The sequence below is a fragment of the Micromonospora yongxingensis genome (assembly GCF_052601155.1).
The window spans coordinates 170,404-226,011 of sequence record NZ_JBQXEO010000008.1; the positions used below are offsets into that span (position 1 = coordinate 170,404).

At 73.1% G+C, this 55,608-nt stretch carries 56 protein-coding genes (2 of these 56 cut by a window edge); 38 read left to right on the forward strand and 18 right to left on the reverse strand.

Annotation, left to right across the window (positions count from 1 at the left end; translation table 11 throughout):
• Positions 1-1,181: the 5' portion of an acyltransferase family protein gene (locus ACTWLT_RS12820; protein WP_445318572.1), read on the reverse strand. It extends 871 nt beyond the left edge of the window; only the first 1,181 of its 2,052 coding nucleotides appear in the window; the start codon lies at positions 1,179-1,181; its stop codon lies beyond the left edge, outside the window.
• Positions 1,182-1,355: 174 nt separating this feature from the next.
• Complete coding sequence (locus tag ACTWLT_RS12825; RefSeq protein ID WP_374557494.1) at positions 1,356-1,868, reverse strand: Lrp/AsnC family transcriptional regulator; 513 nt, start codon at positions 1,866-1,868, stop codon at positions 1,356-1,358.
• 106 nt (positions 1,869-1,974) lie between these two features.
• On the opposite strand from ACTWLT_RS12825, the gene pdhA reads away from it, so the two are divergent.
• The 4 genes from pdhA (at position 1,975) to ACTWLT_RS12845 (ending at position 7,328) form a co-directional block, all read left to right on the forward strand.
• On the forward strand, positions 1,975-3,141 hold the full coding sequence (pdhA, locus tag ACTWLT_RS12830; RefSeq protein WP_445318573.1) for a pyruvate dehydrogenase (acetyl-transferring) E1 component subunit alpha: 1,167 nt from the start codon (positions 1,975-1,977) through the stop codon (positions 3,139-3,141).
• On the forward strand, positions 3,138-4,154 hold the full coding sequence (locus tag ACTWLT_RS12835; RefSeq protein ID WP_445318643.1) for an alpha-ketoacid dehydrogenase subunit beta: 1,017 nt from the start codon (positions 3,138-3,140) through the stop codon (positions 4,152-4,154). The genes pdhA and ACTWLT_RS12835 overlap by 4 nt, the downstream gene beginning before the upstream one ends.
• Entirely contained in the window at positions 4,151-5,533 is a 1,383-nt protein-coding gene (locus ACTWLT_RS12840) for a dihydrolipoamide acetyltransferase family protein (protein ID WP_445318574.1), read from the forward strand. Before ACTWLT_RS12835 ends, ACTWLT_RS12840 begins: the two co-directional genes overlap by 4 nt.
• 121 nt (positions 5,534-5,654) lie before the next feature.
• Positions 5,655-7,328, forward strand: a complete 1,674-nt coding sequence (locus ACTWLT_RS12845; protein ID WP_445318575.1) for a right-handed parallel beta-helix repeat-containing protein — start codon at positions 5,655-5,657, stop codon at positions 7,326-7,328.
• A gap of 66 nt (positions 7,329-7,394) precedes the next feature.
• On the opposite strand, the gene ACTWLT_RS12850 is transcribed toward ACTWLT_RS12845, so the two are convergent.
• Together ACTWLT_RS12850 and ACTWLT_RS12855 are read right to left on the reverse strand one after the other, a co-directional pair.
• The gene (locus ACTWLT_RS12850) at positions 7,395-9,494 is read right to left on the reverse strand and encodes a PQQ-dependent sugar dehydrogenase (RefSeq protein ID WP_445318576.1); all 2,100 of its coding nucleotides are present in this window, start codon (positions 9,492-9,494) and stop codon (positions 7,395-7,397) included.
• Positions 9,495-9,517: 23 nt separating this feature from the next.
• Complete coding sequence (locus ACTWLT_RS12855; protein ID WP_445318577.1) at positions 9,518-10,474, reverse strand: sugar phosphate isomerase/epimerase family protein; 957 nt, start codon at positions 10,472-10,474, stop codon at positions 9,518-9,520.
• Positions 10,475-11,144: 670 nt separating this feature from the next.
• Between ACTWLT_RS12855 and ACTWLT_RS12860 the strand changes: the two genes are divergently transcribed.
• Positions 11,145-12,407 (forward strand): L,D-transpeptidase, encoded by a 1,263-nt coding sequence (locus tag ACTWLT_RS12860; RefSeq protein WP_445318578.1) that lies wholly within the window; start codon positions 11,145-11,147, stop codon positions 12,405-12,407.
• 80 nt (positions 12,408-12,487) lie between these two features.
• Here ACTWLT_RS12860 and ACTWLT_RS12865 read toward each other — a convergent pair whose 3' ends face one another.
• On the reverse strand, positions 12,488-13,504 hold the full coding sequence (locus ACTWLT_RS12865) for an SMP-30/gluconolactonase/LRE family protein (protein ID WP_252415638.1): 1,017 nt from the start codon (positions 13,502-13,504) through the stop codon (positions 12,488-12,490).
• 260 nt (positions 13,505-13,764) lie between these two features.
• On the opposite strand from ACTWLT_RS12865, the gene ACTWLT_RS12870 reads away from it, so the two are divergent.
• Positions 13,765-14,151 carry an STAS domain-containing protein gene (locus ACTWLT_RS12870; RefSeq protein WP_252415639.1) on the forward strand — a complete coding sequence of 129 codons (387 nt, stop codon included), beginning with the start codon at positions 13,765-13,767 and terminating at the stop codon, positions 14,149-14,151.
• Positions 14,152-14,198: 47 nt separating this feature from the next.
• Here the strand turns inward: ACTWLT_RS12870 and ACTWLT_RS12875 are convergent, their stop codons facing one another.
• Entirely contained in the window at positions 14,199-14,591 is a 393-nt protein-coding gene (locus tag ACTWLT_RS12875) for an FKBP-type peptidyl-prolyl cis-trans isomerase (protein WP_252415640.1), read from the reverse strand.
• Between the two features lie 222 nt (positions 14,592-14,813).
• Positions 14,814-15,368, reverse strand: coding sequence for a hypothetical protein (locus tag ACTWLT_RS12880; protein WP_445318579.1), 555 nt, complete (start codon positions 15,366-15,368; stop codon positions 14,814-14,816).
• A gap of 190 nt (positions 15,369-15,558) precedes the next feature.
• On the opposite strand from ACTWLT_RS12880, the gene ACTWLT_RS12885 reads away from it, so the two are divergent.
• On the forward strand, positions 15,559-15,753 hold the full coding sequence (locus ACTWLT_RS12885; RefSeq protein ID WP_445318580.1) for a CBS domain-containing protein: 195 nt from the start codon (positions 15,559-15,561) through the stop codon (positions 15,751-15,753).
• A 152-nt stretch (positions 15,754-15,905) separates the two neighbouring features.
• A complete protein-coding gene (locus tag ACTWLT_RS12890) occupies positions 15,906-16,850 on the forward strand; it encodes a TerC family protein (protein ID WP_445318581.1) in 945 nt (314 codons plus the stop codon).
• Positions 16,851-16,860: 10 nt separating this feature from the next.
• Here ACTWLT_RS12890 and ACTWLT_RS12895 read toward each other — a convergent pair whose 3' ends face one another.
• The 4 genes from ACTWLT_RS12895 to ACTWLT_RS12910 are packed head-to-tail and all read right to left on the reverse strand — an operon-like array spanning position 16,861 to position 19,322.
• A complete protein-coding gene (locus tag ACTWLT_RS12895) occupies positions 16,861-17,586 on the reverse strand; it encodes a helical backbone metal receptor (protein WP_445318582.1) in 726 nt (241 codons plus the stop codon).
• Positions 17,587-17,644: 58 nt separating this feature from the next.
• Entirely contained in the window at positions 17,645-18,205 is a 561-nt protein-coding gene (locus ACTWLT_RS12900; protein WP_445318583.1) for an Asp23/Gls24 family envelope stress response protein, read from the reverse strand.
• Positions 18,202-18,726: a hypothetical protein gene (locus ACTWLT_RS12905; protein WP_445318584.1), complete on the reverse strand. Its 525-nt coding sequence runs from the start codon at positions 18,724-18,726 to the stop codon at positions 18,202-18,204. Before ACTWLT_RS12905 ends, ACTWLT_RS12900 begins: the two co-directional genes overlap by 4 nt.
• Positions 18,727-18,728: 2 nt before the next feature.
• Entirely contained in the window at positions 18,729-19,322 is a 594-nt protein-coding gene (locus tag ACTWLT_RS12910) for an Asp23/Gls24 family envelope stress response protein (RefSeq protein ID WP_445318585.1), read from the reverse strand.
• Positions 19,323-19,503: 181 nt separating this feature from the next.
• On the opposite strand from ACTWLT_RS12910, the gene ACTWLT_RS12915 reads away from it, so the two are divergent.
• From ACTWLT_RS12915 to ACTWLT_RS12925, 3 genes are all read left to right on the forward strand, one after another.
• Positions 19,504-20,367 (forward strand): phytanoyl-CoA dioxygenase family protein, encoded by an 864-nt coding sequence (locus ACTWLT_RS12915; RefSeq protein WP_445318586.1) that lies wholly within the window; start codon positions 19,504-19,506, stop codon positions 20,365-20,367.
• Between the two features lie 85 nt (positions 20,368-20,452).
• Positions 20,453-21,331, forward strand: coding sequence for a DUF2726 domain-containing protein (locus ACTWLT_RS12920; RefSeq protein WP_445318587.1), 879 nt, complete (start codon positions 20,453-20,455; stop codon positions 21,329-21,331).
• Between the two features lie 291 nt (positions 21,332-21,622).
• Positions 21,623-22,936 carry a hypothetical protein gene (locus ACTWLT_RS12925; RefSeq protein WP_445318588.1) on the forward strand — a complete coding sequence of 438 codons (1,314 nt, stop codon included), beginning with the start codon at positions 21,623-21,625 and terminating at the stop codon, positions 22,934-22,936.
• Positions 22,937-23,108: 172 nt separating this feature from the next.
• Here the strand turns inward: ACTWLT_RS12925 and ACTWLT_RS12930 are convergent, their stop codons facing one another.
• The gene (locus tag ACTWLT_RS12930) at positions 23,109-23,459 is read right to left on the reverse strand and encodes a histone-like nucleoid-structuring protein Lsr2 (RefSeq protein WP_445318589.1); all 351 of its coding nucleotides are present in this window, start codon (positions 23,457-23,459) and stop codon (positions 23,109-23,111) included.
• 152 nt (positions 23,460-23,611) lie between these two features.
• Positions 23,612-24,220, reverse strand: a complete 609-nt coding sequence (locus ACTWLT_RS12935) for a response regulator (RefSeq protein ID WP_445318590.1) — start codon at positions 24,218-24,220, stop codon at positions 23,612-23,614.
• 233 nt (positions 24,221-24,453) lie between these two features.
• On the opposite strand from ACTWLT_RS12935, the gene ACTWLT_RS12940 reads away from it, so the two are divergent.
• The 6 genes from ACTWLT_RS12940 (at position 24,454) to ACTWLT_RS12965 (ending at position 30,468) form a co-directional block, all read left to right on the forward strand.
• Positions 24,454-25,050, forward strand: coding sequence for a sensor histidine kinase (locus ACTWLT_RS12940; protein WP_445318591.1), 597 nt, complete (start codon positions 24,454-24,456; stop codon positions 25,048-25,050).
• An 84-nt stretch (positions 25,051-25,134) separates the two neighbouring features.
• Positions 25,135-26,004 (forward strand): manganese catalase, encoded by an 870-nt coding sequence (locus ACTWLT_RS12945; protein ID WP_445318592.1) that lies wholly within the window; start codon positions 25,135-25,137, stop codon positions 26,002-26,004.
• A gap of 67 nt (positions 26,005-26,071) precedes the next feature.
• Positions 26,072-27,244, forward strand: coding sequence for a putative manganese transporter (locus tag ACTWLT_RS12950; protein WP_445318593.1), 1,173 nt, complete (start codon positions 26,072-26,074; stop codon positions 27,242-27,244).
• Positions 27,245-27,271: 27 nt separating this feature from the next.
• A complete protein-coding gene (locus ACTWLT_RS12955) occupies positions 27,272-27,556 on the forward strand; it encodes a hypothetical protein (protein WP_445318594.1) in 285 nt (94 codons plus the stop codon).
• Between the two features lie 38 nt (positions 27,557-27,594).
• The gene (gene lon, locus ACTWLT_RS12960; protein WP_445318595.1) at positions 27,595-29,925 is read left to right on the forward strand and encodes an endopeptidase La; all 2,331 of its coding nucleotides are present in this window, start codon (positions 27,595-27,597) and stop codon (positions 29,923-29,925) included.
• A 138-nt stretch (positions 29,926-30,063) separates the two neighbouring features.
• Positions 30,064-30,468 carry a DoxX family protein gene (locus ACTWLT_RS12965; RefSeq protein ID WP_445318596.1) on the forward strand — a complete coding sequence of 135 codons (405 nt, stop codon included), beginning with the start codon at positions 30,064-30,066 and terminating at the stop codon, positions 30,466-30,468.
• 46 nt (positions 30,469-30,514) lie between these two features.
• On the opposite strand, the gene ACTWLT_RS12970 is transcribed toward ACTWLT_RS12965, so the two are convergent.
• Together ACTWLT_RS12970 and ACTWLT_RS12975 are read right to left on the reverse strand one after the other, a co-directional pair.
• Positions 30,515-32,242 (reverse strand): DEAD/DEAH box helicase, encoded by a 1,728-nt coding sequence (locus ACTWLT_RS12970; RefSeq protein WP_252415658.1) that lies wholly within the window; start codon positions 32,240-32,242, stop codon positions 30,515-30,517.
• Between the two features lie 75 nt (positions 32,243-32,317).
• A complete protein-coding gene (locus ACTWLT_RS12975) occupies positions 32,318-33,175 on the reverse strand; it encodes a hypothetical protein (protein ID WP_445318597.1) in 858 nt (285 codons plus the stop codon).
• A 131-nt stretch (positions 33,176-33,306) separates the two neighbouring features.
• Between ACTWLT_RS12975 and ACTWLT_RS12980 the strand changes: the two genes are divergently transcribed.
• The 6 genes from ACTWLT_RS12980 to ACTWLT_RS13005 all read left to right on the forward strand — a co-directional run bounded on the left by ACTWLT_RS12980 (position 33,307) and on the right by ACTWLT_RS13005 (position 37,317).
• Positions 33,307-34,461 carry a sensor histidine kinase gene (locus ACTWLT_RS12980; protein WP_445318598.1) on the forward strand — a complete coding sequence of 385 codons (1,155 nt, stop codon included), beginning with the start codon at positions 33,307-33,309 and terminating at the stop codon, positions 34,459-34,461.
• The gene (locus ACTWLT_RS12985; protein WP_445318599.1) at positions 34,458-35,063 is read left to right on the forward strand and encodes a response regulator transcription factor; all 606 of its coding nucleotides are present in this window, start codon (positions 34,458-34,460) and stop codon (positions 35,061-35,063) included. Before ACTWLT_RS12980 ends, ACTWLT_RS12985 begins: the two co-directional genes overlap by 4 nt.
• 108 nt (positions 35,064-35,171) lie before the next feature.
• Positions 35,172-35,771, forward strand: coding sequence for an SMI1/KNR4 family protein (locus tag ACTWLT_RS12990; RefSeq protein WP_445318600.1), 600 nt, complete (start codon positions 35,172-35,174; stop codon positions 35,769-35,771).
• 108 nt (positions 35,772-35,879) lie between these two features.
• Complete coding sequence (locus ACTWLT_RS12995) at positions 35,880-36,308, forward strand: hypothetical protein (protein WP_445318601.1); 429 nt, start codon at positions 35,880-35,882, stop codon at positions 36,306-36,308.
• Between the two features lie 67 nt (positions 36,309-36,375).
• Positions 36,376-36,891: a 2'-5' RNA ligase family protein gene (locus ACTWLT_RS13000; RefSeq protein WP_445318602.1), complete on the forward strand. Its 516-nt coding sequence runs from the start codon at positions 36,376-36,378 to the stop codon at positions 36,889-36,891.
• Positions 36,892-36,960: 69 nt separating this feature from the next.
• Positions 36,961-37,317, forward strand: a complete 357-nt coding sequence (locus tag ACTWLT_RS13005) for a hypothetical protein (protein ID WP_445318603.1) — start codon at positions 36,961-36,963, stop codon at positions 37,315-37,317.
• An 81-nt stretch (positions 37,318-37,398) separates the two neighbouring features.
• On the opposite strand, the gene ACTWLT_RS13010 is transcribed toward ACTWLT_RS13005, so the two are convergent.
• Together ACTWLT_RS13010 and ACTWLT_RS13015 are read right to left on the reverse strand one after the other, a co-directional pair.
• On the reverse strand, positions 37,399-39,624 hold the full coding sequence (locus tag ACTWLT_RS13010; RefSeq protein ID WP_445318604.1) for a family 43 glycosylhydrolase: 2,226 nt from the start codon (positions 39,622-39,624) through the stop codon (positions 37,399-37,401).
• A gap of 146 nt (positions 39,625-39,770) precedes the next feature.
• On the reverse strand, positions 39,771-40,595 hold the full coding sequence (locus ACTWLT_RS13015) for a helix-turn-helix domain-containing protein (protein ID WP_445318605.1): 825 nt from the start codon (positions 40,593-40,595) through the stop codon (positions 39,771-39,773).
• Between the two features lie 282 nt (positions 40,596-40,877).
• Between ACTWLT_RS13015 and ACTWLT_RS13020 the strand changes: the two genes are divergently transcribed.
• From ACTWLT_RS13020 to ACTWLT_RS13065, 10 genes are all read left to right on the forward strand, one after another.
• The gene (locus tag ACTWLT_RS13020) at positions 40,878-41,612 is read left to right on the forward strand and encodes an SDR family oxidoreductase (RefSeq protein ID WP_445318606.1); all 735 of its coding nucleotides are present in this window, start codon (positions 40,878-40,880) and stop codon (positions 41,610-41,612) included.
• Between the two features lie 25 nt (positions 41,613-41,637).
• Entirely contained in the window at positions 41,638-41,940 is a 303-nt protein-coding gene (locus ACTWLT_RS13025) for a hypothetical protein (protein ID WP_445318607.1), read from the forward strand.
• A gap of 84 nt (positions 41,941-42,024) precedes the next feature.
• Positions 42,025-42,765 (forward strand): ArsR/SmtB family transcription factor, encoded by a 741-nt coding sequence (locus ACTWLT_RS13030; RefSeq protein WP_445318608.1) that lies wholly within the window; start codon positions 42,025-42,027, stop codon positions 42,763-42,765.
• A gap of 93 nt (positions 42,766-42,858) precedes the next feature.
• Positions 42,859-43,413, forward strand: coding sequence for a cytochrome P450 family protein (locus ACTWLT_RS13035; protein ID WP_445318609.1), 555 nt, complete (start codon positions 42,859-42,861; stop codon positions 43,411-43,413).
• Positions 43,335-43,934: a cytochrome P450 gene (locus ACTWLT_RS13040; protein ID WP_445318610.1), complete on the forward strand. Its 600-nt coding sequence runs from the start codon at positions 43,335-43,337 to the stop codon at positions 43,932-43,934. The genes ACTWLT_RS13035 and ACTWLT_RS13040 overlap by 79 nt, the downstream gene beginning before the upstream one ends.
• Positions 43,931-44,728 (forward strand): isocitrate lyase/PEP mutase family protein, encoded by a 798-nt coding sequence (locus ACTWLT_RS13045; protein WP_445318611.1) that lies wholly within the window; start codon positions 43,931-43,933, stop codon positions 44,726-44,728. The genes ACTWLT_RS13040 and ACTWLT_RS13045 overlap by 4 nt, the downstream gene beginning before the upstream one ends.
• Positions 44,729-44,899: 171 nt before the next feature.
• A complete protein-coding gene (locus tag ACTWLT_RS13050; protein ID WP_445318612.1) occupies positions 44,900-45,868 on the forward strand; it encodes a DUF5715 family protein in 969 nt (322 codons plus the stop codon).
• 4 nt (positions 45,869-45,872) lie between these two features.
• Positions 45,873-47,462: an asparagine synthetase B family protein gene (locus ACTWLT_RS13055; RefSeq protein ID WP_445318613.1), complete on the forward strand. Its 1,590-nt coding sequence runs from the start codon at positions 45,873-45,875 to the stop codon at positions 47,460-47,462.
• 82 nt (positions 47,463-47,544) lie between these two features.
• Positions 47,545-48,021, forward strand: a complete 477-nt coding sequence (locus ACTWLT_RS13060; protein ID WP_445318614.1) for a DUF1203 domain-containing protein — start codon at positions 47,545-47,547, stop codon at positions 48,019-48,021.
• Between the two features lie 237 nt (positions 48,022-48,258).
• On the forward strand, positions 48,259-49,257 hold the full coding sequence (locus ACTWLT_RS13065; RefSeq protein WP_445318615.1) for a carcinine hydrolase/isopenicillin-N N-acyltransferase family protein: 999 nt from the start codon (positions 48,259-48,261) through the stop codon (positions 49,255-49,257).
• A gap of 101 nt (positions 49,258-49,358) precedes the next feature.
• On the opposite strand, the gene ACTWLT_RS13070 is transcribed toward ACTWLT_RS13065, so the two are convergent.
• Entirely contained in the window at positions 49,359-50,804 is a 1,446-nt protein-coding gene (locus ACTWLT_RS13070) for an LVIVD repeat-containing protein (protein ID WP_445318616.1), read from the reverse strand.
• Between the two features lie 139 nt (positions 50,805-50,943).
• On the opposite strand from ACTWLT_RS13070, the gene ACTWLT_RS13075 reads away from it, so the two are divergent.
• The 5 genes from ACTWLT_RS13075 to ACTWLT_RS13095 all read left to right on the forward strand — a co-directional run.
• On the forward strand, positions 50,944-51,645 hold the full coding sequence (locus ACTWLT_RS13075; RefSeq protein ID WP_445318617.1) for a DUF305 domain-containing protein: 702 nt from the start codon (positions 50,944-50,946) through the stop codon (positions 51,643-51,645).
• Between the two features lie 87 nt (positions 51,646-51,732).
• The gene (locus ACTWLT_RS13080) at positions 51,733-52,941 is read left to right on the forward strand and encodes a sensor histidine kinase (RefSeq protein WP_445318618.1); all 1,209 of its coding nucleotides are present in this window, start codon (positions 51,733-51,735) and stop codon (positions 52,939-52,941) included.
• The gene (locus ACTWLT_RS13085; protein WP_445318619.1) at positions 52,938-53,603 is read left to right on the forward strand and encodes a response regulator; all 666 of its coding nucleotides are present in this window, start codon (positions 52,938-52,940) and stop codon (positions 53,601-53,603) included. Before ACTWLT_RS13080 ends, ACTWLT_RS13085 begins: the two co-directional genes overlap by 4 nt.
• A gap of 146 nt (positions 53,604-53,749) precedes the next feature.
• Positions 53,750-54,589 (forward strand): ABC transporter ATP-binding protein, encoded by an 840-nt coding sequence (locus tag ACTWLT_RS13090; protein ID WP_445318620.1) that lies wholly within the window; start codon positions 53,750-53,752, stop codon positions 54,587-54,589.
• 5 nt (positions 54,590-54,594) lie between these two features.
• On the forward strand, positions 54,595-55,608 hold the 5' end (the start) of the coding sequence (locus ACTWLT_RS13095; protein ID WP_445318621.1) for an ABC transporter permease. 1,470 nt of this gene lie beyond the right edge of the window; only the first 1,014 of its 2,484 coding nucleotides appear in the window; the start codon lies at positions 54,595-54,597; its stop codon lies beyond the right edge, outside the window.

The following is a 55,608-nucleotide window of genomic DNA, read 5'->3' on the forward strand; positions in this document are numbered from 1 at the left end:
GCCGCCTGGGTGGTGGCTCCGGGCACCTGGCCCATGATGACCGTCGACGTCGGAGCCGGCCCTGTCGTCGACGGGACGACCAGATGGAACGCCAGGCCGGCCAGGGCGGCGGCGCCGGTGCAGACGGCACCGACCCGCAGCGCGGCGGGTGGCCGTGCGGCGAGAGTCGGCGACCGGCGGACCGGATTCTCGATGAAGTGGTAGGTGAGCGCGGCGGGGATCGCGGACACGGCCACGACCGCCAGACCGGCGCCGACGCTCAGGTCACCGAAGTGCGCCTGCGCGGCGATGAGCAACGGCCAGTGCCACAGGTACAGCGAGTACGAGATCCCACCGATGTAGAGCAGCGGTTGGCGGCCCAGCAGGAGGGCGGGCCCGGCGCGGCCGGCTGCCGTCCCGAAGGCGATCACCGCGGCCGTGCCGAGGGTGGAGCCGAGGGCGGCGTACCCCGGAAATCCGGCCTCCGTCCTGATGAGCACGGCCGAGGCGCAGACGGCGATCAGTCCGCCCCAGGCAAGGGGGACGGCCACCAGTCGCGGCGACCGGTTGAGCCAGGTCGCGCCGACGGCGACGGCACCGCCGAGGGCCAACTCCCACATCCGGGTGGTGGTGACGTAGTACGCCGACGGGTCGGTCGGCGAGACGCGCAGCGCCCAGGCGAACGAGGGGAGTGCGATCAACGCCAGCCCGGCCAGGTAGAGGCCACGGCTGCCTCGTCCCCTCCGGCGGGCGATCCAGCCGAGGGCGATCAGCAGCAGCGGCCAGACCAGGTAGAACTGCTCCTCGACGGCGAGGGACCAGAAGTGCTGGGCGATGCTCGGCGCGTCGTTGGCGGCGACGTAGTCGAGGGACTGCCCGGCCATGCGCCAGTTCATCGCGTAACACGCGCTGGCGATGACGTCCCAGGCGGTCGTGGACCAGCGGCCACGCGGCAGGAGGAAGTAGGTCAACAGCAGGGTCGCGACGAGGACAGTCGCGGCGGCGGGGAGGAGACGCTTCGCCCGTCGGGCGTAGAAGTCCGTGAGCGAGAGCCGCCCGCGTTGGTCGAGTTCGTGGAGCAGCAGGCCGGTGATGAGGAAGCCGGAGATCACGAAGAACACGTCCACACCGACGAAGCCGCCGGGCAGGTGACGGACCCCGGCGTGGCCGAGGAGCACCAGCAGTACGGCCACCGCCCGCATGCCCTCGATGTCGCCACGGAAGGACCGCGAGTCGCCCGAGGTGGACGTGGGGGGTCTCGGCGGTGCAGCGGCCCTGGCCTGTGTCCACAAATCGCTCGATATAGCCACGTGGCGCATAGTACGGATGTCTTGCGCCGGAACGATCTATATCAGATATTTGTCAGCGTCTTCGTGTTATGACTGTTGCCAGGGGCTCTGCGTCCCGTCGAACTCCTCGAAGACCAGCCAGGATCGTGTCGACAGCACCCCGGCGATGTGCTGCACCCGGTCCAGCACCACGTCCCGCAGGGTCGCGTTGTCCGGCGCGCGGACCAGGGCCAGCACGTCGTGCTCGCCGCTGAGCAGCGCGACGTGCTCGACGTAGCGGACCTGGGCCAGCTCCGCCGACACCTCCCGCCAGGTGTTCTGCTCGATCGTCAACGCGATGTACGCCGAGGTGCCCAGCCCGGCGGCCTCCGGCGCCACCCGGGCGTGGAACCCGGTGATCACCCCGTCGCGCACCAGCCGCTCCACCCGGGCGTACGCGTTGGTGCGGGAGATGTGGATCCGCTCGGCCAGCGTGCGCACCGAGGTCCGCCCGTCGCGGACCAACTCGTCGAGGATCCGCCGGTCCACCTCGTCCAGGTGCCGAGCCGATCGTCCCGAACGGGTCGTCCGACCCGACCCGTCTCCGGCCTCCTGGCTCACCGATGCGCCGTCCGCATGCCAACCGTCCCGCCTTCTGCCTGGATCTTGAGTCAATCATCCGACAGGCGGAAGCATAGGCCCACCACACGTCCCAGGAGGTTCCGCCGTGACGACCACTCCCCAGGCGGTCCGCAGGGCATCCCCGCGCACCCGTCGAGCGGCCACCCCGCCCGACCCGGCGCGCCCGCTGCTGCCGGACGCCGAGCCGGTCCGCCTACTCGATCCGAGCGGCAAGCCGCTGCCCGCCCGCACCGACTACCCGGAGCCGCCCGCGGAGGTGCTGCGGGAGCTGTACCGGCGGATGGTGCTCGGTCGCCGGTTCGACACCCAGGCGACCGCGCTGACCAAGCAGGGCCGGCTGGCGGTCTACCCGTCCTCCCGCGGCCAGGAGGCCTGCCAGGTCGGCGCCGTCCTCGCGGTCCGCGACACCGACTGGGTCTTCCCCACCTACCGCGAGTCGATGGCGCTGGTCGCCCGCGGCATCGACCCGGTCGAGGTGCTCACCCTGCTGCGCGGCGACTGGCACTGCGGGTACGACCCGGCCGCCGTGCGGACCGCACCACAGTGCACGCCCCTGGCCACCCAGTGCGTGCACGCCGCCGGGCTGGCCCATGGCGAGGCGTACCAGGGGCGCGACACGGTGGCGCTGGCGTTCATCGGCGACGGCGCGACCAGCGAGGGCGACTTCCACGAGGGGATCAACTTCGCCGCCGTGTTCAAGGCGCCGGTCGTCTACTTCGTGCAGAACAACCGGTACGCGATCAGCGTCCCGCTGTCCCGGCAGACCGCCGCGCCGTCACTGGCGTACAAGGGCGTCGGCTACGGGGTGCCCAGCGAGCAGGTCGACGGCAACGACCCGGTGGCGGTGCTCGCCGTCCTCACCCGCGCGGTGGAGCACGCCCGCGCCGGCAAGGGACCGTTCCTGGTCGAGGCGCACACCTACCGGATGGAACCGCACACCAACGCCGACGACGCCAGCCGCTACCGCGACGGCGCCGAGGTTGACGCCTGGCGCGACCGTGACCCGGTCACCCGCCTGGAGACCTACCTGCGGGCGCGCGGGGTGCTCGACGACTTGGCGGTCGCCGAGATCGCCGGGCAGGCCGAGGCGTACGCGGCGGACCTGCGGACCCGGATGAACGAGCAGCCGGCCGTCGACCCGCTGAGCCTCTTCGACCACGTCTACGCCGAGCCCACCCCGCAACTGGTCGAGCAGCGCGAACAGGTTCGCGCCGAGCTGGCCGCCGCACGTGACGAGGAGGGTGTCGCCTGATGGCCACCACCATGGCGAAGGCCCTCAACACGGCGCTCGCCGACGCATTGGCCGCCGACGACCGGGTGGTCGTCTTCGGGGAGGACGTCGGCGCGCTCGGCGGCGTCTTCCGGATCACCGACGGCCTGCAGGCGCGGTTCGGGGAGGACCGTTGCTTCGACACCCCCCTCGCAGAGGCCGGCATCGTCGGTTTCGCCGTCGGCCTGGCCATGTCCGGGCTGCGGCCGGTGGTCGAGATGCAGTTCGACGCGTTCGCGTATCCGGCGTTCGAGCAGATCGCCTCGCACGTGGCGAAGCTGCGCAACCGGACGCGGGGCGCGCTGAGCGTGCCGATCGTCATCCGGGTGCCGTACGCCGGCGGGATCGGCGGGGTCGAGCACCACTGCGACTCGTCCGAGGCGTACTACGCGCACACCCCGGGACTGAAGGTGGTCACCCCGGCGACGGTGGACGACGCGTACTCGTTGCTGCGCGAGGCGATCGACGACCCCGACCCGGTGGTCTTCATGGAGCCCAAGAAGCTCTACTTCGCCAGCGCGGAGGCGCAGTTGCCGGCGCGTACCGAGCCGTTCGGCCGGGCTGTCGTCCGTCGTCCCGGGCGCGACGCCACCCTGGTGGCGTACGGGCCGGCGGTGCCGGTGGCGCTGGAGGCCGCCGAGGCCGCCCGCGAGGAGGGCTGGGACCTGGAGGTGGTGGACGTCCGCACCATCGTGCCGTTCGACGACGCCACCATCACCGCCTCGGTCCGGCGCACCGGCCGGTGCGTGGTGATCCAGGAGGCGCCCGGTTTCGCCGGCGTCGGTGCGGAGATCGCCGCCCGGGTGCAGGAGCGGTGCTTCCACGCGCTGCACGCCCCGGTGCTGCGGGTGGCCGGGCTGGACATTCCGTACCCGGCGCCGATGCTGGAGCACACCCACCTGCCCGGCGTGGACCGGGTGCTCGACGCGGTGGCCCGGTTGCAGTGGGACGACCAGCCGGACCCGCGCTGGTCGGTGCAGGGCAGCGCGGCATGACCACCGTCGAGCGGACGCAGGTCTTCCTCCTGCCCGACCTGGGCGAGGGGCTGAGCGAGGCCGAGATCGTCGAGTGGCGGGTCGCCGTGGGCGATGTGGTGACGGTCGACCAGAGCGTGGTCGAGGTGGAGACCGCCAAGGCTGTCGTCGACGTGCCCTGCCCGTACGCCGGCCGGGTCGTCACCCTGCACGGCGCGGCGGGTGAGGTCCGCCCGGTCGGCCAGCCGCTGATCACCATCGCGCCGCTGGACGGCGGCGACGAGCCGGCCGGGCACGCCACCTACCGCGAGGAGGAGCGGGCCGGCTCCGGCAACGTGCTGATCGGGTACGGAACCGGGCACGGCGGGGCGACCCGGCGCCGGCGTCGCCCTCGGCTGGCGCTGGCTCCCGAACCGACCGAGGTCGCGCCGGCCGGTGTTCCCGTCGCGGCGGCCGACAGCGCGGCGGGTGGCGCCGACCGGGCCGCCAGCGGTGCCGCGGCCGGCACTGGCGCACCGGCCGCCCTGGTCATCTCGCCGATCGTGCGGCGGCTGGCCCGGGAGCGCGGCGTCGACCTGAGCACGGTGCGCGGCACCGGACCCGGTGGGGTGATCCGCCGCGCCGACGTCGAGGCGACGCTGGCCGTGCCCGCCGCCCGGCTCGCCGCCGTGCCGGACGCGCACGTCGCGCTCGCCCCGAGCGGCGACGGCGACGTGGTCGTCCCGCTCACCGGCGTCCGCAAGGTGATCGCCGACAAGCTCTCCCGCAGCCGGCGGGAGATCCCCGAGGTGACCATCTGGGTCGACGTGGACGCCACCGGGCTGCTGGAGACCAGGGCGGCGATCAACGCGGCGACGCCGGACGCGCCGGTGAGCATCCTGGCCCTGCTGGCCCGGATCTGCCTCAGTGGACTGCGCCGGTTCCCGCAGCTCAACGCCCGGGTCGACACCGAGGCCCAGCGGATCGTCCAGTCCGCCGGGGTGCACCTGGGCATCGCCGCGCAGACCGACCGGGGCCTGCTGGTGCCGGTGCTGCGCGACGCCCAGCGCCTCACCACCGCCGAGCTGGCCGCCGAACTGGCGGCCACCACCGCGGCGGCGCGGGCGGGCACCCTGGCGCCCGCCCGGCTGACCGGTGGCACCTTCACCCTGAACAACTACGGGGTGTTCGGTGTCGACGGTTCCACGCCGATCATCAACCACCCGGAGGCGGCGCTGCTCGGGGTGGGGCGGATCGTGGACAAGCCGTGGGTGGTCGACGGGCAACTCGCCGTCCGCAAGGTGACGCAGTTGAGCCTCACCTTCGACCACCGGGTGTGCGACGGCGGGGTGGCCGGTGGCTTCCTGCGGCACGTGGCCGACTGCGTGGAGCGGCCCGCACTGCTGATCGCCGCCGTCTGAGGCGCGTTCCCCGGCCCCGGCCACCGTCCGTGCGGGGCCGGGGCCGGCGCACGTTTCCGGGACCTGTCACCGGGAAGTCGGCCCCCGCGGAGCGCACCGTCGCGTCGGAGGGAGCACGTTCGTGGCGTACCAGGTGCTACCCAGCGCCGTCCGGGAGCGGCGGCCCGCCTCGGCCGGTGCGCCGCTCTACTGCGACGCGCAGGAGTACGGGTTGCGCGGCGACGGTCAGACCAACGACCAGCCGGCGTTGGCCGCCCTCGTGGACCGGCTCGGCGACGGTTACGCGTCGGACGGGCGTGCCCGCGTCATCTACTGCCCGCCGGGCATCTACTCGATCCGGGACGCCGGCACGGTGTGGCGCAGCGGGGTCTCGCTGGTCGGTGCCGGGCCGGCGGCGACGCGGTTCCTGCTCAGCAACGAGGGCAACCGGGCCGACCCCACCCCGTTGGCCTTCTGGACCACCGTGCAGCACGGCGCCGACCGGGACCGGCACATCGCCGACTGCACCTTCGCCGACTTCGAGATCGACGGCTCCGGGGTGGCGATGGCGGAGTACAGCTATCTGGCCAAGGGCCTCGGCCTCCAGTACGTGGTGCGCGGCGTTTTCCGCAACCTCTACATCCACCACACGGCGGCCACCGGGCTGGGCTGCGACTTCCTCCAGGACAGCCTGATCGACGGCGTGGTCGTCGTCGGCTGTGGCCGGCTGGACAACGGCGAGCAGATGGGCGGCGCCGGCATCGGGGTGGGCATCGGTGGCTGGGGCGAGGTGGAGCGGCTCACCATCGCCCACTGCACCACCCTGGCCAACGGCACCAACGGGATCTTCCTGGAACTGCAGAAGGACTACTGGCCCCAGCCCCGCGGCTACCGCATCATCGGCTGTCACAGCCAGGGCAACCGTTTCGGTATCTCCGACTGGGGTGCGGACGGGCTGATCGTGTCCGCCTGCACGATGACCGGCAACCTGGAGGCCGGCTTCGACGTGTCGGCCCAGGGCACCTCGTCGGTGGCCGGTCGGGGCGGGCTGCTCACCGACTGCGTCATCGACGGCAACCTCCGCGATGGGGTCAGCATCGGCAACAGCCCGGGCCCGTACACCATCCGGGGCAACCGGATCAGCGGTAACGGGCGGCACGGCTACCACGGGCACGACCTGGGGCGCGGTTACCAGGGCCCGATCCGGGACGTGACGCTGGAGAGCAACGAGGTCTGGGACAACGGACTGGACGCCGTCCGGATCGACCACCACATGTCCGACGCCATGCTGCTGAACAACCGGATCCGCAACAACGGCCGGCAGTTCGCGCGGGCGGCCGGAGGGGCCGGCGAGACGGTCCGCTACGGCGAACGCTCCGTCGTGGACCGGGGGGCCGACTGGCCGCCCGACGGGCACCGGGGCAAGGTGCTGCGGGTCGGGCGCTCGGTGGCGGTGGTCGCGTCGAACACCGGCGACGAGCTCACCCTCGCCCCGGTCCGTCCCGACGCGCTGAGCGCCTGGAGCGGCGACATACCGCCACCGGGCTGCCGGTACGAGCTGTCGCCGGCCCCCGAACGCCGTGCCGGCATCACCATCGACGCGGCGTTCGACACGGCCACCATCCGGGGCAACCGGATCTGGGACAACCACGAGGACCGTACGCAGACCCACGGGTTGTGGATCACCGAGCGGGGCAGCTGTGTGGACTGCCGCGTCGAGGGCAACGACCTCGCCGGCAACGCCGAGAGCGCGCTGCGGCTGGACACCCCGCCGGTGGGCGGCCGCTGGCGCGACAACCACGACAACGCCGACTGAGGCTGAGCACCGACGGGCGGCGGCGGCCGGAGTGATCCGACCGCCGCCGCCGTCATCGTGAGCTGGTCAGCCGGCCAGGCCGGCCACCGGGTCGGGGTCCAGGACCACCGTCGCCGTGGCGGTCTGCGGCGGTACGCCCGGCTCGGTCGGCGCGTCGGTGTACTCCGCGACGAAGACCGCGGTGAGGTTGTCCGCCCCGCCGTGCCCGCCGTCGACGAAGGTGGGGATCGTCCCGGAGCAGCCGGTCGCCGTGGAGAGCGGGTGCCCGTGCTCGTCGTGGCCGAGCACGTAGGTGACCTTCACCCGGGAGCAGTCCACCGGCAGATCGTCGGTGACCTTCACCTCGTATGCGACCGTCTGCCCGAACTCGAAGGGCTGCCCGGCCACCGGGGCGACGAACTCGATGATCGGCGCGGTCGGCCCGACCACCAGCGGCAGGGTCGCCGAGGCGGACCGCCCGGTGCGGTCGGTCACCTTCAGCGTCGGGGTGTACGAGCCGTTCTCCTGGAACGTCCAGGTCGGGTTGGCATCGGTGCTGTCCACCGAGCCGTCCGCGTTGAAGTCCCACGCGTAGCGCAGCGCGTCACCGTCCGGGTCGGTGGTGCCGGCGCTGGAGAACGCGACGGTCAGCGGGGCCTGCCCGACGGTCGGGGTGCCGCTGATCTTCGGGATCGGCGTCCGGTTGCCCCGGACGAAGTCGATCCGGGACAGCTGGGCGTCGGGGTTCTCGGCGAAGTAGCCGTCGCCGTACTCGAGCACGTAGAGCGCGCCGTCCGGGCCGAACTCCATGTCCATCGGGTTGTCCACCACCAGCGACGGGACCACCGGCCGGATGTCCCGTACGTCGCCGTCCTCGTCGAGGCGGAACTCCTTGATGTAGTCCCGGGTCCACTCGTAGAACAGCGGCACGCCGTCGTAGTAGGCCGGCCACCGGGTCCGCGAGGTGCTGGTCCCGTCGTAGTCGTACGCCGGGCCGCCCATCGGCCCGATACCGCCGGTGCCCAGCTGCGGGAACTCGCCGGAGGCCGCCGACGGGTACCAGACCTGTGGCTGCTCGACCGGCGGCAGTTGCCGCTTGCCGGTGTTGTGGGGCGAGTCGTTGACCGGGCGCTTGCAGTTGAACTTCGCGCCGGACTCACCCGTGGCGAAGTCGTAGTCGCGGTAGGCCAGAGTCGGCGTCACGCAGTACGGCCAGCCGTAGTTCGCCGGCTTGTCGATCAGCATCCAGCGGCCGTGCCCGGCCGGCCCCCGCTCCGGGTTGGAGTTGGAGGCGTCCGGGGAGTAGTCGCCCAGGTACACGTTGTCGGTGCGCCGGTCGACGGCGAACCGGAACGCGTTGCGCAGCCCCATCGCGTAGATCTCGGGGCGGGTCTTGTCGGTGCCCGGCTTGAACAGGTTGCCGGCCGGCACCGTGTAACCGCCACCGGGCTTCACCCGGATGCGCAGCAGCTTACCGCGCAGGTCGTTGGTGTTGGCGGAGGTGCGCTGGGCGTCGAACGCGGGGTTGCGGTCGGCCCGCTCGTCGATCGGGATGTAGCCGTCGGAGGCGAACGGGTTGGTGTCGTCACCGGTCGACAGGTACAGGTTGCCCTTGCTGTCGAAGTCGATCTGGCCGCCGACGTGGCAGCAGATGCCCCGGTCGGTCGGCACGTCGATGATCTGCTGCTCGCTGGCGAGGTTCAGCTTCATCCCGTCCAGCTTGAACCGGGACAGCCGCAGCGCGCCCTTGAACCGCTGCCAGTCCGCCTCGGTGCCGGTCTCCGGCGCGTCCCCCTCGTTGACGCCGGGAGTCGCCGGGTCGTCCACCGGGGTGTTCATCGGCGGTGAGTAGTAGAGGTAGACCCACTTGTTCTGGGCGAAGTTCGGGTCGATGGCGACCCCCTGGAGCCCTTCCTCGTCGTGCTCGTAGACGGGAATGTCGGCGGCCAGGGTGTTCAGCCCGGTGCGCGGGTCGTGGATGCGGACCTCACCGGTGCGGGAGGTGTGCAGCACCCGCAGGTCGGGCAGGACGGCGAGGCTCATCGGCTCGCCCGGGAAGTCGTTCAGTGTCACTTTCTGGAAGCTGCTGTCCGGCGGCGCGGCCGGCGCTGCGGCCGCTGCCGACGGTGGTGCGGCCAGACCGGCCGTCACCAGCAGCAGGGCGGACGCTAATGCGGTCCTGTTCATCAGGTGAGTCCCCCGGGGTGGTTTCAGTACCGAAGTGAAGCGAGATAGTCGAAGCCGACGCGAGCGGTGTCCAGGGCGTCGGCGGGGGAGCGCGGCTCGGTGCCCGCGTCGTCGCGTTCCACGATGTATTCCTCGATGCCCGCTTCCCGCTCGTGGGCGAAGATCCGACCGAAGTCGATGACGCCGTCCCCAAGGTCGGCGAAGCCGCCCTCGACGTCGAGGTCCTTGACGTGCACCTGGCGGATCCGGCCGCGGTTGGCCCGGATCACGTCGACCGGGTCGTGGGCGCCCCGCCAGGTCCAGTAGAGGTCGAGTTCGAAGTGGACCAGCCGCGGGTCGGTCTGCCCGGTGAGGATGTCGAAGCCCGTCGAGCCGTCGGTCAGCGGCACGAACTCCAGCTGGTGGTTGTGGTAACCGAAGTCCAGCCCGGCGCGCTCGGCGAGCCGGCCGGCCTGGTTGAGGTCGCGGGCCAGGGCACGGTAGACGGCCGGGTCGCGGATCGGCCGCCCGGCGGCGTCCCGACCGAAGTAGGGGTGGACGATCTTCTTGCAGCCCACGACGTTCGCGTCGGCGAGGGCGCGTTCCCAGGCGCCGGCGTCGAACGGCTGCGGGATGCCGGTGTGCCCGGAGGTGGCCCGCAGCCCGGCCGCGTCCAGCGCGGCCCGGAACTCCGCGGCGGTACGCCCGACGAAGCCGGCGTGCTCCACCCGCCGGTAGCCGATGCGGCGCAGCGCGTCCAGGGTGCCGGGCAGGTCGGCGGCGAGCTGGTCGCGCAGCGTGTACAGCTGGATGCTGATCCGGTCCACCGGCACGCGGCGGCGCCCGTGGGAGTGCCCTGCTGGCGCGGCGGTGGCCGGGCCGGCGAGCAGGCCCGCGGTGCCGAGGGCGGCGGCGGAGACGGTCGCGGCGCGGAGAACCCCGCGCCGGCTGAGCGGCCCGGACCCCGGTAATGGTTCCGATGGGTTCGTCTGATGATCCATGGTGGTGGTCCCTTCCTGACGGCGGGGGACGCCGTCGGCAGCGGTCGACCGGCTGCCACCTCCGGGCGCGCCGAACCGGCCGGATGCGGGATCCGGCGGGACGATGTCGGACGGCGCGCGGGTGCGGCCCGGACCTGTCGGGAGCGGGAAAAGCGGCCACCCGGCAGGGTGACGGCAGCTGATCGACGAATGGGCAACCTTCTATCTGAATCGCGACCTTACCTTTGCCTCCGGACGAAGGCAAAGGTTCGTCCCGATCGGCAGAAGTTTCGCTCCAGCCGACAAAAGTCCGCTCCCGTGCTGCGCCACGCGCCCTGACCTCCTGCTCCCTCCGGCCGGGGGCGCGTCGACACGGTCGGACCAACGCCCGTCCCGCGGCCGAGCGATCCCGGCCCGGCTGTACCGGGGCGAAAGCCGCGCAACCACGCGGAAAGGTGCGAAGAACGCCCCGGCGTGGTCGGACGGGACGTTGCGGGCCGGGCGGGGCGGGGCCGGTCGGAGTGGGTGCGGGGTGCGCAGGACGGGCCGGTCGCGCCTTTGTCTGGTCAAGCGGAACAGCATCGGAAAATGCGCCGATAAATGCGCCGCTGATTATTTCCGAATGGGATGGGCACCCCGGTCGAGGCGGCGAGAATGTGGCAGAGGGACGTCGAAAATGGGGGGACTGAACATGACGTTGAGGCGGCGATTGACGCTGTTGGCGGTAACCATCGCGGCCGCACCGCTGGCTGTGGGCGGGTGCACCGCCGACCGGGACCCGGCGGCGAGCAAGGCACACGCCGCACCGCCGGAACTCACCGTGACACCGGGGGACAAGACACGGGAGGTGCCGATCAGCGCCGAGGTGGGCACTGCGGTCAAGGGCGGCCGGGTCACCGCCGTCCGGCTCACGGACGACAAGGGCAAGCAGGTCGCGGCCGAGCCGCGTGAGGATGGCTCGGGCTGGGTGCCGAGCACGCCGCTGCAACCGAAGCGGACCTACACCGCCGAGGTGACAGCGACCGGTGACTCGGGCGCCACGACGACCCGCACCACCACCTTCACCACCATGGCCAAATCCACCAAACCGCAGATCACCAGCACGCTCTATTTCGTCGGCAACCGGACGTACGGCACGGCCATGCCGGTAACCGTGGCGTTCGACCCGGGCATTCCGAAAGAGGCCAGGGCGGACGTTCAACGCCGGTTGTTCGTAAAGACGAATCCACCCCAACCGGGTGCGTGGTCGTGGCTGGAGGACGGAAGTCAGGTCTATTACCGGGCACCCGATTTCTGGCGGCCGGGGACCACGATCAGCGTCCGGGCCGGCCTGGAGGGCCTGCCGATCGGCAAGGACCGGGTCGGTGACGCCGAGCGGACCGCGACCTCCACGATCGGGAAGCAGGTCGCGCTGGAGATCGACAACGACACCAAGCAGATGACGGTGCTGCGCGACGGCAAGCAGGTCCGCCGGATCCCGGTGAGCCTCGGCAAGCCGAGCACACCGACCTCCAGCGGCAAGATGGTGATCATGGAGAAGCACGAGCGGACCACGTTCGACACCCGGGGCGAACCCGACGGCGGCTACGTGGTGGACGTCGACGACGCCCAGCGACTCACCTGGGGCGGCGAGTTCATCCACTCGGCTCCCTGGTCGGAGGGCGACCAGGGCAGCACCAACGTCTCGCACGGGTGCACGAACGTCGCCGCCAACGCGGCGGACTGGTTGATGGGGGTGACCCAGGTCGGCGACCTGGTCACCGTCAAGGGCACCGAGGTGCAGTTGCAGGCGGGCAACGGCTGGACGGCGTGGAACGTGAGCTGGGACGAGTTCGTCCGCGGCAGCGCCCTGCCGGTGTCGCCCTCGCTGCGGCCCGCGCCGGTCGCCCCGGCACACCCGGGCGCGGTGGCCGGCGGGTCGCCCGCACCGGCGCCCTCGGTCAGCGGTCGCTGAGACACCGCCGACGCCTCCGGGGCCGGCTCGCCATCCCGGCGGGCCGGCCCCGCCGGTCTCAGGTGCCGAGGGTCGGGGCCTCAGCCCAGCGACACCCGGGCCACTCCCGGCCCGATGAGGCTGCCCAACCAGAGGTGGTCGCCGTGCTGGCGTACCCCGGTGATCATCCAGTAGTGCCCGGCCGGGCCGTGCAGCGTACGGCGGACCGCACCCGTGTCGTCGACCAGCGCGACCAGCCCGTAGCGCTTTGGTTGCGGCTGCATCGCGTCGGGCAGCAACGCGGCGACCTGACGCAGGCGGGGGTGCGGCAGCAGCCGCTCGGCGATCGGGACCCGAGGGCTGGGCAGCGCGATCCAGTACGTCCCGTCGCCCACCGCGGAGAGGTTGTCCGGATAGGCGGGCAGGTCGGCGAGGACCCGCACCGCGCCCCCCAGCTCGACGCGGAGCAGCCGGTGGGTGGAGGTCTCCACCAGCATCAGCGCCGACTCGTCCGGGGTCAGCGCGATCCCGTTGGGGAAGTACAGCCCGTCGGTCACCACCTCGGTGCGCCCGCTTCCGGGGTGGTACGCCAGCACCCGGCCGTTGGGGCGGTGCTCCAGCAGGTCCCGCTTCCAGTGCGAGACCGGAAAGCGGTCGGAGCTGTCGGTGAAGTAGATGGTGCCGTCGCGGGCCACCGTGGCGTTGTTGGCCAGGTGCACCGGCGGTGCCGTGCCGGTGAGCTCGCGGACGGCGCCGTCGGGTGTGACCCGCAGCAACCCGCGGTACGCGTCGCAGACCACCAGCGCCTCACCGGAGGGGTCCCACTCGATGCCGAGCGGCCGGCCACCGGTCTCGGCCAGCAACCGTGGCTGGGTGCCGGGAGGCGCGTCGGCCGGCCACCACCAGAGCCGGCCCTCCTCGTCGCCGCTGATCACCCGTCCGGTCGGGTCGACCAGCACGTCCTCCGGACCGACGGCGCCCTCGGGGAGCGGCAGCAGGTCGACCTGGTCGAGCCGGCGGTCGGTGGCGGCCCACGCGCCGGTCAGCGGGGGAGGGACGGTGGCCGGCTCGCGGACGGGCCGGATGAGCCGGGGTGGCCGGGGCCGGGGGATCAGCATCGTCCCATTCTCCACCGCCGATGCCCGCCGGCCCGGAGCGCCGCCGTGCGCGGCGTGCCGGCCGTCGGTGTCCCGGCCCCGGGCTCGCGTCCGCCGGCGGCGTGGCGTGGCCGGTGAGCCGCATCTCGCGCCGGAGCGACGGGCACCCCGGCCTCCTCCCTCAGGGGGATCCGGGTGGGCTCGGGGGATGACCCTGGGCGTACCCGGAATCACTCCCTGGAGGGGCGGAAATGTCGGGGGTGGGGGCTAGATTCAGCGGTATGGGAGAGCAGAGCGACCGGTTGGACGTGCAGGTCAGCGTGGGTGACCAGGTGGTCCAGGTGCGGGTGGCCGGCGAGGTCGACATCGCCACGGTGGCCGCGTTCCGGTCCGCGCTGTGGTCCGCGCCGGCCCGCCCGGTGCTCCGGCTGGAGTTGTCGCAGTTGCGGCTGCTCTCCGCCGCCGGGGTGCGCACCCTGCTCGCCGCGCACCTGCGGGTCCGGGCGCGGGGCGGGGAGCTGGTTCTGGTCGATCCCACCCCGGTGGTGGCCCGGGTCCTGCGTGCCACCGGCCTGCACCGGGTGATGCCGGTGCTGGAGCCGGCCCGGGTGGTCGAGGCAGAGCGACGCCGGGCACCCGCGCCCCCCGATCTGGCGCTGGCCGCCTGACCGTCGGGTGGGGTCGCCGGCGTCAACCGGCGACCCCCGAGGATCGGTCAGCGCACGCCGAGCAGGTCGACGACGAAGACGAGCGTCTCGCCGGGCTTGATGACGCCGGCGGCGCCGCGGTCGCCGTACCCGAGGTGCGGCGGGATGGTGAGGCGGCGCCGGCCGCCGACACGCATGCCGACCACGCCCTGGTCCCAGCCGGCGATGACCTGGCCGCCGCCGAGCGGGAACTCGAACGCCTCGCCCCGGTTCCAGGACGAGTCGAACTCGGCGCCGGTGGAGTGCGACACGCCCACGTAGTGCACGCTGGCCAGTTGGCCCGGCTCGGCCTGCGGGCCCTCGCCCACGGTGATGTCCTCGGTCACGAGGTCGGCCGGCGGCGCACCCTCGATCGGCCCCACCTCGGGCTTGCCGGATCGGGCGCCTGCTGCCTGGTTCATGCGGGGATCTCCTGCCGTCCTGGGTGATGTGTCCGGTCACCGTCGATCCTGCCGGATCGCACCCCACCGATGTGCGGCGGACCCGCCACCTGGCCCCGGGCGGTCCGGCGGAACCCGCTCCCGGCTGCGGCGGCACCCCGCACTCGGCGCGGCAGCCGGGCGCAGGTCGGGCAGGCACGTTTCGGCGGGCGTCACCGGTGGTGACGCCCGCCGAAGGGTGGGTCACCGCAGCCAGGGCACCCGTCGGACGATCGGCAGCCGCGCCCAGGCCCGGCCGAGGCCCCAGGTGTCGCCGGCGTCGACCAGCGCCAGCGCCGCCAGCACCGCGGCGTAGACCAGGTGGTCGTCCATGAAGGGGTTGTTCTCCGGAGGCAGGACGGCGGTCCACATCAGCACCAGCAGCAGCCCGCCCGCCACGGCGGCGATGCGCATGCCGACGCCGAGCAGCAGGGCGACACCGATTCCGGCCAGGCCGATCATGAACAGCCAGTCGGCCCAGGCGGCCCCGGCGATCCCGGCGTAGAGGTCCTTGAACGGCCCGGTCACACCGAAGGTGAGGAAGCCCTTGGTGGGGCTGCCCCCGTTGATCCAGGCGTCCTTCGTCCCGGTGGCCCGCCCGAGGCCGAAGAGCTTGTCGATGAACGCCCAGAGGAAGATCCATCCGAGCGCCAGCCGGGTGCCGGCCAGGACGTACCGGACGGCCCTCTCCCGAGGGGTGCCCACCGCCGGAGCGGTGGTCCCGGTGTTCCGCTCGATCGTCGCGGTCATGGTCTCCACGTCCCTTCTGTGCCTCGCACCGCGCTTCCCGGTGGCATCTCCATTGGACGCCGGTGGCGATGTCGGCGGCAGGGCCGACGGACCGCAACGGCACGGGACCTTGGACCCCCCACGGCGTGGTCCGGCGACCCTGACCACCGCCGTCATCGGCTCGTGGCGTCCGAGGTGGACGTACCGGAGGGAGGCGGTGATGAGGACCCGGCAGGTGGGTGATGTGATGACCCGGGAGGTCGTCGCCGTGGTGGCGGAGACCCCGTACCGGGAGATCGTCGCCGTGCTGCTGCACCGCGGCGTCAGCGCGGTGCCGGTGGTCGACGGGTTCCGCCGGGTGCTGGCTGTGGTTTCCGAGGCCGATCTGCTGCACCGGATCGAGCGTGCGGGGTGATGCCGGTCGCCTGAGCGCCGCCGCCGGCCGTCACGCCGGGGCACCGACTTCGCCGGAGCACCAACGCCGGATCGGCTGCTCGCCTAGGCTCGGGAACGGCCGGCCGGCGCGGTGGCGGGGCGGTGCACGACGGTCGACGCGGGGGGCGCCGGGTGGGTGAGGCGACGGTCGCGGTGCCGCTGTGGGCCTGGGCGGCCGTCGGCGCGGTCATCGCCGTCATGCTCGCCATCGACGTGCTTCTGCACCGCGACAACCACGTCATCGAGCTGCGCGAGGCGTTGGTCTGGAGCGGTGTCTGGATCGGCGCGGGCCTGCTGTTCGGGCTGGTCGTCTGGTTCGGCCTCGGCGGCGATCCCGCCATCGCCTACTACTCCGGCTATCTGCTGGAGAAGGCGCTCTCGGTGGACAACGTCTTCGTCTTCGCCCTCCTCTTCGGCTACTTCGGGGTCCCGCCCGGCCTCCAGCACAAGGTGCTGTTCTGGGGTGTGGTGGGCGCGCTCGTGTTCCGGCTCCTGTTCATCTTCGCCGGCGCCGAGCTGCTGGACCGGCTCGCCTGGGCAGCGTTCGTGCTGGGCGCCTTCCTCGTCTGGACCGGCTGGCGGCTGGCCGTACGTGGAGAGCCCGACGTAAACCCGGAGCGCAACGTGGTGGTGCGGTTGTTCCGGCGGGTGGTACCCACCGAGCCCCGGTACCACGGCGACCGGTTCACCGCCCGGGTCGACGGTCGGCGCCGGGCCACCCTGCTGCTGGTGACGCTGGTCGCCATCGAGGCCACCGACGTGGTCTTCGCCATCGACTCGGTGGCGGCGATCCTCGCCATCACCACCAACACCTTCCTGGTCTGGACGGCCACCGCCTTCGCCGTGCTCGGGCTGCGCAGTCTCTACTTCTGCCTCGCCGGTCTGCTGCGGCACTTCGGCTACCTGCGTTACGGGCTGGCCCTGCTGCTCGCCTTCGCGGGCGTGAAGCTGATGCTGGCCGAGACACCGGTGGGCAAGCTGCCGATCTGGCTGACCCTCGCGGTGGTGGTGCTGACCCTGACCGTGTCGATCGGTGCCAGCGTCCTGGTTGCCCGGCGCGGCCGCGCCGCCACCTGAGCCGGTGCGCTCAGACGGCCGTGACCGGCCGGGACAACTGGTCGGTCAGCAGGGCGGGCGCCTCGGCCAGCGACGGGCCGTACCAGGTGAGGTGTCGTCCGGAGAGCAGGGCGCACGGTACGCCCGCAAACGCCTCCGGCCCGTCGTCGGCCGTGAACCGGTACGGCTCGTCGGGCAGCACCACCAGCTCCGGCCTCTGCTCGCGCAGGTCGGCCAGGCTCGGGCGGGGATAGCGCTCGGGCTGCTGGTCGTACGCGTTGACGACCCCGAGCCGGCGCAGGACGTCGCCGGCGAAGGTGTCGCCGCCGAGCACCACCCACGGCCGACGCCAGACCGGGACCACCGCCCGGCGGGGTGGCGCGAGCCGGGGCGGATCCGCCCACGCCCGCCGGGCCGCCCGCAGCCAGGCCGGCTCCGCCGGCGCACCCAGCTCGGCCAGCACCTCGCCCAGCTCGGTCAGGGCCCCCGGGACGGTACGCGGATAGGTGACGCGCACCGGTACGCCGGCGGCGCGCAGCGCCTCCGCGTCGGCGCGACGGTTCTCCTCCACGTTCAGCAGCACCAGGTCGGGCCGCAGCGCCCGGACCCGGTCCAGGTCCGGGTACTTGCTGCCGCCGACCCGGGCGACGTCCAGCCCGGCCGGGTGGCTGCACCAGTCGGTGGCACCGACCAGCACTCCGGGCAGGGTCAGCGCCACCGCCTCGGTCAGCGACGGCACCAGCGACACCACCCGCACCCGCGTACCTCCCCGTCCGCCGCCTGTCCCGGTACCGATCATGCCGGCGTGGCGCGGGTCAGGGTCGGGCGGGCTCGATCCGGGCGGTCACGTCGAGGTGCGCCGGTTGGCAGTCGGCGGTCGTCGCGAACCGGCGGACCGCGGCGTGGACGTGTTCGCGTACACCGGTGGCCCGGGCGTCGGAGGTCAGGTCCATCCGGATCCACACGTCCGGGCGTGGCGGGGGACCGGTGAGCACCACCCGCGCCCGGCGGACCCCGGGGTTGCCGGTCAGGTCGCGTTCCAGCGCGTGGGCGAGCACCTCGGTGGACAGCCGGGTCCGGCCGGGGTGGTGCCCGCGGCGGCTCAGCGTGCCCCGCAACTCCTCGCCGGGCCGGCGCAGCTCCCGGCTCAGCAGGCGCTGCCCGGCGAGGGCCACCAGCACTCCGGTGACCGAGGCGGCCAGGGTGCTCCACGGCGCGGCCAGCCGCCACGCGTCCCGCAGCCCTGCGCCCAGCAGCACCGCGTCGGGGTCGCCGCCGGGCACCTGACCGAAGCTGACGACCAGCGCGGCCGCGCCGCCCAGCACCAGGAGCAGCGCCACGATGGTCCACAGCAGTCGGTGCGCGGCGTCGCTCATGCGGGCCGCCCCTGGGGCAGCAGCCGGATCTCGATCCGGCCGGCGTCGTGTGCGACGAGCCGACCCAGCTCGTGGCGCACCGCGAACTCGACCTCGGCGCGGGCGGTGGGGTCGCCGGTGGCGCGTACCCGGGGATGCCACTGGTCGCCGCGCCGGCGGACCCGCACCCGGGCCCGGCGTACGCCCGGCACGGCGCCCGCCGCGTCGGCCAGCCGGCGCTCCACACAGCGGCGCCGCAGGTACCAGCCGTCCCGCTCGTCGACACGCAGCCGCACCGGTGTCCAGCGGCGCAACTGGGCCGCCAGGACGACCAGGCCGAGAAGGACCGACCCGCCGGCTGCCGTACGGACCTCCCGGTCGCTCCAGCGAAGGGTGGACAGCGCCTCGTACCAGCCGGTAGGGGTGAGCAGCGGCGCCGGGCGACCCACCGCGACCAGCAGCGCCTGCACGGCCAGCAGTGTGCCGCCGACGAGCAGGGCGGCGCCCAGCAGCAGCGATGCCAGCCGGTTGGCGGTCCGCATGGTCAGACTCCGGCCGTCCGGTCGCTGGTCCGGTCCGTCACCTCGTCGTCGGTGACGTCGACGCCGGGGACGAGCAGGTCGTCCACCGTGACGGTCACCGTCTGCACCGTGAGCCGGGTGTCGGCGGCCACCCGGTCGGCGACCGCCGCCCGGACCGCGTCGGCGACGGCGGGCACGCTGTGGCCGTACCAGGTGATCAGACGCAGGTCGAGGCTCACGGACCGGTCGTCCAGGCGGACCGTGGCCGGGTGGGCGCCGGAGACGCCGGGCACCGCGGCGGCCGCGTCGGCAGCGATGCGCGCGATGTCCGCCGCCCCGGCCGGGCCTCGTTCCCGCCGGTCCGGAGCGGTTGGCGCACTCGGAGCGGGTCGGGCGGCGACGCCGACACCCGGGGCGGTGGTCGGTGTCGCCGGGCGGGCGGTGGTCGGCGCCGGGGCGAGGCGATGGTGCCGTCCCGCTCGGCCGGCGCGCGGTCGCCGGAGGATGGTCGGGTCGCCGGCCAGCCGGGGTCGACCGGTACGTCGAGGGGGGTCGCCCGGACGCCCGCTCGCGCCCGGGCCGTTTCCGGGAAGGACCCCGAACTGCTGTCGCGACATGCTGACCTCCCGGCCGGTCCACTACCGGCGACCCGGCTGGATACACCGGGCGGGGACCTCTGGAACACCGCCGAGCTGTGATACGGGTCACAGCGCCAGGTCGGTCGCTGGCGCGGTGGTGCGTGTCTTGGCACGCTTCTACAACGTTGTAAGGATCGCTCCGCCCCCGAGGAGGCCCCCGATGCGCGCTACCCCGGCCGCGGCACCCGCCGCCCACCCCACACCTGACGGTGACGAGGTGCCCCTCGAGGCACTCGGCGATCTCTACCGCGACGGCATCACGGCCTGCCGTGGCGCCTTCGACCCGGCCTGGGTCGAACAGGTGGGCGAGGACGTCGCCGCCGCCTTCGAGGAGGCGCGCTCCCGCCCCGACGGAGCCGTCGGTCGTGGCCCGCAGCGCTGGTACGTGGAGATCCATCCGGAACAGCTACGCGGCTTCGTCGAGCTGGTCACCCATCCGTGGGTGGTGTCGGTCTGCCAAGCGGTGCTCGGCCCGGAGTACGAGATCGTCGAGCTGGGCTTCGACATCCCCTTCCCCGGGGCGGCGATGCAGCCCTGGCACCGGGACTTCCCGATGCCGGAGGAGACCCGGCGACAGCGGCGCCTCACCTCGCTGGCGTTCAACCTGACCACCGTCGACACGGTGGAGGAGATGGGGCCGTTCGAGATCGCCCCCGGCACCCAGTGGGACGACGGCGCCGAATTCGACCACGAGATGTTCCCGCCCCGGGAGCGCTACGCCCGCTACCAGCAGCGGGCGGTGCGCAAGTACCCGCAACGCGGAGACATCTCGGCCCGGTCGGCGCTGACCATCCACCGCGGCACCCCGAACATCTCCCAGTCGGCCCGCCCGGTCCTCGTGCTCGGCGTGGACGCGCCCGGCGCCGGCAACGCTGCCCACCACGACATGGCCGTCACCCACGGCTACTGGGAGTGCCTGCCCGAGCTGGTCCGGGAGCACCTGCCCTGCCCGGTGGTGGAGCGGTTGGAGCCGATCCGGCAGAAGCACACCATCGAGGGCCTGGTGATGGGCGCCGCCGAGTAGACACCGGCCGCACCGCCGAGGCGCGGGCCATGATCGACCACCTAGACTCGGCGCGGCTCGACCGACCGGCGGATGGATCAGGCAGATGACGAGCACCGTCAGCGACGATCGCGGCTGGCTGCGGGCCGTGCCCGCCGACGGCGCGCTGTTCACCCGCGCCGGCCACCACGTCTACCCGGCGCGCCGGCTCAGCGAGCTGGTCCAGGGGCGTCCGCCGGGTGTCACCGGCAGCCAGTGGAGTACGGCCAGCCGGGCCGGCTTCGACTTCGTGATCTGCGCCGTCGACACCGGCCGCCCGATCGTCGCCGTGGAGATCGGCCCCGTCGCAGCGGCCGGCTCGGCGCAGCAGCGCGCCGAACGGCTCAAGGACGCGGTGAGCGCGGCGGTGGGCCTGCCGGTGCTGCGGATCGGGTCGCCGACGTTGCGGGCGGCCGAGCACGGCCGACGTCTGGTGGAGTACGTGCTCGACGCGCGCGCCTACGCGGCGGGCGGTGCCGGGGCGAGCGGTGCCGGGGGCGAGGCCGCACCGGTGGGTTTCCGGGACATCCTCGGCCGGCTGCCGGACGGTCGCACCGGACCGGTCAACGACCTCGGCGCGCTGGCCCGCGCGGCGGCCGTCGAGGCGTACGTGGGACGGCAGTTGGCCGACCCGATCGTGCGCGGGTTGCACGTGCGGTGGGCGGACGGCCCGGCGCAGGGGTGGAGCTGGGTGCACGTCCGACCCGACGCGTGCCTGGTGGAGCGGGTCTCGGTGACCGAACACCGGTTCTCCTGCGGCATCGACACGGCCCGGCTGGCCGAGGATCTCGCCACGGTCGCCGTCGGCGAGCGACTGCGCGCCGCCGAGATCGGCGGTCAGGAACTGCTGCCGCGTGCCCAATTGACCGCCGAGATCGTCGCGCTGAGCCAGCGCCGGCACGAGCTGGCCGGTGGCTTCGCGTTCGACCACCTCTGTGCCGACTGACCGGCACCTTTTCACCTGCTGACGCTTCTTGCCACCGGCTCCCCCCGGGGCCGCGGCAATTTTCTGTGCGCCGGTTGAACCTTCCCGGGCGCCGTCCCGTACTCCTGCGCGAATGAACAGGATCTCCCATCCGCGTCGACCGGGCGCGGGAGACGGTGCGGAAAGGGCATCGTCGGCCATCGACACGTTACGGGGTAGGTCACGGTGGTCGCCGCCGTGCCGTGCCATCTCACATCCGTCGGTCCGCCGAGGGCAGGAATCCACTACCGGATCGAGAAGGAGAGCAATTCGATGCGCAGGTCCACTCGGGCGCGCCGGTCATCCGGCAACGCGCGGAGCAAGCGTCTGCTGGCCGTTGTCGGCACGCTCGTGGTCTTTGGCGGAGTCGTCGCCGTGACCCAGATCTCGTCGGCCCAGGACCGGCGGACGAACAAGCCGCGACCGGCTGCGGGGCAGTGCGTGGAACCGAGCCCGGGCGCCACCGCGCCGACCGGCGGCGGTTCGACCACCCGGACCTGGCAGAACGGTCGGTGGGTGCGCAACCACTGGGGTGACGGACAGCAGTCGGTCACTGAGTGTGAGGACGGCAAGGACGGTACGGCCGGCACCGGCTCGGCCGTCGCCTGCCCGGACGTGACGGCGAAGCTGCCGCAGGTGCCGGACCGGGCGCGGGCCGAGGTGGACCGCAACCTCGCGCAGTTGCAGTCCCAGATCGCCGAGGCCGACCGCCGGCTGGCCGCCGAGGGCAGCAAGGGTGAAGCCTTCATCCGCACCTCGATCCTCCAGCCGCTGGCCGCGAAGCGGCGTGCGGTGCTGGACCGGATCACGACGGCCATCGACCGGGTCGGGCCTCGCCCGCAGGGTCTGGCGCAGCTCGCCGAGTGCCAGGTGCAGCCGACCGGCGGCAGCAACGGTGGAAACACCGGTGGCAACAATGGTGGGAGCACCGGAGGCGGTAACACCGGTGGCGGCAACACCGGCGGCGGCAACACCGGCGGCGGCAACACCGGAGGCGGCAACACCGGCGGCGGAAACAACGGTGGCAACGCCCCCGGCGCCGGGCTCGGCGTGCTGGCCAACGACTGCGACGAGAGCCAGCTCCAGCCGCACGACGGCTTCCAGAACGGCAACCGCTGCGTGAGCACCGAATTCGGTGAGGTCGGCGCGGCCGCCAACAACCCGTCGCTGCTGATCACCCAGTTCCCCGGGCAGGTCGGCCGCAACCAGGCCTTCACCCTGCGGGTCAGCACCCGCAACCTGATCCGGGACCGCTTCCTCGCGGCGGGCCAGGGCGGCTACTACGTGGAGAGCTCGCTGCTCAACGAGCAGGGTCTGGTCCGCGGGCACTTCCACACCGCCTGCCGGATGCTGGACAGCCTGACCGCTCCGCCCGAGCCGCAGGAGGTGCCCGCGTTCTTCGTCGCCACCGAGGACGGGCGCGGAAGTGCCCAGCCGGACGAGGTGACCATCCAGATCCCGGGTCTGCCGGAGTCGGGCACCGCGCAGTGTGCGGTCTGGGCCGGCGACGGTTCGCACCGGTTGCCGATGATGGAACGCGCCAACCAGACACCGGCGTTCGACGCGGTACGTATCGAGGTCAACTGAATCTGAGTACCGGCGGCGGCCGGTCGCCCGGGGCGGACGACCCGGGTGGCCGGCCGCCGCGCCGTGCGCCTACGGCGCGTAGCGGCGGGCAGTGACCCGGCCCGAAAGACGGCTGCGGACAATCCGACGGGGCCACGCCGTTTCCGGCGGGACCCCGTCTGTCGTTCGCCGATCAGCGGTTCTTGTACGCCTCGACCACCTCGACCGGGATGCGGCCCCGTTCGGAAATCTTGTAGCCGTTCTTGACAGCCCATTCCCGGATGGCCCGGTTCTGCTCCCGATCCATTCCGGCGCCGCTGGGTCGCCCCGGCCGCCGGACTGCCCGAGTGCTCTCCACCGGGCCGCCCCGCCCGATCCGCCGACCCGCATTGATGTACGGATCCAACGCCTTGCGCAGGACGCCGGCATTCTCGTCCGAGACATCGATCGTGTAGGCCACGCCGTCGAGGCTGAACTCGACCGTACGGTCTGCCTTCCCACCGTCGAGGTCGTCGGTCAGCACCGTGATTACTTTTCTCGCCATTGCCGATTACTCCCTGTGTGTGGCGGGATGTGTCCAAAGTCTGACCCACCACCCGGGGAAACCGCAACAATATGCGCCCTTTTCATTTCGGCGCGTCGCGATTCTGTCGTCGTATAACAGCGAACGGCGCCGAATCGGGAGCCGACCGGCCTTCATTCGCCGAGCAGGCCGGCGTGGCCGGCGGCGGCGGCGGCCTCCGCCCGGGTGGATACCCGCAGCTTTCGCAGCAGCGTGGCGGTCATCCGTTTCACCGTCCGCTCCGAAACGTGCAGTTCCTCGGCGATGTCGACGGTGTTGCGGCCGGCGGCGATCGCCCGCAGCAGGCGGCGTTCCTCGTCGTCCAGGTCGACCGGTGCGGCCCGCGAGGGCCGCAGCACGGCCCGCAGCAGGTCCGCCGGCAGCACCGCCCAGCCGTCGAGGATGGCCAGCAGCGGGGGCAGCAGCTCCTCCGGCTCGCTGGTCTTCGGCAGGTACCCCTCGGCGCCGGCCCGCAGAGCGTCCAGTGCGGGCGCCGGGTCCGTGGAACCGGACATCGCCACCACCCGTACCCGTGGTGTCGTCCGCCGGATGGCGGCCACCGCCCGGATGCCGCCCGGCGCGGGCATGTGGAGGTCGACCAGGGCGAGGTCGGGCATGCAACGGCTGACCATGGCGGCTGCGGCGGAGGCGTCGCCGGTCGAGCCGACCACCTCGGCCCGGTTGTCGGTGCTCAACGGGAGCAGCAGTTCCAGGCCGCGAACGAAGAGGGGGTGGTCGTCCACGACGGCGAGTCTGATAGTGGGGGTGCCCGGCATGTCTGGGCCGTTCCCCAGCGGGTACCGATCATGCGGCTACGCACCGAACGAGGGGAGTCGGTTGGATGCGCGCACGTCACGGTCTGCAGGGGTTGTTGCGAGGATTGCGACGGGCGGAACCCGGACCGGGTGACAGACGGCTCTCGGACGCCGATTCCGACCTGCTGCTGCGCGTGCTGTGCCACGAGTTTCGTACCCCGGTGAGCACCCTGACCTCGCTGACCCGGGCCCTGGCCGACGAGCGCCGGGAGCTGACCGGCGCCGACCGCCGCGCGATCAGCGAGCTGGCCCGCGATCAGGCGGCCCACCTGCAGAACCTGCTGCGTGACGCGACCGCCGGCACCGGTGCACTGGCACTGGCCACCCAACCGGAGCCGACGGTGCCGTTGGCCGGGATCCTGCGGGAGGCGGCCGCCCTGGTGCCGGCACACCGTCGGACGGCCCGAGCCACCATGCGCGCCGGCTCCTGCCCGGTGCCGGCCGGACGTACCCGGCAGGTGCTGGTGAACCTGGTGCAGAACGCGCTGCGGCACGGCCCGGCGGAGGGGCAGATCGGGCTCTACGCCGCGCTGCGCGGCGACGGCCTGAGCATCCTCGTCACCGACGAGGGGCGGGTGGACGACGCGCTGCTGACCGCGGTGCGCCGGCCGGCGCCCGGCGGCGGGATGTCCGGGCTGGGGCTGTGGATCGTGCGGCAGTTGGTCGCGGTGGACGGCGGAGCCGTCCGCGTGCACCGGGTGCGCCCACGTGGCGTGGCGCTCGAGGTGCTGCTGCCGAGCTGCCGTCCGGTGGTCTGACCCCGACGGGACACGAGATGGCCCGGACGGGTCAGCGGCGTGGGAACCCCCTCGTTACCAGCTTCCCGGCACCGAGGAGGACACATGTTCAGCCACGTCAAGGACCTGCAGTTCGAGGCCAAACCGGACGGCCCGGACGCTGCGTTCGCCCGACGCCTGCAGGAGATCCTGGGCGGCAAGTGGGGCGAGATGACGGTCGCCAACCAGTACCTCTACCAGGGGTGGAACTGCCGGCTGCCCGGCAAGTACAAGGACCTGCTGCTCGACGTCGGTACCGAGGAGATGGGCCACGTCGAGATGATCGCCACGATGATCACCCGACTGCTGGAGAACGCGCCGCTGTCACTCCAGGAGGCGGCGGACGACAACCCGATGGTCGGCGCCATCTACGCCGGGTCGAATCCGGCGCACTTCATCCACGGCGGTGGCGGCGCGCTGCCGGCCGACTCCAACGGAGTGCCGTGGAGCGGCGCGTTCGTCACCGCCAGCGGCAACCTGATGGCCGACTTCCAGCTCAACGTCACCGCGGAGGCGCAGGGGCGGCTCCAGGTGTCGCGGCTGTTCAACATGACCGACGACCCGGGCGTGAAGCAGATGCTGCGTTTCCTGCTGGCCCGCGACACCATGCACCAGAACATGTGGCTCGCGGCCATCGAGCAGCTCAAGGAGGACGGCCTGGAGGAGATGCCGGTGCCGGACGCCTTCCCCGACTCGAAGGAGTTCACCAAGGAGTGGAGTTACACCTACCTGGACTTCTCACCGGGCACCGACGCGTCCGAGGGCCGCTGGGCCTCCGGGCCCAGCCCGGACGGCAAGGGCGAGTTCACCTACGACCACAGCCCGCGCGCCCACGCCCCCGAACCGGTCCTGGCCCCGGGTGATCCGCGCCTGTACGGCACCAACCCCGGCGTCGCCGGTGGTGTCGTGACCAAGGTCAAGAGCAAGGTCACCTGACGCCGTCCCGCCGGGCCGCTCCCGTGTGGTGGGCGGCCCGGCGCCTGTCGCTCTGTGGAGGTGTGCCGTGACCGATCTCGTGCTCCGTCCGCTCGCGGACGCGTTCATGCAGGTGGGCGTCTACGTGGCCGTGCTGGTCGCGCTCTTCGGCTGGCTGCGATGGCGCTACGGCGACCGGGCGACCGACGGCCTGACCCGGCGCCCCCGACTCGGCCCGCTGGTCGGGGCGCTGCTCGGGGTGAGCCCCGGCTGTGGCGGGGCCATCGTCCTCATGCCGCTGTACGCCCGCGGAAAGGTCTCCTTCGGTACCGTGGTCGCCGCCCTGGCGGCCACCATGGGGGACTCGTCGTGGGTGGTGCTGGCCTGGAACCCCCTGTTCGCGTTGAAGATCCACCTGCTGCTCTTCGCGGTCGGCCTCGTCACCGGGTACGTCGTCGACGCGCTCGGTATCGATCCGGCCCGGACTCCGCGCCGGAGGTCCGCCACGGACGCCCCACGCGCCGAGGTCGTTCCCGTCGGCGCGGGCCCGGCCGTCCCGGCGCTTCCGGTCGGCGCGTCCGCCCCGGCCGGCCTCGTCGCCGCCGGCGGTCCGGACCTGGCCGGCGCGCGGCGGTTGCTCGCCGGGCTGCTGCCGCGGGTGCCCGCGTCCACGGCGTTCTGGGGTCTGACCACCCCGGCGTTCCTGGTCTCCGTGCCGGTGGTCTTCCAGCTGGTCGACCCCGACGCGCTCACCCGCACCCTGGGTGGGCTCGACCCGTACCTGGCGCTCGGCGTGCTCGGCACGCTGACCGCCGTGCTGATCTTCGCGTCCGGCGGGGGCCGGTTGGCCGACGACAGCCTGGAGACCGCGCAACCCCGCTCGATCCGGGCCACGATGCGGCACAGCGCGCACGAGGCGTCCTTCGTCACCGTGTGGGTGGCGGTGGCCTACGTCAGCTGGCAGATCGTCACCACCACCACCGGCTTCGACGGCTCCCAACTGGCCGTCACCGGGCTGGTCGGTGTGCTGATCGGCGCCACCATCGGCCTCATCCCGGGATGCGCGGTGCAGATCGTCTTCACCGGGCTGTACGTCAGCGGCGGGCTGCCGCTGCCCACCCTGGTCGCCAACGCGATCAGCCAGGACGGCGACGCGCTGATCCCGCTGGCTGCCATGCGGCGGCACTCCGCGGTGCTGGCCACCGTGATCACCACGATCCCGGCCGCGGCCGTCGGCGCCGCGCTGCTCGTCCTGCTCTGACCGACCCTCCGCACCAGAAGGAGAGAGATGTCCTCCGTCGTCGCACCCTCCCGGGAGACCGGCGTGGTCCCCCTGTCCCGTACGCGGGTGAAGCTGGTGGTCTTCGCCGCGCTGACCCTGGTCGCCGCCGCCGCCGGGCTGCCCGGCCGGATCGTGGTCGCCCTGGCCGCGATCAGCCTGGCCATCCCGCTGGCCGTGGCGGTGGCCGGCGGTGGCCGACTGGTCTGTGAGCTGCTGCTTCCCGGTCGCCACCCCACCGCGGACAGTGGTCTGGGTCACACCCCGGAACAAGGGGAACGCTTTGTTACTTGAGTGAGACACGCTCAAGTCAACGCGATAGCAGGTGTTCGATGGCAACTCTTCCGGTACTTCCCCTGACCGACGCCGTGCTGCTGCCCGGCATGGTCATCCCGGTGACCCTCGACCCGACCACTCAGGCCGCGGTCGACGCAGCCCGCGCGACCGGCGACCGCAAGCTGCTCGCCGTGCCCCGCATCGACGGTGAGTACGGCCCCGTCGGCACGGTCGCCACCATCGAGAAGGTGGGCCGGCTGCCCGATGGTGAGCCCGCCGCCGTCATCCGTGGCCTGTCCCGGGCCCGGATCGGCTCCGGCGTGCCCGGCCCCGGCGCCGCCCTCTGGGTCGAGGCGACCGAACTCGACGAACCCGCCCCCGCCGGACGGGCCCGTGAACTCGCCCGCGAGTACCGCGCCCTGACGACCTCCGTGCTCCAGCAGCGTGGGGCCTGGCAGGTCATCGACGCCATGGAGCGGATGACCGACCTCTCCGAGCTGGCCGACTCGGCCGGCTACGCGCCCTGGTTGAGTCTGGAGCAGAAGACCGAACTGCTCGTCGCGCCGGACGTCACCGCCCGGCTGGAGCTGCTGGTCGGCTGGGTCAAGGAGCACCTGGCCGAGCAGGAGGTCACCGAGCAGATCAACACCGACGTCCGGGAGGGGCTGGAGAAGTCCCAGCGGGAGTTCCTGCTCCGCCAGCAGCTCGCCGCGATCCGCAAGGAGTTGGGTGAGGACGAGCCGGACGGCTCGGCCGACTACCGCTCCCGGGTGGAGGGCGCCGACCTGCCGGAGAAGGTCCGCGAGGCGGCCATGCGCGAGGTCGGCAAGCTGGAGCGGGCCAGTGACGCCTCTCCGGAGGCCGGCTGGATCCGTACCTGGCTGGACACCGTCCTCGAGATGCCGTGGGGTACGCGTACCCAGGACAACACCGACCTCGGCGAGGCCCGGGCGGTGCTCGACGCCGACCACGCCGGCCTGGCCGACGTGAAGGACCGCATCCTGGAGTACCTCGCGGTGCGCAACCGCCGGGCCGAGCGCAACCTCGGCGTGGTCGGCGGTCGCGGCTCCGGCGCGGTGCTCGCCCTCGCCGGCCCGCCCGGGGTCGGCAAGACCAGCCTCGGTGAGTCCGTCGCCCGGGCGCTCGGCCGCAACTTCGTCCGGGTCTCGCTCGGCGGCGTGCGCGACGAGGCCGAGATCCGCGGCCACCGGCGCACCTACGTCGGCGCGCTGCCCGGTCGGATCGTGCGTGCCCTGCGCGAGGCCGGCTCGATGAACCCGGTCGTGCTCCTCGACGAGGTGGACAAGCTGGCCGCCGGCTACGCCGGCGACCCCGCCGCCGCCCTGCTGGAGGTGCTCGACCCGGCCCAGAACCACACCTTCCGGGACCACTACCTGGAGGTCGACCTCGACCTGTCCGACGTGCTCTTCCTGGCCACCGCCAACGTGGTGGAGTCCATCCCCGGTCCGCTGCTGGACCGGATGGAACTGGTCACCCTGGACGGGTACACCGAGGACGAGAAGGTCGCCATCGCCCGCGACCACCTGCTGCCACGGCAGCGGGAGCGGGCGGGGCTGACCGCCGACGAGGTGAGCATCGCCGACGATGCCCTGGCGCTGATCGCGGGGGAGTACACGCGGGAGGCCGGGGTCCGGCAACTCGAGCGTGCTCTGGCCAAGATCCTGCGCAAGGTGGCGGTGGCGCTGGCGACCGACCCGACGCCGGTACGCGTCGACACCGGGAACCTCGCCGGCTACCTGGGCCGGCCGAAGTTCACCCCGGAGTCGGCCGAGCGCACCGCGGTGCCCGGCGTGGCCACCGGCCTCGCCGTCACGGGCGCCGGCGGGGACGTCCTCTTCATCGAGGCGACCAGCATGGAGGGCGAGCCGGGGCTGACCCTGACCGGCCAGCTCGGTGACGTGATGAAGGAGTCGGCGCACATCGCCCTCTCCTACCTGCGCTCGAACGGGCGCCGGCTCGGCATCGACCCGAACGCCCTGGCCGGGCGCAGGATCCACCTGCACGTCCCGGCGGGCGCGGTGCCCAAGGACGGTCCGAGCGCCGGCATCACCATGGTGACCGCGCTCGCCTCACTGGTCACCGGCCGTCCGGTCCGCCCGGAGTTCGGGATGACCGGCGAGGTGACGCTCTCCGGGCGGGTGCTGCCGATCGGCGGGGTGAAGCAGAAGCTGCTCGCCGCGCACCGGGCGGGCCTCACCGAGGTGATCATCCCGGCGCGCAACGAGCCGGACCTGGACGACCTGCCGACCGAGGTGCGTTCGGCGCTGACCGTGCACACCCTGGCCGACGTGGCCGACGTGCTCGCCCTGGCGCTGCGCCCGGCCGACGTCGAGTCGCTGGACGGCCCGGCGCTCGCCGCGGCCTGACGTTCGGCAACGAAGCCCCCGCCGTCTCCGGACGGCGGGGGCTTCGTGCTGTACGAGTCGATCGAGGAACCGTACTGTCGCGCTTGAACCCTCAACTACCTCTCCGCCGTGAGGCGGTACCCCCCGGAGGAAACCCCCGTGAACGTGCTGCTCTGGATCATCCAGATCCTGCTCGCCGCCGTGTTCGCCGGCGCTGGCGCGGCCAAACTGACCCAGCCCAAGGAGAAGCTCCGCGACCGGATGGGCTGGGTCGACCCGGTCCCGCCGTCCCAGGTCAAGGCACTCGGCGCCGTCGAACTGCTGGCCGCCCTCGGGCTCGTCCTGCCCGCCCTCACCGGCATCGCCACCGTGCTCACCGCGCTGGCCGCCGTCGGGCTGGTCATCGTCATGGTCGGCGGCATCCTGGTGCACGTACGCCGGGCGAAGACCCAGGACACGGCGGACAGGCGCCGCCTCGAGACGCAGGGCGCCGTGGTCTGCGCGGTGCTGCTCGTCCTCGCCGCCGTGGTGGCGTGGGGCCGGTTCGGCCCGTACCCCCTCTGATCCTCCCGCCGGCGACCGTCGGACCCGACGGCCGCCGGCGGCACGCTCAGCGGTCGCCGCCGCGATCCCGGCGCACCGTGGCCTTGCGGCCCTTGATGGTGCTGCCGCGCAGCCCCGCGATCACCTCGTCGGCCACGCCCTGCGGCACCTCCACCAGCGAGAACCGGTCGGCGATCTCGATCGAGCCGATGTCCCGGCCGCTGATCCCGGTCTCACCGGTGATCGCCCCGACCAGGTCCTGCGGGCGGACGCCAGCGCGCCGGCCCAGCCCGATGAAGACCTGGGCGGTGTTACCGCCCCCACGCGGCCGGCCGCCACCGCGCCGGTCACCGCCCCGACCGCCGGCCTCGGGCCGACCCTCGCGCGGGCCGCGCACGGGCACCTGCGGGATCTCCTCCTCGTCGTCCGAACCCGGCGAGGTCACCTCGTGCGCCAACTTCACGGCGGCGAGCGCGACCTCCATCAGGTCGAACTCGTCGGTCAGCGTCTCCACGATCACCCGGAACGGGTCCAGGTCGTCCTCGAGCAGGCTCTCGCGCAGCGCCCCCTGGGTCAGCTCCAGCCGGCGGGTACGCATGTCCGCCACCGTCGGGATCTTGTCGATCGTGATCCGCTGGCCGGTCACCCGCTCGATGGTCTTGAGCATCCGGTGCTCGCGCGGCTCGGCGAGGGTGATGGCCACGCCCTCCCGCCCGGCCCGCCCGACCCGGCCGATCCGGTGCACGTACGACTCCGGCGCCGACGGCACGTCGTAGTTGACCACGTGGGTGAGCTGCTCGACGTCCAGCCCGCGGGCCGCCACGTCGGTGGCCACCAGCAGGTCGGCGGTGCCCGCCCGCAGCCGTCCCATCACCCGGTCGCGCTGCTCCTGGCTCATCCCGCCGTGCAGCGCCTCGGACCGGTAGCCGCGGCCGTTCATCGTCTCGGTCAGCCGGTCGACCTCCTCCCGGCTGCGGCAGAACACGATCGCGGCGGTGGGTGACTCCACGTCCAGCACGCGGCCCAGCGCGGCCGGCTTGTGCGCCCGGGTCACGATGTACGCGCTCTGCCGCACCCGGGGCGCCTCGCCGGCCACCTGCTGCTCCCGGCCGATCTCGATCCGGACCGGCTCGCGCAGGTGCTGGCGGGCCATCCCGTCGATCCGGCCGGGCATGGTGGCCGAGAAGAGCACGGTCTGGCGCTGCGCGGGGGCGTGCTCCAGGATCGCCTCGATGTCCTCGGCGAAGCCCATGTCGAGCATCTCGTCGGCCTCGTCGAGCACCACCGTGGCCAGCCCGCCCAGCCGCAGGGTGCCCCGGGCGATATGGTCCAGAGCCCGCCCCGGGGTGGCCACCACCACGTCGACCCCGCTGTCCAGCGCCCGCAGCTGCCTCCCGATCGGCTGCCCGCCGTAGATCGGCAGCACCCGCGCGCCCAGGTCCTTGCCGTAGCGGTGGAACGCCTCGGAGACCTGCACCGCCAGCTCGCGGGTCGGCACCAGCACCAGCGCCACCGGGTCCCCGCCCTGGCGGTGTGCCGGCATCCGGTTCAGCAGCGGCAGCGCGAACGCCGCCGTCTTGCCGGTGCCGGTGGCGGCCTGACCCAGCAGGTCCCGACCCTCCAGCAGCGGTGGGATCGCCTCCCGCTGGATGGGGGTGGGCTCCTCGTAACCGAGGGCGGCCAGCGCGCCCAGCAGTTCGGCGCGCAGCCCGAGCTCCGTGAAGGCGTGCGCCTCGTCGGAGCCGTCGGGGGTGGTGTCGGTAGGTGCGTCGTGCTGTGCAGGTGCGGAACTCATGCGCCAAGCCTTTCATCACGCCGTCGCACCCGCTGCGCCGACCGGCACAACACCGCCTGCCGATGGACGGACGGGTCAGCCGCCGGTGGTCAGGATCGCCAGGATCACGGTACCGGCCAGCGCCGCATCCAGGACTCCGCACCACTCGGCGTAGCCGCGCGGCACCACCCGACCGTTGCGGTGGTGCACCAGGTCCCACACCGCGTGCGCCAGCCAACCGAACGCCACCAGCCACGCGGCCGTTCGTCCGCCGGCCGCGACCGCCACCAGTGTCAGCGCGACCCAGGCGGTCAGGCCGAGCAGTTGGGTGGCGAGCACGCCCGGCCCGCGCAGCGTGCCGCGGACCACGCCGACCAGCAGGTAGCCGCCGGGCAGCACCAGCATTGTCCACGGGCTGACCACGCGGGGTTCGACCCACATGTCCGCGGTCATCAGCAGCGCCAACCCGGTCGGCCAGCGTCGGGCGAGCGCCACCGCGGCCGGATGCCGACGCACCGGCGCCGGTGCCTCGTGCCGGTGCCGCACCGCCACCAGCACCATCGCCGGCACCATCAGCAGGTGGCCGCCGAGCAGCAGCGCGTCGCCGTCCAGCAGGTCGGCCCAGAACGGCACGAGCAGCAGCAGGAACGGGACGTACATGGCGGCGGCCATCTCACCGACGGCCCCCCAGCGGTGCGCCCGGTAGCGCATCCACACCGTCATCCCGACGGTCATGTTCGTTGCCATCACCAGGGCGGCCACGTCCGGGCGGTCCAGTGGACCGGAGAACCCCAGCGCGGCGCCGACGGCGCCCCACAGCGGGGCGAGCAGCAGCATGCCAGCGACCATCGCGAGCGCCATCTCGGCGAGGTGCCGCAGCAGGCGCCGCCCACCACCGGCCGACGGCGCGACCGGCGGTACGTCCCGGACCTCATCGTTCGTCAGTGTCGTCATGGAATTCACCGTGCCGGTCGGGCGCCGCCATCGGCAGGTTCGTCCGTCACCGGAAAACCATGCGGATCGCACGGTCGAACCGTGACATCGCGAAGGGGCGGGCCCGGTGCGGGCGGTCCTAGGATCGGTCCGTGGTCAGCGTGGTGGTGTCCCCGGCGGCGGACCGGCGGCTGCGTCGCGCTCGCCAGGCGACCCTGCTGTCGTTGGCCACCGGCATCTGGGCGAGCCTGCTGCTGCCCGCGGTCGGTCTGACCCGCGAGCCGGACCGGGTACGGGTGGCGCTCGGCGCCGTCGGCATCCTGGCCTTCGCGGTGACGCAGACCGCCGTGCTGTACGCCGCCGTGACGCCGTGGCTCGACCAGCGCTGGCGGCGTCGCGCCCAGGTGGGCCTGGCCGGCGTCGCGGTGCTGACCGTTCCTCTGGTGGGGCCGGTGGCGGCCGGTGTCTGGCCCACCTGGGCGTGGCTGGGCGCATCGCTGATCGGCATCGCTCCGCTGCTGGTCCGGCCGCCGGCCGTGCTGGCGGTGGCCGCCGGCGTCCTGCTGGTGGCGGTGGGGGTGGCCGGCTGGACCGGCGGTTCCGTCGTGCATCACCTGGCCGTGACCGGCGGGGTCGGGGTGGCCGTCGCCGCCGTCAACGGGTTCCAGGTCTGGTTCTGGGACCTGCTCGTGCAGGCCCGGCAGGGTCAGGCCGCCCAGGCCCGGCTGGCCGCCGCCGAGGAGCGGCTGCGCTTCGCCCGCGACGTGCACGACGTGCTGGGACACAGCCTCACCGTGATCGCGGTGAAGGCCGAGCTCGCCGCCCGCCTGGTGCCGGTCGACCCGGAGCGGGCCGGCCGGGAGGCCACCGAGGTGCAGCGGCTCGCCGCCTCGGCGTTGACCGAGGTCCGCGAGACGGTGCACGGTTACCGCGCGGTCGACCTCGGCGAACAGTTGGCCGCCGTGGCGGAGGTGCTGCGCTCCTGCGGGGTGCGCTGCACGGTGCCGCCGACGCCGGCCGACCTGCCGCAGCGCGCCGCCACCGAACTGGCGGTGGTGCTGCGCGAGGCGGGGACGAACGTGCTGCGGCACAGCCGGGCCGACTGGTGCCGGATCCGCATCGACCGGGAGAAGGACGTGGTCAGGATGACGGTGGCCAACGACGGCGCCGACGACCGGGGCCCGGACGCGCACAGCCACGGCCTGCGTGGGCTGGCCGACCGGCTGGCCGCCACCGGCGGCGAGCTGCGGGTGCGCCGTGAGGACGCGGTGTTCACCCTGGAGGCCACCGTGCCGGTGATCGCGTGATCCGCGTCCTGCTCGCCGACGACGAGGAGCTGATGCGGGTCGCCGTGGCCGCGTTGCTGGGGCTGGAGCCGGACATCGAGGTGGTGGCCCAGGCCGCCGACGGCCGGGCGGCGGTCGACGCGACGCTGGCGCACCGCCCGGATGTGGCCGTGGTGGACCTGGAGATGCCGGGCCTGGACGGCATCGCCGTCGCCGCCGAGCTGACCCGGGCGCTGCCGACCTGTGCGGTGGTGGTGCTGACCGGGCACGGCCGCCCGGGTCACCTGCGGCAGGCGTTGACCGCCGGCGCACGCGGGTTCATCCCGAAGGGATCGCCCGGCGGCGCGCTCGCCGACGTGATCCGCAGGGTGCACGGCGGCGGCCGGTACGTCGACCCGTCGCTGGCCGCCGACGCGCTGACGCTGCCAACGTGCCCGTTGACCCCCCGGGAGTTGGAGACCCTGCGGCTGGCGGAGTTCGGCGCTCCGGTGGCGGTGATCGCCCGCCGGGTGCACCTGTCGACCGGCACCGTGCGCAACCACCTCTCCGCTGCGGTGCAGAAGCTCGGCGCGGCCGACCGTGCCGAGGCGGTGCGCAGGGCCCGCGACAACGGCTGGCTCTGATGACGCCACCCCGCCCGGCTCCTCACGGTCGCTGGTGCGTCTGATCTGGTTGCGGCGTGTGTCGGTGTGGCCTCGTAGGCTCGCGGCCACGTCGTCGAAGGGACTGCCGTGGAAGACCCGACGGGCATCGCAGCGTTGGCCGCGATCATGCCTGCTGATCTCGGAGCGGACGAGGAGATCGACTGGTCGACAGCGGAGGCTCGGTGGGGCACGCGGTTCCCGCGCGACTACATGGCCTTCATGTCCATCTACGGCGCCGGCTCGTTCGCCGGCGTCGGCATCCTCATGCCGTTGCCCAAGCCGTACATCCAGTGGGACCCCGGGACCTTCGAGGAGGAGACGGAGAACGCCCGGGACACCTGGGAGATGCTGGGCGGTCAGGAAGGTCTCGACGTCGACCCGAACCACATCCTCGCGTGGGGCGTCACCTCGGGTGCCGACATTCTGTGCTGGCTGACCACCGCCGCCGACCCCGACCGGTGGCCCGTCCTGGTCTGCGGCCGACATACCCGCGACGACTTCACGCTCTTTCCCACGGGGATGGTCCAGTTCCTCCGCAGGCTGCTCCTGGACGAGTTCGATCCCTACCCCCTCAGCATCGACCTGCGCGACGCCTCCCCGCGCTACGTGCACTGGCTTGAACGGCAGAAGCGCTGGAAGGCGGGCCTGGACCCCGACTCCGGTGCACCAAGGCCAACCGGCCACTAGGTCTGCCGCGACCTGTCGTGTCTCGTGGCCACCGCCCCACTGCGCTTGATCAGCTACGACTCTGGTCGACTTTCGCAACAGATCTTTCTCGTGGTGAATGGAGGAAAGTTGACTGAGCGCCAGGTCGTTCGAGGCGAACTGCCCCTGCGGATCGAGGGGTCGGTGAAGCCGTGGTCGATCGCTGTCGGTCACAGCAGACTGCACCTCCGGGCCATCATCGGCGACCAGGAGAACGACGACGATCTTCAGGTGGTGGACCTGGTGTTCCACGACGTGTCACGGATCTGTGTGTCCGACGCGTACCGCCGGTTCGAGCTCCGGTTGGCATCCGCCGAGCAGAAGGCCGCCGAGGAGAAGCGCGTGGGGATGCGGTGGCCGGACGCGGCCATGTATCTCGTCGACGACGGGCGGACCACGGATTACGTTGTGGCCGGTCGGGTCTACTGGGCCGAGGTGGACGTCCCGCCGGGCGCGCCGTCCCCGCTGCTGCGGGAGCGATGGGACGCCAGTATTCCGGACGAGATCTACTTCGCCTGACTGAATCGTGCTCCGACGGTGGCCGCCGCGGCGCTCCATGAGCCGTCGTCCCGGCTAGCGTAGGCGGGTGCGTACGGTGGAACTGGTCTGCTCGGGCGGGTTGGACGGCGAGGTCCGGGCGGTCTGGGACCGGTTGGCCGAGGCCGGCCTGCCCAGCCTGGCCCGCAACACCCATCCGACCAACCGGCCACACCTGACCCTCGCGGCGGTGGACGAGTTCCCGCCCGGGGCCGAGCACCGCCTGGCCGAGCTGTTCGACACCGCGCTCCCGGTGCCGGTCACGCTCGACCGTGTCGTCGTCCTCGACGGCAGTGCGCCGTTGGTCTGGCTCGTGCGACCCACGCCGGTGCTGACCGCGCTGCACGCCGCCGCCTGGGACGTGCTCGCCGCCGCCGCCGGGCATCGTCCGTGGCACGCGCCGGGTGCGTGGGTGCCGCACCTGAGTCTGGCGCTGCGGTTCCGCAACGCGGATCTGCGGTTGGCCCGGGCGGTCGCCGGTGGTCAGCGGCCAACGGGTGCGTTCGTCGCGGCTCGCAGCTACGACGGCACGGCCCGGTCAGTGACGCCGCTTAGCCGGATCTGAGCTGCCGCGACCCGTCCGGTTCGGATACGGTCGTCGCGCCGTCGACAAAGGGTGATGCGGGTGCGAGCCATGGGCCACTTCAAGGATCTGCCGCACGGGGATTCGGCGGAGATCGGCCTGGCCGACGCTCGCGGCAAACTCGCCGAACACCTCGTCGCTCCGGTCGTCGGCTATCTCAACGCCGGCTCCACGCTCGCCGCGGCGGCTGGTCACACGTTCGACGAACTGGACCCGGCGCGGCCCGAGATCGCGCCACTCGCCATCCTGACCGACGGTGAGTGGTTCTGGCCGAGCGATCTTCCGTATTACGTGGAGACGTATCGGGTGGGTGTCCCGGAGGAGTTTCTCCGTCATGCGGAGGCATCCGGTTGGCGTCCTCCCCAGCTGAGCCTGCAGCGGCTCGTGGAGATCGCCGAGGAGATGTGACCACGGTCGATTGTGAAACGTCGGCGGACAGGGAGTGCCCCCGGTACGACGCAGCGCCGTACCGGGGCCCTTCCTGTCGTGTCAGCGGTAGAAGCGCAGGTAGTCGAAACCGGCCGTCACCGGCGGCTCGGCGCCGCCGTGCGCGACCAGCCCGATCCGGGGAGTCGTGTCGGCCGGGAAGGTCCACACCGCACCCCAGGTCCAGCTGCGGCCGTCGCGGCTGGAGCCCGCCCGGAACTCGTGCTCCCCGCTGACCGGGTCGACGTGGTGCGCCAGCCGCAGCCACGTGGTGGTGGCCGGGGTGCCGACGATGCTGCCGCCGTAGACCGGCTGGCCGGCGAAGGGCAGCTCGTAGCCGTACTCCACCTGCCGGGTGTTCCAGATCGCCACCTGGGCCAGCCGGGCGAACCTGTCGTCGTCCACGTAGGCGACCAGCCCGGCCTGCTGGTAGTTGCGGACCGTCTCCTCGCCCAGATCCAGCGTCACCTTCGTCTCGGCGATGTAGTCGCCGTGCGGCGCGTCGCGCAGCAGCACTCCGGCGGTGTTTCCGGTGCCGGTCAGGTCGGCGGCCTGCACCGGCCACCGCAGCTCGCCGCCGGCGACGGTGGCAGCCGGATCCTCGCGCACCCACCGCCAGTCGCCGTTGATCCCGCCGCTGAACTCGTCGGAGTACGCCGGCAGCACCGCGCCGGCCCTGGGCTCGGGTACCGCCCGCCTCGCCGGCTGGAACAGCCGGGCGACGCTGACGTTGTCGAACTCGGCCGGGCCACGGGACGCGGTCAACCCGGGTCGGCCGGCGGCCGGGCGGTCCAGCCGCAGCGACACCACGGCGAGCTGGTCACCGAGCCGGGCCTGGCTCAACTCGGCGACCAGGTTCCGGCCGCGTACCTCGACGGCCAGGTTGTGCCGGTCGGCCGGCGCGAAGCCGGCCGGCAGCGGCGCGCTGGCACGCCGGTCGCCGTCGCGGGCGACCAGCCGGCCGGCGGCCGCGTCCACCCGCACGTCGACCCGGTCGCCGAAGGTGATTCCGGCGGCGGCCGCGCCGGTCAGCCGCAGGTCGGCCTCCGCGCGGACGTCCCCGCCCACGCTGGTACGGCTGGTCAGCGCGCCGGTGCCGGTGAGTCGGCCGTCGGCGACCCGCCAGTCGCCGGAGGCGCGTCGCCAAGCGGCGAGCCCGGCGGTGTCGAACCGGTCGTCGATCCGGCCGGTGGTCACCGGTGCGGGCCGGGCGCCCTCGGACGGGCCGGCGCCCGCGTTCACCGTGGGCCAGCCGTCGATCCAGTCCAGTCGGTCCAGCAGCATCGGCCGCTCGTTGATGCCGAACGGCTCGTCCAGGTACGGGTCGGCCCGGTCGATGGCGTGGTAGACGATCCAGTCCTGCCCGGACAGGTCGGTGAGGAACCCGTTGTGCCCGGTGCCGATCCACCGGTTGCCGTTCTGGGTGAGCACCGGCGTGCCGCCGGCCCGGGACGCGGTCAGCGCCACGCCGTCGCGGTCGGTGAACGGGCCGCGCGGGAGGCGGGCGCGTCCGACCTGAACGGAGTAGCCGGTGGCCGGGCCGGCGCAGCAGTTCGCGGTGGAGGCGAACAGGTAGTACCAACCGCCCCGCCGCAGCACGTAGCTGCCTTCGAACTTGTTGTCGACGGCCACCAGGGTCGGAGTGCCGACCGCGGTCAATCCGTCGGGGCTCAGTTCGGTGACCGAGATGCCGCCGTAGTAGCTGCCGTAGTAGAGGTAGCTGCGACCGTCGACGTCGGTGAACTGGCTCGGGTCGATCGTCCACAGGTAACCGCCACCGCCGCCGGGGCGCGGGGCGACGACCGGCTGCTCGGTGAAGGTCCACGGCCCGGTCGGGCTGGGGGCGGTGGCCGCGCCGATGGCGTAGTCGCTGCCCTCGGTGGAGACGGTGGTGTCGGTGACCGTCATGTACATGACCCACCGGTCGCCGAGGCGGCGCACGTCCGGCGCCCAGTACGCGGCGCCGGGTGTCGCGTACGGCGGGCGCTGGTCGGGGCCGAACGCGTCACCGACGTAGGTCCAGTCGACCAGGTCGGCCGAGCGGGCCATGGGCACCCGGTGGAACTCGCGCTCGCCCTCGCGCAGCGGGTCGGTGGTGCCGTAGGCGTACCAGAGGCCGTCGTCACCGCGGACGATGACCGGATCGGCGAAGGTGTCGCCGACGGCGGCGGAGATCGGGTTGCGGTAGCGGGACGGGCCGTCGGAACCTGCGGCGGGCGCGGACACGATCGCGGTCAAGACCAGACCGAGGGCGGCGGCGAGCGCGCCGCCACGGCGGAGATGTCGCATGTGGACCTGCCTCGGGGGAGTGGGCGGTGTGTGCCTCGTTCTTACAACGTTGGATACAACGTTGTAAAGAGCTGGACCTCCCCATCCGGGGACACCGCCCAACGCCGTCCGTGCACGCCGACCCCGTGGCGCACGCCACGCCCAGCTCACACCGGGGCGTGTACGGCGGCCAGGTAGGCGAGGGCCTCCTCGCTGCGGCTTCCTGGTTCCGGAGTCCCCACCAGCAGCTGCTGGCCGGGCGCGTCCCGGACGTCGAACGTCTGGTAGGTCAGCTCGATCCGCCCGGCGTCCGGGTGGTGCAGCACCTTGAACATGCGGGACAGGCCGCGCACCGTCTGGCCCGCCCAGAGCGCCCGGAACTCCGGCGAATCCCGACGCAGGTCGGCAACGCGTGCCTGGATCGCCGGATCGTCCGGGAAGAGGCCGGCGTTGAGCCGCAGGGCGTGCACGACGTTCTCGGTCAGGGTCGGCCAGTCCGGGAAGACGGTGCGCGCCCGCGGGTGCTCGAACAGCACCCGGACCATGTTGGTCGTGCCCGCGAACGGGGAGAGCAGCGCCGCCGCGACGCCGTTGGTGGCCAGCACGTCGAACGCGGGACCGAGCACATAGGCGGCAGACGTGGGAAAGGCGTCCAGCAGCCGCAGCAGCGCGGGGTGGATCGAGCCCCGGAACCCTTCCGGGCCCAGGGCGGGGCTCAGCCCGGCGAGCCGGAAGAGGTGGCCGAGCGCCTCCGGATCGAGGCGCAGTGCCCGTCCGATCGCGTCGAGCAACTGTGGGGAGGGCTTGCGCTCCCGGCCCTGTTCGAGGCGTGCGTAGTAGTCGACGCTCACCCCGGCCAGCACCGCGATCTCCTCGCGGCGCAACCCGGGCACCCGGCGGTCGCCGCCCCCGCGCAGCCCGACCTCTCTCGGGTCGACGCGGGCGCGGTGGGCTCGGAGGAAGTCCCCGAGCCTGTTGCTGGTAGCGGGCATGTCATCCAGCCTAAAGCTCCTGGTCAGCCGCCTGCCAGGGTGCGGTACACCCCGGAAGTCGCGCGGTGGCGCACCCTGTGGTGCCTCCGTCCGACCTCCTCGACCCGCAACCGGACACGGCCATCGAAACGGCGCTTCCGCCCCGTTGTCCGCACCTGATCCGTGACAGCAGGAGTGCCGTGCCCGGGTGCGGCGCACCTCGGAAAAGGCGCCCTTCACCGCTCCCTGGGCCGGCAGGATTGTTGGCGGGCGGTGTTCGCCGCAACGAGACCAGGAGCAGCGATGACCAGCCCAGATTCCAAGATTGTCCTCATCACCGGCGCGAGCAGCGGTATCGGCGAGGCGACCGCCCGCCGGCTGGCCGCCGACGGCCACCACGTCGTACTCGGCGCCCGGCGCGTCGACCGGCTCACCGCGCTCGTGGAGGAGTTGCGCGGTGCCGGAGGAACCGCCGACTACCAGCGACTGGACGTGACGAGCCGGGACAGTGTGAATTCCTTCGTCACGGGTGCCCACGACCGACACGGACGCGTCGACGTCCTGGTCAACAACGCCGGGGTGATGGCCCTGTCCACGGTCGACGCGCTGCGGACCGAGGAGTGGGACCAGATGATCGACGTGAACCTGCGGGGCACCCTGCACGGCGTCGCGGCCGCCCTGCCGCTCATGCGGGCGCGCGGTAAGGGCCACATCATCACGATCGGCTCCTCCGCCGCCTACCGCGTCGACCCGACGGCGGCGGTCTACTGCGCCACCAAGTACGCCGTCCGGGCGCTCAGCGAAGGCCTGCGCCAGGAGAGCCGGGACGTGCGGGTGACCCTGGTGAGCCCGGGCTACACCCACTCGGAACTCACCGAGCGCGGTGGCGACCCGCACATTCAGGCCGCGGCGCGCGCCGCGGCGGAGGAACTGGGCATGCCGGCATCGGCGGTCGCCGACGCCATCGCGTACTCGATCGCGCAGCCCGACACCGTCGACGTCAACGAGATCATCGTTCGGTCCACCGTGCAGGGCTGACTGCTCACGACAAAGGAGCACGACCATGGGCGAAGCACTCGAGATGACGACCTTCCGGCTCGTCGCCGGCCTGACCGGCGCCGATTTCGTCAAGGCCAACGAGGACATCAACGACTACCTACGGCGCCAGCCCGGTTTCCGCTGGCGTCGCATCACCGAAGACGACGACGGCACGATCACCGACATCGTCGCCTGGGACTCCGCCGCCGACGGCCGCCGCAGCGCCTCGGGGATCATGACCGAGATGGCCGACTCCCCGGTCCACGGGACCATCGACCACGCCACCGTCGACTTCCGCATCGTCCCGGTGCGGCAACACGTCACCTGACCCGCAGCGCCGCCGGCCGGGCGTCAACCGCAGGCGGGCCGGCCCTCCTGCCGGTGCGGCGCTGGTCGGGGCGATGATGGGGCGATGAGCGCTGTCACCGAGGGCCGGGGGATGGCCGAGCTGGCCGCCCTGTTGGCCGACGGCACCCGGGCCGGCATCTGCCTCGCGCTGCTCGACGGCCGGGCCTGGACGGCCGGCGAGCTGGCCCGGCGGGCCGGGGTCGCGCCGTCCACCGCCAGCGACCACCTCACCCGACTGGTCCAGGGCGGGTTGCTGGTAGAGGAGCGGCAGGGCCGGCACCGCTACCTGCGGCTGGCCGGGCCGTCGGTGGCCCAGTTGATCGAGGGCCTGGCCGGGCACGCCCCGGCCCCACCCGCGCCGACCGGGTCGCTGCGCGCCGCCACCACCGGTGCCGCCCTGGCGTACGCCCGGACCTGCTACGACCACCTCGCCGGACGGTTGGGTGTGCTGATGTACGACGCGTTGCTGGCCGACGGGCGGCTGGACCGGGCCAGCGGTCTGACGGTGACCCCCGACGGGTGGGCGTGGGCGGCGGGGCTGGGCGTACCGGTGGACGTGCTGCGTGCCGGGCGACGGCCGGTGGTCCGCGACTGCCTGGACTGGACCGAGCGCAGGTCGCACCTGGCCGGGGCGCTCGGCGCGGCACTCTGCCGCCGCTTCGCGGAGCTGGGCTGGACCGCCCCGGGGGCCGGCCGCGCGGTCCGCCTCACCCCGACCGGTCGATCCGCCCTCGCCACGACCCTGAACGTCCCCGAACACGCCCTCACCCCCACCCGACCCCCGGCGACCAGCGGCCGCGCCTGACCGCCACACCGCCCACCGTGCCGCTGTGGAGCCTGGGGCTGACGGCGCGACAGTTCGGTGGGGGGCGAAGGGTTCCGGTTCTACGGTCTGGCGGTGACCGATTCCTGGCCTCTTGTTCCGCCCGCAGCCGGAGTGCCGGCGTGTGGGCCGCCCACGCTCGGACCTGACGGCGCCTGGTGGGTGACGCGGCATGCCGACGTTCGGGCTGCGCTGTGCCACCCGGACCTGCACGTACCGGCCGTCGGCACCGGGCCACCCGGCACCCTCGCGTGGCTGCGCGCCACGGTCAGCCGCTTCAGCCCACCCGGGCTGCACGCCGAGCGGCGGTCGATCGGCGTGACCGCGCTGGCCGCGCTGGACCCGGACGACCTGCGCGACGAGGCGTCCCGGATGACAGCCGCCGCCCTGGACCGGGCCGGTGGACGCCTCGACGTCATGGGTGGACTGGCCAGGCCGGTGCCGCTGCGGGTGCTGGCCGGCCGGCTCGGCCTCACCGACCCGGTCGCCGCCGGGACGGCGGTCGGCGCGGTGGCCGCCGCGTACCACCCCCGGGGGTCGACCCGTCGCTGGTGCGGCGGGCCGACCGGGCGGTGGAGACGCTGCTGGCGCTCTGCCCACCGGCCCGGCCGGAGGTACGGGCGAACCTGATCGGCCTGCTGGTCCAGGCCTGTGACGCCACCGCCGGCCTGATCGGCGCCGCCGCACACCACCTGCTCCCGCTGGCCGGCGACCGCGAGGCCGACACCCCGCCGGGCGGGAAGCGACCGGTGGACCCACCAGCCCGGGAGGAGCTGGCCGACCTGCTGGCCGAGGTGCTGCGACTCGACCCGCCGGTCCGGGCCACCCGACGGGTCACCGCCGCCGGGGTACGGCTCGGCGGACAGGATCTGCCGCCCGGCAGCCCCGTGCTGCTGCGGTTCGACGCCGCGAACCGCGATCCGCGCGCGTTCGCCGATCCGGAGGCGTTCCGGCCCGACCGGCCCGGCGCAGGGCTGCTGACCTTCGGCGCGGGGGAGCGGGGCTGTCCCGGCGACCGGCACGCACTGGCCCTGGCCACCGGCGTGCTCGACGTGCTGCGCCGCCGCGGCCGGCGTACCCCCGGCGACCTGCGCCACGAACCGCACCCGACCCTGCGCGTCCCGACGACCCTGGAGGTGACCGTCCGATGACCGACCGTCATGCGGCGTTCCGCGCCCTGCACCACGCCAGCCGACCTCTGCTGCTGCCGAACGCCTGGGACCACGCGTCCGCGGCGGCGCTCGCCGCGCACGGCTATCCGGCGATCGGCACCACCAGCCTCGGCGTCGCCGCGTCCGCCGGCCAACCCGACGGCGTGGCGGCCACCGGCGCGGAGACCCTGGCCCTGACCGGTCGGCTCGCCCGGCTGCCGGTGCTGCTCACCGTCGACGTGGAGGCCGGGTTCAGAGATGATCCGGCGGAGGTCGCCGGCTACGTGGCGGAGCTGGCCGGGCTCGGCGCTGTCGGGATCAACCTGGAGGACGGGCGGGCCGACGGCAGCCTGGCCGACCCCGAGGGCATCGCCGACAAGATCGCGGCGGTGAAGGCGGCGGTGCCGGACCTCTTCGTCAACGCCCGCACCGACACCTGGTGGCTCGGGGTGGCCGAGCCGCTGCCGCAGACCCTGGCCCGCGCTCGGGCCTACCGGGCCGCCGGCGCCGACGGGATCTTCGTGCCCGGCACCGTCGACCTGGCGACGGTGCGGGTGCTCGCCGAGCGGGTCGACGCTCCGCTGAACGTGCTGTACCAGCCGGGCGGGCCGGGTCTGGACGAGCTGGGCCGGGCCGGGGCGGCCCGCGTCAGCACCGGTTCCCTGCTGTTCCGGGCCGCGTTGGCCGCCGCGGTCGCCACCGCCGACGCGGTCCGTGCCGGCGGGTTCGCCGCGCCGGCGGAGCTGCCGTCGTACGCCGAGGTGCAGGCTCTGGTGGCGGCGGACGGCGACTGATCGCCCTGCCCGCCGGTGGTTCGTCCCGGCGAGCCGTGCCTGCCGGGCCTCGGCCCGGCAGGTCCCTTCGGGGTGGATAGGAGGATTGTTCGGTCCCTTCCGGGTCCTGCTGATTACGGTGTGTTCAGGGCGATGTACCCAGTGCCGTGACCGGAGAAAGGGACCCCCGTCATGCGAGTGCCCAGCCGTAGCCCGGGACAGCAGCCCGGCACGCCCGTGTCGCCCACCGCCCCGGCCCGCCGCCGACCCTCCGGAACCACCCCCCGCCGCCCTGCCGCCACTACTCCTGACCTGGCCGCCTACCGGGAGGCCGTCGCCGAGCTGCTCGTCGAGGTCGGTGCCCTGGCCGACGCGACCAGCACCCGCGCCCGGCAGGTGCTCATCGACGAGCGGCTGCGGGAGCCGGCGCTCGCCGCCGTGCTCGACGCCACCCCGCAGGGTCTGATCGGCGCGCGCGAGACGCTGCTGCTGGAGATGGCCCGCTACCAGCCGAACGAACGCACCTCGGCGCGTGACCTCACCGCGCTGGTCCGGATCTACCTGCTCTCCCGCATCGACGTGCTGTGGTGGCAGGACGCGCCCACGTTCGTCACCGACGACCAGGTCAACGGCAGCAGCGACCTCGTCGACCTGGAGTGGCTGCGCCGCCGCGACCTGCTGCGCTTCCGCTACCAGGAACAGCCCTCCACCGTGCTCGGCCGGGCCGCGCGCGGGCTACGTCGCCGGCTGCGGCCGGACGCCACCCCCCGCACCGCCGGGCTGCTGTTCCGGCGCGCCCGGCGGGAGGTGGTGGCGCTGCTCAACGACATCGGACGGGAGTTCGCCGCCGCCGCACCGCCCGCCACCCCGCCACTGTGGGTGACCAGCCTGGTCCGCAGCGCCGAGCACCAGTACCGGCTGCGCCGGCTGGGGTACGCCGCCATGCTGCCCAGCGGGCACTGCCTGGGCTACTCCATGGACGTCGAACTCGCCTGGTACGAGCGCTTCGGCGCGCGGGACGCGCTGGCGGAGCTGCTGCTGGCCCGGCAGGAGGCCGGCGAGCTGAACGTGATCGACGAGGGTCAGGCCTGGCACCTCTGCCTCGCGCCCGCCGCCCGGCGTCGGCTGCGACGCGCGTACGAGTCCGAGATGGGGGTGTGAGCCGGTGTGCGGCATCGCGTTGAGCATCGGCCCCGACGCCGATCCGGCGACCTTCCGGCGGATGCTCGCCGTCCTCGCCCCCCGCGGTGAGGTCACCGAGACCCGGTCCGAGAACGGGCTGCTCGCCGGCACCCGGCGGCTGCGGGTGGTGGACCGCGACCGGGCCGTGCAGCCGTGGACGTCGACCGACGAACGCTGGCTGCTCTGCTTCAACGGCGAGATCTTCAACCACCGGGAACTGCGCGCGCAGCTGACCCGGCTCGGGCAGGTGTTCCGCACCGAGAGCGACACCGAGGTGCTGCTCGCCGCCTTCCAGCAGTGGGGCGAGGCGGCGGTGACCCGGCTGCGCGGCGAGTACGCCTTCGCGGTCGTCGAGCGTCCCACGGGCCGCGTGTACCTGGCCCGCGACCCGGTCGGCGTGAAGCCGCTGTACTGGTCCCGCCGACCCGGCTGCCTGCATCTCGCCTCCGAGGTGAAGGCGCTGGTCGGGCACGGCGCACCGGTCACCGAGGTGCCGCCCGGGCACCACGGCTGGGCGGATCCCGACGGGCACGTACGGCTGCGCCCGTACGTCGACCTGCTCACCCTCGGCGACGGACTGCCGGTCATCGACGACCCGGACGAGGCCGCCCTGCTCGTCCGTGCCGCGCTGAGCGACGCCATCCGGATGCGCGTGGAGACCGACCTCACCGTAGGGGTGGTGCTCTCCGGAGGGCTGGACAGCTCGCTGACCCTGCGGCAGGTGCGGGACATGCACCCGGACTGCGTCGCCGTGACCGTCGGCGTCCCGGACAGCCCCGACGTGGCGTACGCCCGGCGGCTCGCCGCCGACCTGGGAGTGCCGCACGAGGTGGTCGAGCTGCGACCGCGCGACATCCGTCTCGCCGACGTGCGGGAGGCCATCCGGATCTCCGAGCTGACCGAGTACGGCGACATCATCAACGCGGTGGTCTCGGTGCCGATCTACCGGCGGCTGCGCGACCTGGGGATCAAGGTGGTGCTCACCGGCGACGGCTCCGACGAGCTGTTCGGCGGGTACCCGATGTACCGCCAGGCCGGCCCGACCGCGTCCCGTCGGCTCTTCCTGCACCGCATCCGCAACCTGTGCCGGACGGAGTTGCAGCGGGTCGACCGGGCCGCCATGGGGCACGGGGTGGAGGCTCGGCTGCCGTTCCTCGACCTCAGCGTGGTGGAGCTGGCGATGCGGTTGCCGCTGGAGCTGAAGCTGCGCGACGGGCAGGAGAAGTGGATCGTCCGGCGGGCGTTCGGCGACGTGCTTCCGGACTACGTGCTGCGCCGGCCGAAGAACCCGATGTCGTACTCCTCGGGCCTGCACGAGCGGGTCCGGCTGTACAAGCCGCTCTTCGCCCGGCTGCACCGCTCGTTCGGCTACGACCTGCTGGAGCCGGTCCGCCGCGACTTCGACACCGTGTTGACGCGGTGCGGCAACGACCTGGACCGAGCCATCGCCGACGGGCTGACCCGCCCGGACTACACGGTGCTGGAGCACGCCCGTGATCTGGTCGGCGCGGCGAGGTGGAACGCCGCACCGGTGGTCCGCCGGCTGGTCGGCCCCCGTCCGGCCCGCCGCTGAGCGGCCCCCGTGCACCGGACCCGTCCAGCGCCAGGTCCGATCGCCGCCAGCATCCGCGCCGACGCCGGACCAGGCTGGACGGATGACGAACAGCACCACGTTCCGCGTCCACGCCCTGCCGGCCGCGGCGCTCGACACCGTCCGCCGCACCGGCCGCGACGCCGCCGACCAACCCGTCGAGGCGCTGACGGCCGGCGGCGGGGAACCGCTGCGCTGCTGCCTGCGCGACGCCGAGGCAGGGGAGACGCTGCTGCTCTTCGGTTACCCGCCGCCGATCGCCGCCGGGCCGTACCGGGAGATCGGGCCGATCTTCGCGCACGCCGCCGCCTGCCCGGGCCCGGAGGCGCCGGGCGGCCACCCGCCGGCCTGGCGGGGGCGGCCCCAGGTGCTGCGAGCCTACGACCGGCAGGGCCGGATCTGCGGCGGCCGGCTGCACGACGGCACGGACCCGGAGGCGGTGATCGCCGACCTGTTCGCCGACCCCGCGGTGCACCAGCTGCACAGCCGCAACGTGGTGTACGGCTGCTTCATGTTCGCCGTGGAGCGGGCGGCCCGGTGACGCCGGCGCCACTGCGGGTCCCGCCGCCACCAGGCGTACCAGAGCAGCAGCATGGTGACCGCCACGGCGGCGAGCTGCGGCAGCGCCATCCGGGCCGCGTACGCCAGCGGTGCCAGCCCGACCCGGTCGGCGGCCAAGAGGTTGGTCAGGCTGGCCACCGGCAGCAGCAGGCTGGCGGTGACAGACCGCACCGCGCCGGTGGACAACCGTCGATCGGTCCCATAGCGTCCAACGGATATGCGGAGGACCCTGCCGGCCGCCACGACGGCCCTGCTGCTCGCCCTGACCGCCTGCACCGCCACCGGGTCCAGCGATGCGCCCAGTTCCTCGCCGGCCGGCATGCCGAACGCCTCCCGCCAGGACGCGTCCCAGGCCGAGCGGACCATGGCCAGCCTGCGCCGGGTGGACGACCTGCCGCTGTACGAGATGACCTACGTCGGGGCGTACGACCCGACGGTGGGCACCGACGCGGCCCCGCCCAGCCCGTTCGGCTGTTCGCTCTTCGTCGCCGCGGGCGATCCGGCCCGACCGTTGTTCGCCCGCAACTTCGACTGGGACGCCAACCCGGCGCTCGTGTTGCGGACCGACCCACCGGACGGCTACGCGGCCATCTCGCTGGTCGACATCTCCTACCTCGGCGTCGGTGCCGACCCGACCGGTGACCGTCGCCTGCTCGACGCGCCGCTGCTGCCCTTCGACGGGATGAACGAGCGGGGCCTGGCGGTGGGGCTGGCCGCCGACGACGCGGCGACGGCCCGCGCCGAGCCGGGCAAGCCCACCGTCGGCTCGGTGCGGATCCTGCGGCTGGTGCTGGACGGCGCGGCCACGGTCGACGAGGCGGTGGCCGTGTTCCGCCGGCACAACCTCGACTTCGACGGTGGGCCGGCGCTGCACTATCTGCTGGCCGACGCGACCGGTGCGTCGGCGGTGATCGAGTTCGTCGACGGCGAGCTGCGAGTCGAGCGGGGCACGGGCGGTTGGCAGGCGCTGACCAACGTGCCGGTCGCCGGCGTTCCCGAGCAGCGCCGCCGCCAGGACCGCCGGTACGGGCAGATCGCCGCCGCGCTGACCGAGGCCGACGGGGTGCTGGACGCCACCGCGGCGCACCGGGTGCTCGCCTCCGTCCGGCAGGGGCACACCCGTTGGTCGGTGACGTACGGCCTGCGCAGCGGCGAGGTCCGGCTGGTCACTGCCACCGGCGGCGGCGAGCGGCGCTACGAGCTGCCGGTGAAGTGATTGCCGGCGGCGCACCCGTCCGAACGTGGCCGGGCCCGACCCCCGGAGATCGGGGGCGGGCCCGGCGTCGTGCGCGGTGCCTCACCAGTTCGGTGCTGTGCCTACCAGCTCAGGTAGCTGGGCTGGGTCTGCACGTTGAGCTCCTTGTACTTGACCAGCTTCGCCGTCCAGGTGCGCCAGTCGTTCAGCTCCAGGACGTCGAGGCCCTTCACCATGTCGTTGGAGTAGATGTGTCCGTTGTAGTAGTACGCGGACCAGGTGCCACCGCCGACGAACGTGTCGGCCGAGAGCGGACCCCGCTCCCAGAAGGCGATCTCCTTCGGGTTGGCCGAGTCGGTGAAGTCCCAGACCGAGATGCCGCCCTGGTACCACGCCTGGACCATGATGTCCCGCCCGAGCACCGGGATCAGCGAGCCGTTGTGCGCCACGCAGTTCTCGGTGTCCGCGTTGTTGCGGGGGATCTTGTAGTAGCTGCGGAAGTTCATCTTCCGGGCGTCACCGCGGCCGGTGATGTCGTAGATGGCGTCCGCGCCACGGTTCGGGCCGATGGCCTCGTTGCAGGTCGCCGCGCCGCCGCCACCCAGCTCGTCGGTGAAGATCACCTTCGTGCCGGCGTTGTTGAACGTGGCGGAGTGCCAGAACGCGAAGTTGGTCGTGTCCCGCACGCGGTTGATGACCCGCGGCACCTCCCGGTTGCGGATGTCCAGCAGGATGCCGTCACCCATGCAGGCGCCGGCGGCCAGGTCCTTGTCCGGGTAGGCGGTGATGTCGTGGCAACCGGTGGTCGCCGAGCCGGTCTCGCTGCCCGGGAAGCCGCCGTCCGAAAAGAGGTTCGGCGTCGAGACCACGGCCGCGTCGGTGGGCTTCTTCAGCGGCACCTTGATGATGGAGATGGAGTCGTGCGGCGGCTGGCAGTCCGGGAACTCGTCACGCGGGCTGTACGACGAGACGTACAGGTAGACCGACTTGCGGTCCTTGCCCGGCACCAGGGTGTGGGTGTGCGAGCCGCAGGCCGTCTCGACGGACTTGATGTACCGCGGGTTGGCCTTGTCCTTGATGTCGAAGACCTTGATGCCCTCCCAGGACTCCTTGACGTTCGCCCCCTGCGAGGTGCTGTTGCAGGAGTCGTCGCTGCGGGACGAGTCGGTGGAGAGGAACAGCAGGTCACCGTGGACGGAGATGTCGTTCTGCGACCCCGGGCAGAGCACCCGCGACGTCACCGTGGGCGCGTTCGGCCGCGAGACGTCGTAGATGACGAAGCCGTTGTAGTTGCCGGCGAACGCGTACTTGCCCTGGAAGGCGATGTCGCTGTTGGTCGCGTCCAGGGGAGCGACCTTGGGAACGTTGGCGATCTGGCGCAGGTTGGGGCTGCTCACGATCTCGTCGACGCCGGGGATCGTGTTCGCGGCGGCGGCCACCGGGGCGGCCTGCGGCACAACCTGTGCGTTGCTTGCCGGGGCGACGAGGACGCTGGCGACGAGGAGGCCGGTCGCGGCAAGGCCCACGATCCGGAGTTGTCGTAACCGTGGCATGTGGACTTTGGTCATCGGCGAGGGCCCTTCGCAAGGGGGAGACGATGGTCGACACCTTACCGCCCGACGAAGGGCATCGATGTGACCTGGGTCACATCGAATCGTTCTCCTCAATGGATAACATCGCGATGACCTCGATCCCAGGGAGTAGCCCATGACCAGTCGGCGCGCACGGACCCTGGCACTCGTCACACTGGCGCTGGTGTTGCCGTTGGTGGCGTTCGTCGTGGTCCGCGCCGGGGGAGACTCCGGGACGCGCACCGCCCAGCCGGTCTCCGCGCCCACCAGCGTCGCGCCGACGGCCAGCCCCGTTCCCACCGACCTGACCGTCATCGCGCCCGGCCGCCCGGGCGAGTCGGCGGCCACCCGCCCGGCTCACGAGGTCCGCGACGCCGGCCCCGCCCCGCACAACTCACTGGACGTGTGGTTCGTGCGCATGATGATCCCGCACCACGCGCAGGCCCTGGAGATGGCGGAGCTGGCCCCCGACCGGGCCGCCAACCCGACGATCCGCGCCCTCGCCGACCGCATCCGGGCCAGCCAGGGGCCGGAGATGGGCATGATGCGCGGCTGGCTGCAGACCCGTGGCCTCCCGGCGGAGGTGCAGGGCCACGACCACGGCGGCATGCGCGGCATGCAGTCGCCGGAGGCGATGCGGCAGCTGGCCGCCGCCCGCGGCGCCGACTTCGACCGGCTCTTCGTCCGGATGATGACCGAGCACCACGAGGGCGCCATCGAGATGGCGACCAACCTGCTCAAGGTCGGCTCCGACCTGACGCTCAACGAGTTCGCCAACTCGCTCGCCACGGAGCAGACCGTCGAGATCGGCCGCATGCGCGAGGTCCTCGGCCACTGAGCGGCCGGTTGGCGTCCGAGCCCGGTTCACCACGGGGCAGCTCGACAGGGACGGCGGAGGGGACCTGACCTCCGGCACGTACGCTGGGTGACCGTGAGACGCACGATGTTCGGTCGCCCGCTGCGCGGCGTCGCCTTCGACGTGGCGGTCTCCGGCGTGGTGGTGCTCTTCGGCCTGGCCGGGGCGGCCAACCAGCCGGGCGGCTGGGCGGCCACCCTGGTCGGCGCGGGGATGGCCGTGGCGCTGCTGTTCCGCCGCTCGCGCCCGGGCGCGGTGACCGTGGTGGTCGCGGCGCTCGCGTTGGTCCAGGTGGTCGCCCGGTGGGGCCCGCTGCCCTTCGACGTCGCCGTCCTGATCGCGCTCTACAGCGTCGTGAAGTACGGCAGGCGGCTGCGCGACGGGGTGCTCGCCGGTGCGGTCGCCGCCGTGGGCGTGCTGCTCGCCGCCGCCCAGACCCAGGGCGCCATCACCTGGTGGGCGACCGCGCTGTGGTACGCGCTGGTCACCGGCGCGGTCTGGCTGGTCGCGCTGAACGTGCGGACCCGTCGCCTCTACGTGCTCACGCTGGAGGACCGGGCCACCACCCTGGAACGCGAGCGGGAGGCCGAGTCACGGGCGGCGGTCGCCGAGGAACGCACCCGGATCGCCCGCGAGCTGCACGACGTGGTGGCGCACAGCATGGCGGTGATGATCGTCCAGGCCGACGGGGCGCGGTTCATGCTCGACCGCGACCCCGAGCAGGCTCGGACGGCGGTGAAGGTGGTCGCCGACACCGGCCGGCAGGCCCTGGAGGAGATGCGCCGACTGGTCGGCGTCCTGCGGGACGCGGGCCCGGCCGGCGCGGACGGTCCGGTGGTGGCCGATCCGGAGCACCGCCGGCTGGCCCTGGCCGAGCTGCCCGAACTGCTGGCCCGGTTCGGCGACGCCGGGCTGCGCATCCGGCACACGATCACCGGCGAACCACCGGCGCTTCCGCCCGGGCTGGAACTGACCATCTACCGCGTGGTGCAGGAGGCGTTGACCAACGCGCTCAAGCACGCCGGCGTCGGCGCCGGTGTCGAGGTGACCCTCACGTACGCCGCCGACGCCGTCGTGGTCACGGTGGTCGACGACGGTCGCGGCCGGCCGGTGGTCAGCCCGGCGCCGTCCGGCGGGCACGGTCTTCTCGGCATGCGGGAGCGGGTGACGGTGTACGACGGCAGTCTCACCGCCGGTGCCCGGCTGGCCGGGGGCTGGCAACTCGAGGTCCGGCTGCCGCTACCGTCGGAGCCCGCAACGGAGGTGATCGCGGCATGACGATCCGGGTGGTGATCGCGGACGACCAGGCGCTGGTGCGCGCCGGGTTCCGGATGGTGCTGGACTCCCAGCCCGACCTGGAGGTCGTCGGGGAGGCCATCGACGGCGCGGACGCGCTGCGCGTGCTCGCCCGCACCGAGGCCGACGTGGTCGTGATGGACATCCGGATGCCGACCATGGACGGGGTGGAGGCGACCCGGCGGCTCTGCGCCGACCGGCCGGCGGGCCCGCCGCGGGTGCTGGTGCTGACCACCTTCGACACCGAGGCGGACGCGTTCGCCGCTCTGCAGGCCGGGGCGAGCGGCTTCCTGCTCAAGAACGTCCCGCCGGAGGAGTTGCTGGCCGCGATCCGGGTGGTGGCCGAGGGTGACTCGGTGGTGGCGCCGTCGATCACCCGGCGACTGCTGGACCGGTTCGCCGGCCAGCTCGGCGCCGGCCCGGCCGCCGACCCCCGGCTGGCGCAGCTCACCGAACGGGAGCGGGAGGTGCTGCTGCTGGTCGCGCAAGGGCTGTCCAACGCGGAGATCGCCGCCCGGGTGCACGTGGCCGAGGCGACGGTGAAGACCCACGTCGGGCGGATCCTGGCGAAGCTCCAGCTGCGCGACCGGGTCCAGGCGGTGGTCCTGGCGTACGAGAGCGGGCTGGTCACGCCCGGGGGATGACCCGGCGTACGACCTGGGTCGTACGGGCCGGCGGGCGAACCGCGACCCGGGACGCACGCAGGTCGAGCGTGCAGGTGGAGATCGACTGACCCGTCCCGGCCATAGCGTCGGAGGGGTCCGATCCGCACCTGAACCGGGGAGTCCACGTGTCCCTCGCACCTCCCGCCCACGCCGGCACCGGCGTCGCGGTCACCGCCCGTGGCCTGGAAAAACGGTACGGCCAGGGCCCTGCCGCAGTCGTCGCCCTCGACGGTGTCGACCTCGACGTGGCCGCCGGCCGGTTCACCGCCATCATGGGCCCGTCCGGCTCCGGCAAGTCGACGCTGATGCACTGCCTGGCCGGTCTGGACCGGCCGACCGCCGGCGAGGTCGGCATCGGTACGGCCGAACTCGGCCGGCTCGACGACCGGAGGCTCACCCTGCTGCGGCGCGACCGGGTCGGCTTCGTCTTCCAGAAGTTCAACCTGCTGCCGGCGTTGACCGCCGAGGAGAACATCGTGCTGCCGCTGGCCATCGCCGGGCGGCGACCCGACCCGGTCTGGCTGCGGCAGGTCGTGGCGGCGGTGGGGTTGGGCGACCGGTTGCGGCACCGACCCGCCGAGCTGTCCGGGGGTCAGCAGCAGCGGGTGGCGGTGGCCCGCGCTCTCATCACCCGGCCATGGGTGATCTTCGCGGACGAACCGACCGGCAACCTGGACTCCCGCTCCGGTGCGGAGGTGCTGCGGCTGCTCCGCGAGGCCGTGGACACCCTCGGCCAGACAGTGATCATGGTGACTCACGACCCGGTCGCCGCCGCGTACGCCGACCGGGCGGTCTTCCTGGCCGACGGTCGGCTGGTGGGCGACCTCGCCGCGCCCACCGCCGAGCAGGTGCTGGACACCCTCGCGCACCTCGACGCGACCCGTCCGCCCGCGTCGGCTGGGCATCCTCCGGTCACCGCCGGCCGGGGCGTGCCCACCGCTTCCACGCCGGCGCGGGGGCGGTGACCGGGATGATCCGTCTGACCCTGCGCTCGCTGCGCGCCGAGGCGCTGCGCATGCTGCTGTCCGCGCTGGCCGTCGTCCTCGGTGTCGCGTTCATCGCCGGCACGCTCATCTTCGTTGACGGGATGCGTGCCGGCGCGTACGACCGGGCCGGCGCCTTCGACCGGCACACCGACCTGGCCGTCTACGCGACCGGCGACCAGCCGCTGCCCGCGAGCCTCGTCGACCGGGTCCGGGCCGTCGACGGGGTGGCCGCCGCAGCCGGGGAGCTGACCAACACCGCTGGCATCGTCGGCTCCGACGGCCGGCCGGTGCTCGGCTTCACCGTGCTCGCCGCCATCCCCACCGAAGAGGCCCTGCGCTCGTACGACGTGGTCGCCGGCCGGCTGCCCGACCGCACCGGCGAGGTGGTGCTCGACGCGCCGACGGTGGCCGAGGAGGGCTTCGCCCTCGGCGAGCCGGTTCGGATCGGCGGCAGTGGGGGCGAGGCCCGCCCGTACACCCTGGTCGGCACCGTCGACGTGGCCGGCAGCGCACGCGACGTCGGTGGTCCCTTCATCGGCCTGGTAGGGCCGGACGCGCTCGCGGTCACCGGTGAGCGCGGGTACGGCCGCATCATGGTGGCGGCCGAGCCGGGCACCTCCGCAGCGGCGGTGGCCGACCGGGTACGCGGCGTCGCCGGCGCCGGCGCCACCGTCAAGGGCCGACAGCAGATCCTCGACGAGGCCGTCGAGGACGCGGTCCGCGACCTGAACCAGTTCACCATGCTGCTGCTGATCTTCGTGGGCGTCGCGGTTGTCGTGGCCGGCTTCGTGATCGCCAACACCTTCGCGATCGTGCTGGCACAGCGCACCCGCCGGACCGCGCTGCTGCGGCTGGTGGGTGCCACCCGGGGGCAGGTCTTCCGGGCCACGCTCCTGGAGTCGGCGGTGATCGGGATGGTGGCCTCCGCGCTCGGTGTGCTGCTCGGAGTGGCCCTCGCCGGCGGACTGCGGCTGCTGATGTCCCGGCTGGACGTGCCC

What these genes read in the sequence shown, in the direction of transcription:
- ACTWLT_RS12920 (WP_445318587.1), top strand. Translation starts at nt 20,453, where the DNA reads ATGACGAGCACCGTCAGCGACGATCGCGGCTGGCTGCGGGCCGTGCCC.
- ACTWLT_RS13045 (WP_445318611.1), top strand. Translation starts at nt 43,931, where the DNA reads ATGACCGACCGTCATGCGGCGTTCCGCGCCCTGCACCACGCCAGCCGA.
- ACTWLT_RS12850 (WP_445318576.1), bottom strand. Translation starts at nt 9,494, where the DNA reads ATGAACAGGACCGCATTAGCGTCCGCCCTGCTGCTGGTGACGGCCGGT.
- ACTWLT_RS12870 (WP_252415639.1), top strand. Translation starts at nt 13,765, where the DNA reads ATGGGAGAGCAGAGCGACCGGTTGGACGTGCAGGTCAGCGTGGGTGAC.
- ACTWLT_RS12885 (WP_445318580.1), top strand. Translation starts at nt 15,559, where the DNA reads ATGAGGACCCGGCAGGTGGGTGATGTGATGACCCGGGAGGTCGTCGCC.
- ACTWLT_RS13075 (WP_445318617.1), top strand. Translation starts at nt 50,944, where the DNA reads ATGACCAGTCGGCGCGCACGGACCCTGGCACTCGTCACACTGGCGCTG.
- ACTWLT_RS13050 (WP_445318612.1), top strand. Translation starts at nt 44,900, where the DNA reads ATGCGAGTGCCCAGCCGTAGCCCGGGACAGCAGCCCGGCACGCCCGTG.
- ACTWLT_RS12915 (WP_445318586.1), top strand. Translation starts at nt 19,504, where the DNA reads ATGCGCGCTACCCCGGCCGCGGCACCCGCCGCCCACCCCACACCTGAC.
- ACTWLT_RS12970 (WP_252415658.1), bottom strand. Translation starts at nt 32,242, where the DNA reads ATGAGTTCCGCACCTGCACAGCACGACGCACCTACCGACACCACCCCC.
- ACTWLT_RS13060 (WP_445318614.1), top strand. Translation starts at nt 47,545, where the DNA reads ATGACGAACAGCACCACGTTCCGCGTCCACGCCCTGCCGGCCGCGGCG.
- ACTWLT_RS12955 (WP_445318594.1), top strand. Translation starts at nt 27,272, where the DNA reads ATGTCCTCCGTCGTCGCACCCTCCCGGGAGACCGGCGTGGTCCCCCTG.
- ACTWLT_RS12910 (WP_445318585.1), bottom strand. Translation starts at nt 19,322, where the DNA reads ATGTCGCGACAGCAGTTCGGGGTCCTTCCCGGAAACGGCCCGGGCGCG.
- lon (WP_445318595.1), top strand. Translation starts at nt 27,595, where the DNA reads ATGGCAACTCTTCCGGTACTTCCCCTGACCGACGCCGTGCTGCTGCCC.
- ACTWLT_RS13020 (WP_445318606.1), top strand. Translation starts at nt 40,878, where the DNA reads ATGACCAGCCCAGATTCCAAGATTGTCCTCATCACCGGCGCGAGCAGC.
- ACTWLT_RS13065 (WP_445318615.1), top strand. Translation starts at nt 48,259, where the DNA reads ATGCGGAGGACCCTGCCGGCCGCCACGACGGCCCTGCTGCTCGCCCTG.
- ACTWLT_RS13010 (WP_445318604.1), bottom strand. Translation starts at nt 39,624, where the DNA reads ATGCGACATCTCCGCCGTGGCGGCGCGCTCGCCGCCGCCCTCGGTCTG.
- ACTWLT_RS12840 (WP_445318574.1), top strand. Translation starts at nt 4,151, where the DNA reads ATGACCACCGTCGAGCGGACGCAGGTCTTCCTCCTGCCCGACCTGGGC.
- ACTWLT_RS12975 (WP_445318597.1), bottom strand. Translation starts at nt 33,175, where the DNA reads ATGACGACACTGACGAACGATGAGGTCCGGGACGTACCGCCGGTCGCG.
- ACTWLT_RS12865 (WP_252415638.1), bottom strand. Translation starts at nt 13,504, where the DNA reads ATGCTGATCCCCCGGCCCCGGCCACCCCGGCTCATCCGGCCCGTCCGC.
- ACTWLT_RS13025 (WP_445318607.1), top strand. Translation starts at nt 41,638, where the DNA reads ATGGGCGAAGCACTCGAGATGACGACCTTCCGGCTCGTCGCCGGCCTG.
- ACTWLT_RS12945 (WP_445318592.1), top strand. Translation starts at nt 25,135, where the DNA reads ATGTTCAGCCACGTCAAGGACCTGCAGTTCGAGGCCAAACCGGACGGC.
- ACTWLT_RS13085 (WP_445318619.1), top strand. Translation starts at nt 52,938, where the DNA reads ATGACGATCCGGGTGGTGATCGCGGACGACCAGGCGCTGGTGCGCGCC.
- ACTWLT_RS12930 (WP_445318589.1), bottom strand. Translation starts at nt 23,459, where the DNA reads ATGGCGAGAAAAGTAATCACGGTGCTGACCGACGACCTCGACGGTGGG.
- ACTWLT_RS12900 (WP_445318583.1), bottom strand. Translation starts at nt 18,205, where the DNA reads ATGAGCGACGCCGCGCACCGACTGCTGTGGACCATCGTGGCGCTGCTC.
- ACTWLT_RS13005 (WP_445318603.1), top strand. Translation starts at nt 36,961, where the DNA reads ATGGGCCACTTCAAGGATCTGCCGCACGGGGATTCGGCGGAGATCGGC.
- ACTWLT_RS12905 (WP_445318584.1), bottom strand. Translation starts at nt 18,726, where the DNA reads ATGCGGACCGCCAACCGGCTGGCATCGCTGCTGCTGGGCGCCGCCCTG.
- ACTWLT_RS12860 (WP_445318578.1), top strand. Translation starts at nt 11,145, where the DNA reads ATGACGTTGAGGCGGCGATTGACGCTGTTGGCGGTAACCATCGCGGCC.
- ACTWLT_RS13015 (WP_445318605.1), bottom strand. Translation starts at nt 40,595, where the DNA reads ATGCCCGCTACCAGCAACAGGCTCGGGGACTTCCTCCGAGCCCACCGC.
- ACTWLT_RS12925 (WP_445318588.1), top strand. Translation starts at nt 21,623, where the DNA reads ATGCGCAGGTCCACTCGGGCGCGCCGGTCATCCGGCAACGCGCGGAGC.
- ACTWLT_RS13030 (WP_445318608.1), top strand. Translation starts at nt 42,025, where the DNA reads ATGAGCGCTGTCACCGAGGGCCGGGGGATGGCCGAGCTGGCCGCCCTG.
- ACTWLT_RS13070 (WP_445318616.1), bottom strand. Translation starts at nt 50,804, where the DNA reads ATGACCAAAGTCCACATGCCACGGTTACGACAACTCCGGATCGTGGGC.
- ACTWLT_RS12875 (WP_252415640.1), bottom strand. Translation starts at nt 14,591, where the DNA reads ATGAACCAGGCAGCAGGCGCCCGATCCGGCAAGCCCGAGGTGGGGCCG.
- ACTWLT_RS12855 (WP_445318577.1), bottom strand. Translation starts at nt 10,474, where the DNA reads ATGGATCATCAGACGAACCCATCGGAACCATTACCGGGGTCCGGGCCG.